This is a genomic window from Candidatus Berkiella aquae (genome assembly GCF_001431295.2).
Classification (GTDB): Bacteria; Pseudomonadota; Gammaproteobacteria; order Berkiellales; family Berkiellaceae; genus Berkiella; species Berkiella aquae.
In genome coordinates this window covers 1,095,064-1,152,734 of record NZ_LKAJ02000001.1, presented here as the reverse complement: position 1 = coordinate 1,152,734, position 57,671 = coordinate 1,095,064, and the positions used below count along the sequence as shown (strand labels likewise).

Here is a 57,671-nt window from a genome sequence, read left to right as displayed (position 1 = left end):
ATTCTATCACTGGTGTTTGTGGCGATAATCGAGCTAATACCTGACGATAGGCATGCCCTTTTACCGTCCCTTCAGTCGCTAACACAACAACAGGACCTGGATTAGGCTCATTCAGTGCTGCTTGTGCCCCAGGCTCAATAACCCCGACCACAGGAATGGGGAAAAATCGCTCTTGCAATGCTTCTAGCGCAACGGCAGTCGCTGTATTGCAAGCAATCACTAGCATTTTCACTTGCTGTGCCAAAATTTCATTCGCATTTAAGGCGTAATTTTTTACGGTATCAGGACTTTTGGTACCATAAGGCAATCTTGCAGTATCCCCAAGATAGAGAAAATGTTCATGGGGTAACTGCTGGCGCAAAGCTTTTAAGACTGTTAACCCACCAATACCTGAATCAAAAATACCTATGGGCAAGTCTTTTTTAGAAGATAAACTCATCATGTGCACTCAATGCCTTATGTTCAACGTGCTTATGCTAACTGATCGCCTGCTAAAGGATCTACTACCTTCTTGCGTGTGCTTTAAAAGTGAGTATACACCTAATTTATCCGATTTACTCACTAGCATCTATAATCTTGTTTAATACCCTTTAGGAATCATAACCATGAATCAAAATAAATGGCTGATTTTAGTCTTATGTTTATCGGTTGCATCCAATATTTTTATTGTTGGCTATTTTATGGGGCATAAACCACAATCAACGGTTGAGCCAGTTACAACCGCTGCGCTAACCCAAGAAATGAAAGGGATATATAAAACGCTTCCTGAAGAAAATCAAAAGAAACTCAGCGATTTTATGAAGGAACAACAGCAAGAAATTCTTGTTAACCAAAATCAAATTCGCCAAATTCGTTTACAAATTGCGCAAGTTCTCGCCCAAGAGCCACTGAATGAAAAATTACTCGGCGATCTCTTTGAGCAAACTTATCAATTGTCGATAAAGAATTTTGCATTGGCTCAAAAAACAACTTTTCAAATTATGCTTAAACTTCCGCAACAAGAACGCATTAAAGTAGCAAAGGCCTTAGCAGCTTCGGCTTTACGCAAGCCTAACACTGCTAAAAAAGTAACACCACCTGACGATAAAACATCTTAAGTCACACCGATGTATTAGATATGGGGTTTGGCAGATTTTTTTTGACGTTTTGACAGCTCATTTGCGGAAACTGAACCCTGTATACCAGATTGTGGTGAAGGATTGAAGCTATGTCGCCTTCCATCTAACGAAACCGTTCTGCGAATACTCATTGGCGGCATATCAGGATCTTCATTCTCTAAAAGAGCCGATAAATTAAGCGCTTGCTTGTTTGATATTTCATTTTCAATGCTAACGTCCTTGTTTGGTGTTTTTCGACCCACACAATAACGAAGAACGTCTGGTAATTTATAAAAGAAAGGTGCTGATAATGCAGCACAAAACATATCACCATATTTATAAGCGTAAAAAGTTGCATGCCCTCGTAATGGCATATAATTTACCCAATATTCAAAAGAATAAAATGAAGGCGTTCCATGCAGAAAATAGTAATAACTTTCAAATGCATGCCGCCCAACCTCTCCTGCTAAAGGGCCAGCAAAATACCACACTAAATACGAACCGACTCCCATCGCAGCCAATTTCGCCATTCGTTCAGATTTACTACCTACACTAAACATCAATCCGACCTCGCACCAATTTTATGATTCGTATGAGGTTAGAAATAGTTCATGAATAAGCAAAAAACTACAGAACGGATTTACAGAAGGTTAATTAGACAGCCGAGTTCTGGACTCTGCAACAGAATGAGACACTTCTTCTCTTTGAACATAACCTGCTAAATAAGCTAACGAATGATAAATCTTATTAGCCATCCATAAAAGCGTGTTAGGCGGCTCTTGGGGCTCTCCAAATAGCTCAGAGACAATATCTGCGCCATAGTCTTCTAAAGCATTCTCTTCGGATTCGCAGCGCGAATTAATCATAACCAATAACCTTGATTAAACCAGTGAAAAACAATCAGTATACCGTGTTTGTTGCCAACTAAGAGCAAATTTTTAGGTGAAACGGTGAAAAAGTCGATGAAAAAAATCTCGACACGGTGAATATCCCTCATTGATATCGATTATCCGAGTAAAATGAGCATAATCACTTTTAGGAGGTAAATTCAAAGCACAAGGAATAACAAATTCATCAATAATATCTTGCCAAAAACGATCCCACAATGTCGCTTGTAGATGATTATCTTCAAAAGTGGGCGCATCTGGTCCTTGATTAATCTCAAGTAACCAAAGCTTTCCTGTTTCATCCTGCATAAAATCAAAACCAAAAATTTCAAAATGCTTTTCGTTCTGGAACTTTAAGTAAGATGGCTCTTTTTTGCACAACGCATTGAACACCGCTTTCACAATGAATTTCATGTCTTCATAAACTTGCACAAAATCAGGTAAAGTATTGGTAGAGCGTTGTTCAATATGCGATAACACGCCATCAAGTACATAATTGGTGATATGCATTTTACGATTGATCAAATGATCGTTAATCAAAAATGGTAATGCGCTGATATTGATATAACCCTGATCATACAGAAAGATCCCTGCATAATTGGTTACAACAACATGTAAGCGGTAAGTAAATTTTCTTTCATTAATCAGTGCTGGGTTACTGATATAGCGTTGTAATACATGTTCCCCACCAACACGATGACTCGTTGCATAGTGTTTTTTGACTTCTTCGATATTATTAAAAAGATGTATTTCATCGCCATTATTCAGCATTGAGGGTTTTAAAATCCATTGGAGCCCTTGAATCGTCTGCTGATATTGACGTTTAATAAGATAATGTTCATAAATGATCTTTGCAAAAACTTGCTGGCAATTATCATCATTTATTTCATACGTTAATGGCATAATTGCAGGGGTAATATTAGCCGTCAATTTTGCTAATAAATGTTTGTATTCAAGGTTTTTTGAGATTTCATCGTTGATACTTAAATGTCTATCGCCTAGATCGGCACTTTTTGCATTCGGTGCTTCAATCCATCCCTGTTGTGATAATAAACGAGATATATGATAACGAATCGCAGGAACATAAGAGAAAAAATAAAAAGAGGGTGATGGTTTTATCATGAATGGGCAGTGACGCGCGATAATACTTGAATAATAACAACACCGACAATAATAAAACCTATTCCGACCATTGCTGGTATATCAAGTATTTGGCGATACAGAAAATAACTAATCAACGTGACAATAACAATACCCACACCAGACCATATTGCATAAGCAACCCCAACAGGTATGGTGCGTAAGCTGAGCATCAGAAAATAAAAAGCAAAACAATAACCAAGCACCACTAAAACACTCGGCAGTAAAATAGTAAATTCTGCGCAGGCTTTTAGTGAGCTTGTTGCAATAACCTCTGCAATAATTGCCAATGCAAGATACAAATACGACACCACAGACCTATTTATTTTTCATATTGATAAGTAAGAGGAGGTAATTTGGCAATATCAGTGCAACCAAAAATGAGCGAGTTCGACAACATTTTACCACTGGCATTTAAGCGGTGATTATGAAGCTTACCTTCTTCTTGATATCCTAAACGAATTGCCACTTGAGCGCTTCTAATATTTTTTTCTTCACAATTAATTTCAATTCGCTTCGCTTTTAACACATCAAATAGATAGCGAGAAAGTGCATTCATTGCTTCCGTAATGATTCCTTTTCCAGCATAGGGTTGATTGGCCCAATAACCTATCTCAAAACTGGGTATCATTAAATTTGCAGGTTTAATACCAGTTGCACCGTAATAAATTTTGTCATTCACATCCATAATCTGCAATGGCTGCTCGATACCTTCATGGGCTGGTGAACTCCAAATTTTTTCACCGTGCGCCAAATAAACTTCGGTATCTCGTAAGGAAGCAAGAGACTGTGCCCAAGGCATCCATTGTTTTAATGTTTGAAAACTTGCTTTCATAGCACCATGCATTGCTGCCGCATCGCTAATTCGCACCGGCCGAATAATTAGCCTATCTGTTTTTATCACTTTAAGTGGAATGGGTCCGTACTGCATGAATCCTCGTTGTGCCTCATGTCAATGCTATCAGTTTAGTTTATATTTTAACTTTTTATTGCGAGAAATACACGCATTAACTGTGTCCGCATACGTAAAGAAAGGGAACTTGACGTCTTTCTTTGTTATTCGAACTTCTTTCTGAATAAATACCTATGAGAATAAAGTGTCAGAAAGTCCCCATTTGCTTACCATCAGCCAATAAATTAAGAGCACGGAAATAAAGGCGGGAATGCCTAAACCAATCCACCAAAACATGAGATAGCGAAAACGGGGTGGCAAAATGGTCGAATCTTGTAAAGTAGCGGCCTGATTTCTTAATTGGTATTGAATAAAAACGACAGGTATCCAACAAAATCCTGTGAATATGTATAAGCCAATGACGATAGCAAACCATAATGAGTTGAATGGATAGTGTAATATCCACATTAAGGCAATACCGGTAATCGGCTGTAAAATAACGGAGGGTGTGGTAAAAATCCAATCTGCTAAAACAACATGCCGAGTGGTTTGCTTTATTGTCGCAATGTTGCCACTTAAATATGCCATCAACATAAAAAATGCCGTACCAATGCCGGTGCCAAATAAAAAGGTTGCAGTAATAATGTGAACAAATTTTAAGAATAAATAATATTCCATTTAACTCACCACCTCTTGCACGGTGTAGTAAATATCCCAATCTTTAATCTGCTCATCAAACTCTGCTAAGGTAAATAATCCTAAGCACGGCCTTGCACCGGCTGGTACTAAATTATCTAATATTTTATGTGCCATAATCACGCTGGGTATTACCGGTAAATAAGGACCATGACCTTTATCAGCAACCAATGTCCAATATATATCTAATGGCTGATAATCGTGATTCGATCCAGATAAATGAATAAACATTCCCCCACAATCTGTACCCCAATTGTCAAACCAATGGCTTAATTTATTAATAGGTTTAACAAATGCAGACCAGTCTTTAACAATTTTTGCTCTGGTTAACCATGACATATGCCACATAATCCAATGCAAAAGAGGGACTTCTAAACCTGCATGAAAAGTGACCGTTTTTAGCATTGGATATCTGTCTGGTAGTAAATCTAAATCAGGTATATCTAAGTTACCATGTAGACGTAAACCAATATTATCGCCATAGTAATGCCGATGTAGGTTCTGCCAACCATAGACTTTTTTCCATCGCCCATTTTCTAAGCGCATAAAAGGTTTACCGGTGTAGCTTAAAATAGCTTCAATCGTCGCACTACCCCGCTCTGCTTTATTACCAGGAGCAATGCCAAAATCAATTTCTCGTAATTCAGTATATTTTGTTGCATAGCTATCAATGATAACCGACGATAGTCCAGGCACCGAGCTTGCACCGCTCAGTACCACCACATCCTGTTGTTTTGCTAATTCATCTAAAGTAATGATTCCCGTCACAAACTCACGCGCGTCAGAAAGATCGATATAGTGAATTTTCAAATCAATACAGGCATAAACAACGGAATAATCTTGTGCTTGAAAAGGGCCTGCGCTATGAATTAATAAATGAGGCGCTGCTATTTTAAGTTTTTCTTTAAAATCAAAGGCACGCCAATCAAGTTGCAAAGGCGTTATGTTAGCATGAGGAATTTGTTGTTGTAATCGAGCCACTTCTTGTTGTGCTTTGGTAATATCTCTACCCGCTAAGATAACTTCAAGGTTCGGATCTTTTAGCAGCAAAGTAGCTACACGCTTACCAAAATTACCATAGCCCCCCAGGATCAACACCCTAGGATTGTGCACAGGCTCGAACACCACATGGCTCCTTGATTGAGAATCATATTAAATTTGGATTATAACTCTTTTAAGTATATACCGCTCAGCAATGAGCGGTATATCTGTTTGATAGCTATGAAAGCGCTAGCAGAAAATTGCTGTGCATAGGTTCAATCTATGCACAAAAAGATCGGAAGGATTAATGTAAGGTTGGGCGAACAGTACAACTTTCTCCCAATGCATCAGAAGCAGCAGCTTGCTCACGTCTTTTTGCTTGAGCGCGTGTGTTCTGATAAATCAGCATGGTGGGTGATTTATCGGTCAGATCAATCACATCATTCTTTGCTTTATCTGCGGCATTCTTAGTAGCGGAACTTGGCTTTGCAGGCGTTACTGACTCGTTATTGGTTTGCGTCTTCTCAGCAACAAGATATCCTGCCAAAGTACTGATACCCAACGTCATTCCAATCGCTAATATGCTTATGTAAGACGCAAGCTTTGTACCAACAAACAAGCTTGTCAGTGCAGGCGTCAACATCGGCATTAACAAAAATTGCGACATGATAGCAACAACAGCAGCAGTCAATATAAAATATAAAGCATAATCTGACACTTCGATATTTGCCGAAATATTTAATGAAGAACTTTGCGCTTTTGACGTAGGTTTAGATTTAGATCCTTTGTCATTCGCTTTTGCAGCTTGCCTGGCTTTTTCCTGTTCTTCTTTTTTAACTTTAGAAGGATTGTTATATTCCGCACGAGTTATATTGTGGATCTGACAATATTCTTTAATCGAAAGGTCCTTAAGATTTTTAGCGTGGTGTTTTTTAAACGTTCCATGTTTTTCTAAAATTTCTAATTTGGTTTGCTCTGCTCGTTGAGCATTATAGGCTTGAATGATCCGGTTATTAGCAGGGTTGTCTTCTAATAAACAATTCCAATGGATAGGGGTTTTTTCAAAAGCAAAGATGAGTGCATTTTTACCCACTTTTCGTGCTTTGTCTTCTGCTTGAAAGCCATTATAGTAAGTTGCTGCTCGTTCATCTTCTATTGCCCCTCTCATGAAAGTCTTATGGACAATCCCCAATTTAGAGGAAAGTACTTTCAATTCGATATCTCCGGCATGAACGCTCACATTACCAATGCCATTTTCACCTTGAAGGTATTCGTTAAAACCGACAGCTTCTCCCTCAAAAAACCATGCTCGCAATGCGGCCTTTTTTGCATCTGCGCTGAGATAGTTATCATCTTGAAGAATTTCAGCAATCTTTTCTACAATGGTTTCCATTCCTTCAAAATGTGAACCATCAATACCACCCACTTCCAGATCTTCTACTAACGCACCATCAACATAAGCCATATCAATACATTGATTGAGTGCGCGTGTTAATTCACCTTTAACTGATCGTTTAGTGGGTTCATCGGTGATAATGATATTTTGGACGTGCTGTCGTAATGCAATGGATAAGTGCTGTTGTAACCCCACCCATTGAATTTGTCCGTTTTCAGTGAAATTTTCAACCAGCTGCGTAAATCCATCTCTTACTGCTTTCTCTGATGGTTTCTCTGCAACTTCGGTTAATTCATTTGCTTCAAACGCTTTTAACAATTTATGGAACTCGTTAACACGGGTTTTATTTTTAAATAAGGGATCCAGTTTCCCCTGCGTAAACGAGCTAATCAGCCAAACTGCTTCGGTGTTATAAAGGCAATCCCCATCACCTAGCGAACGAAACTTTAACATGTCAAACCTCTAACTTTTTAATAATGAATATAAGTTAATTAACTCATATTTGAATTGTAATTATTTGGCATTTAACTTACACCATTGTTAGAATAAAGTAAAACAGTTAATGAGAGTTTTCTGTATTTTTTAGTGCTTTTTCTAAAATAGGGTATTCGAAACTAAAACCTGTTTGCTGTAGTTTATCAGGTATCACTCTTTGTCCTGTCAGCAAAAGTTCTTCTGCCATTTGCCCCATTAGCAAACGTAATAACCATCCTGGCATAGGTAAACAAGCACACCGATGAAGTACCTTTGCATAAGTACTTGCAAACACTTTATTGGTAACCGGAAATGGCGCAGTTGCATTCACGGGGCCTTCTATTTCTTTTTCAATACAAAATTGAATAATTCGTACAATATCTTCATGATGGATCCATGACATCCATTGCTGGCCGTTACCAATCGGCCCCCCTAAACCCAATTGAAATGGCAATCTCATCCTCGCTAGCGCCCCCCCCCTTTTACTCAAGACAATGCCAGTGCGTAAATTAACCACTCGAATGCCCAGTTGTTTTGCTCTATTGGCTTCATCTTCCCAGGCTTGGCATAATTCATGACTAAAGCTAGGTGTAAAAGAACTTGTTTCAATGAGTTCTTGATCTTGTTGAGGCCCGTAAAAACCAATGGCAGATCCACTGACCAAGGTTTGAGGCAGCTGTTTAAGCCTGGCTAAAGTATCGATTAAAGTTTGGGTAAGATTAATTCGACTTTGCACAATAGTACGCTTATAAGCCGTCGTCCATCGCTTTGCAATTGGAGCTCCGGCAAGGTTTACCACCGCATCAAAAATAGTTTCGGATTTAATTTTTTGCAGACTATCAATCAAGGTGATACTTTCTTGCGAAATAAATAGACGCTGCCTTTGGTGAACATCACGAGTCAGTACCGTGATATGGTAACCCTTTTGAATCAAAGCCTCACACAAAGCTTGACCAATTAAGCCGGTACCGCCTGTTATTAATATTTGCTTCATCGTTCTATCTCTTTCTTGATCGGATGGCTGCTCTTTACAGTATAGACAAGGTACACTTCAAGTTATGCTTCGCATCTTCAAGTGTAATGGGTATATAATCCTGACACATAAAGACCTCCAGGGGGAAAATAATGAAGTGCCATATCATTTTACATGCCGACTTTGAACCTGCGGGCGCGATTGTGCCATGGGCTAAACATAAAAAACTATCCGTTGAACTTTATCGCCCTTACGCAGGGGATGAATTACCCGAGATTCATGCGAATGAACCCGTGATTGTGATGGGTGGACCGCAAAATGCAAAAGATTATCAGCAATATCCCTATCTCGTAAAAGAGGTTGAATGGATGAAAAAATTGCTTAAAAAAAATCATCCTTTTATTGGTGTATGTTTAGGAGCCCAGCTTATTGCAGAAAGTCTTGGCGCCAAAACGGAAAAAAGTCCAGAAAAAGAAGTAGGAACCTTTAATCTTAGCCTGACAGAGGAAGGTAAACGTCACCCCTATTTGCAACATTTACCAGACTCCTTCCCTGTGTTTCACTGGCATAATGATATGCCAGGATTACCTAATGGGGCAGAAATACTCGCAACCAGTGAAGGGTGTCCCAGACAAATCATTGAGTTTTCGCCTAGTATCCTTGGTTTTCAATGCCATTTTGAAATGACACCCAGTGTCGCCAAAGGCCTGCTTGAGCACGCTAAAGAAGATTTAACAGCGGGTCGCTTTATAAACAATGCACAACAAATACTCACCAGTGATTTCACGCAAATGAATTTGTGGTTATTTCATATTTTAGATCATTGGTATGCGCAATTAGATGAAGTCTCCCACATTTTATAATGGGTAACCTCAAAAGAGACCTAAATGAGGTCTCTTTTGAGATGATTTAATGATGGTTTTAAGAAAGACGCAAAGAAGGAGCCGATGAAGAAGCTGCAAGGGCTCTTTCTTCTTCCTGATCTTGAGCCGCTGCCAATGCTCTTAAGCGATCATCGCTTCTGCTTTGGTAGGAAGCGCCGAGAAATCGAGTGTAAAGCAATCCTATACCATTAATTGCTTCAAGAAGAGCGACCGTTCCCGCACCTGCAATGAAGCCACCTGCTGCGGCACCTGTTGCAGTACTTGCATTCAGCGCTGCTTGACGCGATCTTTCACCTGCAGCATGCCCTATGTTCATGGCTTCAGCATCTAGCAGCCACTCAACACCCGGGACTCTTGATAAACCCGTTGCAGCTAAAGCTTCTGATGCTGCTCTGCTTACTTCAGCTCTAACCACTTCTTCAACACGTTCACCGACTCTTTCAGCGATTGGAATTCCTGCAACTCGACCCAAATAACCTCCGATAGTTGAGCCAACAGGCATTGCGACAATGGCCGCATTCATTACAGTACCTTGAGCGATGATACCGTGATAACTCCCTTCTTCTTGTGCAGGCTCTGCACTTGGCACTACTAAAGTGGATGACGTTGCTCCCTGTGCTACTAAAGCCGTACTTGGATTTTCCACGATAGCCGTTGGTTCAACGGTTATTTCTGAAGTTCGTCTAAAGAAATTTAACATTTGAGTCTCCCCTATTTTCATTCATTTACATTTATGCAGCTGGCGACATCAACATAAAGCTTTCATTAATATCGAGATCTTCCTCAGTAATACTGATTTCATCTTGCTGTAATGGCGCTCCCCAATTTTTACGATATGGCATTGCTGCCCATTCAGCATGATTTTTGTAGTTGGTATAAGCATTGGTAATACCACCAACGTCATAAAGATCGACTGCTTTATTGGCGACATAATTTGTTGCAGGTGATAACAACGCAGCTGGTATTGGCCCCATCGCGACAGCCGTTACTGCACTCGCAGCGGATCTTGCAACGGCTTTTCTCACATCTTCACCTTCTAAAGCTGCTTGCGTACCATTAAATGCCATATTCACTGCCGCTCCCGTAAGAGCTGATGCACCGGGTGCAACATAATCTGCAGCATGCATTACACCAAGTCTTGCAGCATTAAAGGCAATGTCTCTGCCTGTATCTGCAGCAAAATTGGTCGCTGCTGTTGCAAGTGGGCTTGCCTTTGGCGCCATTTCTTCGGTTTCTAAAAGCTCAGTCGTGACGCTTGATGTGGTTGGGGTTGGCCTACTAAAATAATTTTTAACAGCGAAATAGCCATTGATAACGATGCTAGGGGTTACCGCTTGAATCAGACTTCTTATATAGCTCATTTTAATCTTCCTTATACTTAAGTGGAGTTAGCTTTGTGCCCTTTGGTAACACGTAGTAACTTGACATGGGGAGATTATACAAAGTTAGCTAATCGCCAAATATAAGAAATATTCTCATTTCCCCTGCCAAAAAAGATTTAATTGTCTGATTTTTATAAATTTTTTTCTGAAATGCGCTTTTCATTCGGGGATAGGATGATATCAACCTAGGATGAATGGCATGATTAAATGGCATGCGGGGAATGGCACATTTTCAATTGGGAAACTTTTTCACGGCCATATTGTCTTTCTTATTAGAGGCCTCTCTCAGAACTTGTGTAAAAGAGCCTTTTGAGGCTTCTAAAATTACCACCTTGTGGAGGATATTTTTTATGGTCGCTCCTAAAAAAGCTAAAAAGGTCTTAGAGCATGCTTTAACTGAATTATCTCACTGGATCACTCAACACTCCCACTCCCCTAATCAACCCAAAGCGATTTCCGTACGAGACATACCGGTTTTTGTAGAGAAATTGCAAAAACAAATTAGCCACTTTGTTGAGGAATTAATAGAATCTCCTGCGCTTGAAAATGTAGCGAAGGAATTCAAAGGCAAATGCGATGAAGTACAAGATGCCGTCTCTCAATCTTTACTGCCTGCCAATGAAAATTCGGAGAAAACAGTGAATGCATTAAAACAATTACAAAAGGTCGTCACTAATGCGCTCAAGAAGCTTAACCAAGTCTTTAAAGAGCTATTTAAGAATAGTGTCATTACGGCAGCACCCACATTCACACCGCACCATGGGCAGCAAGTTGTGCATTTAGCCAATGAGCAGAAATTTAAAAGCCATGGCTCGCATAGCCCCCAAGTAGATAGTCTGAGACACTATAATATTCCCCCTGGAAAAAAAGGTTAGCACTCGCTAACCTTTCGGGATAAGAAGCATTGCATCATATACCGGGCGCTCTTCATAGCTTCGGAACAAAGGATTGAAATCCCCAGCGGGTTGATTAATAATTTTGCCATCAATCACCAAAGTTGAAGAACCGCCCCCATCTAAGTTAATGGCATCAACACAACCTTGTTTTAAAAGAATATCGGTCAATTCACGCAATGTGAGTCCTTCAATGATTTTGCTCACCTGTGGCCTATCAGGCTTTTTAGTATGAGATGCTACCAACCAAAGCCACTTTCCATCCTTTTTTAAACAAACTGCGGTTCTGGCATGGCGCTCTTCGCTAAAAGACGTGATCATTTGTTCTTGTCGATAATCTACTATCGGCTTACTATTTTTCATCAAGAGTGGGATCCCACCTACCACATAATCAAATTGCTGCCAACGTTTGCGAGCAGTAGGCCCAGTATCAAATTCAGGAACCACCACCGGTTGCGTTTGACGATTTTTGGTAATCAACCGATCAAAATAAGGCTTTTGTTCAACTTTATTCCAGCCAATTGCCCCTCTTTTTTGGATAGGGAAGTTTATCCATTCCCCCCGTATTTTTAAGGCACCCACTGCACTTCCTTCACCATTATCACTAATCGCAAAATACCCGCCATTAATACCGGCATAAGCATGATGTTCCTTTACAAATTCAGTGACTGATCGGCGACGATTATCTGGGGATTTAACTTGAATGATCTCAACGCTATCTGGATCAAAGCTTAATAAATGGATTTCATGACCTTGAATTTGCAGAAACTGATGTTCAGGTAATAATGTCTTTGCATAACACGGTGTGATGACGCTGATAAATAGTAAATTTAAGCAAAGCTGAATTTTTTTCATGAGTCATGAGTCAATTCTAATGCACGGATGATGACTTGAGTTAATGATTCACTATCATCTAACATGGGCTTAGTAATTCGATTATAAACCCGGCAAATGGCCGCTTGTAATAACACCCCTAGTAACACAACAGCACAAAGCTGAGTATCACGCTTAGGCATTTCTTTTTTTCGCAAAGCTTCATTGAAAATTAGGACAACGATATCGTGAGCGGTCATTTCATTCTCAGATAATACTTTTATCTGTTCATGTTGCGCTAATAATAAGTAATTAAACAGAATAGGATCTTCATCATATTTTTCACAGAAGAAATGCACCATAATCTTTATTTTATGTTGGATATTATGATCTCCAACAATACTTTCTTTGACTTGGGCAGAAATGCTGGCATGCGCGTCTAAATAGAGTTGTTTTGCAAGTTCTTCCTTGCTTTCATAGTGTCGGTACAACGTACCTTCAGCAACTCCGGCAAGCTGTGCAATATCTTTAATAGTGGTTGCTGTGATCCCTTTTTTAACAAATAAGGTTAATGCACAACGCTCTAAACGTTTGCGAGTCGAACTGCCATCACGCATAATATTATTTACCAGAACATTTAAATAACCAGCTTTATTGTGAGCGTTTATTCACTTAAAGTCAAGCGCATAGTTAAATAGCTAAAAGGAACCCAGATGGTTTATCAACCTCCATCCATTGTAATGAGTCAGTCAGTCGCTATTCTCGTTGATGGTAATAATATTGAAATTAGTTTACATCAACAAACGGGCGATGAAGGTGTCATGCTCAACTTTGATAAGCTGATCCCCAAGCTAGTCGATAACCGTTCATTAAATCGTTTGATCTATTTTCGTGAAGGGCGTCAAATTTCTTCTAAACTAGCAGAGCGTTTACATCAGCATTTTCATGGTTCAGTACATCCTTGCCACAAAAGCGCTGATATCCCGCTTTCTATTAAGGCCACTCAACTTGCTAGTAAAGTCGACACTATCATTATCATGTCGGGTGATTCTGATTATATTGATCTTGTCCGTCACTTAAAATCGGATGGGGTACGTGTTGAAATCGCTGCTGTGGAAAAAACAACTTCAAGTCTGCTTAAAGAAGCAGCGGATTATTTTCATGCCATCCAACCTGAAGACTGGTTCTCTTTATCATCACAAAAGAAGCCAAGGAATCCAGCACGTTTCCAGGACAAGGAAAAAAAATAATTGAACAGTCAGGGAAAAGTATATGGATGTTAAAAAACTAAGTATTCCCCACCTTGCACATCAACATGCAAGGCCTTTCTTTGAATTAGAGAAACACATTCTTGATAACCAAGTTAAAATTGAGGGTTGGTTTCGTGAAGCTTGGCAAACACAGCCTCCCTTATTTACAAGCTCTGTCGATTTAAGAAATGCGGGATTTAAGCTAGGATCGGTTGATGCCAATGTTTTTCCAGCGGGCTTTAATAACCTCAATCCCGATTTTTTCCCTTTTTGTATTCTTGCTGCAAAACAATTTTTAAATGATTATTATCCGCATTGTAAAAATATTGTTATTATTCCTGAAAATCACACAAGGAATATGCATTATTACCAAAGCGTTGCTACGCTCAAACAGATTATTGAAAAAGCAGGATATGAAGTGCGTGTTGGTTCTACTTTATTGGAAGATGAACCCATTGAAGTCGCTTTAGAAAATAATGAAACGCTAACACTACATCCTATCAAACGGATTGATAACAAATTAACCGTCGGCGATTTTATCCCTTGCTTAGTCATTTTGAATAATGACCTTTCAGAAGGTGTGCCGCCCTTATTGCAAGCGCTTGAACAACCCATTGAACCAGATACTATCTTAGGATGGTCAATCCGCAGCAAAACCCAACATTGTATTTTTTATCAGAAAATTTGTGAAAATTTTGCAAAGCTAATTAACATTGATGTTTGGCAAATATGTCCGCTTTTTACTGACCATCAACAAATTGATTTTATCAAACGTGAAGGTATAGATGCGCTAATAGAAAAGGCAGACTCATTATTAACCCAGATTCAACATAAATATCATCAATATAATATAGAATTTTCACCATTCGTTGTGATTAAAGCGGATGCCGGTACTTACGGTATGGGAGTCATGCCCATTCATGATCCAAAGCAGTTAAAAACCTTAAACCGCAAACAACGTATGAGTATGTCTGTACGTAAAGGTGGACAAAGTGTTGATCGTGTCATTATTCAGGAAGGGATCCCAACTTTTGAAACGATCGGCATTCATCACAATGTAGCGGAGCCCGTGGTTTATATGCTGGGACAACATGTCATTGGCGGCTTTTATCGCGTACATCAAGCAAGAGATATTTTCGAAAATTTAAATAGTCCTGGAATGCATTTTGAAAAACTAAGTTTTGCTGCGTGCTGCAATAATCCAGATAATCGACTCAGTCCTCACGAGGCTCAAAATCAATTTTATGTCTATAGCGTTATTGCAAGATTAGCAGCATTAGCAATCTCTTATGAAAAAACAGCGCTTTTACAAGAGTATAAAACATGACCATTAAATTATGCGTTGTAATGGATCCTATCAACAGTATTAAAACTAAAAAGGACACCACTTTTGCCCTAATGCTAGAAGCACAAAAGCGCCATTGGGAGATCTATTACCTTGAAGCTTCGCAATTATTTTTAGCTGATAACCAAGTGAATGCTATTGCTTCGAAAATTCGTGTTAAAGATAGCCCTGTCGATTTCGTTGAATTTCTGGATGAACCACGCACTACCTTGCTAAGTGAATTCGATATCGTCTTGATGCGAAAAGATCCGCCTTTTGATGTGGCTTATTTATATGCAACTTATTTATTAGAGCTTGCTGAACGAGAAGGATGCTTAATATTAAATCGTCCCCGCAGTATTCGTGACGCAAATGAAAAACTGTTTACAACATGGTTTAGTCAATGTTGTCCAGAAACACTGGTCACCTCTCAAATCCATTTAGTCAAACAATTTATTGAAAAGCATCATAAAATTATTATTAAACCCTTACATAGCATGGGTGGACAGGGTGTCTTAATGGCGAATGAAGGTGATCTGAATCTTCATGCCATGGTTGAACTTTTAACACATCGTGGCAAATACCCCATCATGGCACAGCGCTATATATCGCAAATTTCACAAAGCGGAGATAAACGAATTTTATTGATAGATGGTGAACCCTATCCTTACGCACTAGCACGCATTCCTTCTAAAGAAGATTTCCGTGGCAATCTTGCTTCAGGTGCACAAGGAATCAAACATGAATTGACTGCACGAGATAGATGGTTATGTGAGCAAGTCGGTCCAACATTGAAAGAAAAAGGATTATTTTTTGTTGGGCTCGATGTCATCGGAGATTTCATTACAGAAATCAACGTTACAAGTCCAACGGGCGTAAGAGAAGTTGAAAATCTTTTTAACATTAATATTGCTTGTGTCATCTTGGATAAACTTGAAAAAAAAATAAAAAGTTGATCCATTCGATAAAATGATTTACATTCTGCTAACTAAAATTGATAGCACGGTGGTAGCAAAAATGCGAAATCTCTCTCTAAACGAAATTCAACTTGTCAACGGTGGCCTTCAAAGCAATTTAGAAGAAGCATTTACTGTTGCGAGTATATTCGCTATTGGTTGCGGCACTTTCGGTAGTATTTTTAGTGCTGTTGTATATTACGAAACCCTTCCTACTGCTGCCGTTCAAACTATCTTGGCTAATGCCTTGCAAGCCAACCTTGTCACTTTACCCATTGCAATGTTTGCAGGATTAGGTATAGGTGGCTTAGTCGGAGCAACGCTTGGATTTGGTTTGTATTATAGTGGCATTATTACCAAGGCTGAGTAACAGGAGAAAATAGATGGATGTCGTTACGCTCGAACATAGTCAACATCCTGAAATATTACAAAAACCAACAGTCGAGGTCGCATTTCCACTTTCTTTTGAAACATTGCAATTGATTGACGATATGAAAGCATTGTTTATCAAGCTCAATGGTGTTGGCTTAGCTGCGCCACAAGTGGGTAGCCCACAAAATATTTTTGTTTATCGCATCACCCAAGAGCAAAATCGCTTAAGATCGGATGCAACTCGTGAAGTTCCTCTTACTGTTCTTGTCAATGCACATTATGCCCCAACGAGCGATGCAACGATCACTTATGATTGGGAAGCTTGCTTTTCAGTCGCTGAGCATACGGGTAAAGTTCCTCGCTATAGTAAAATTCAATATTATGCTTTCACACCGGAAGGTCAACCCATTCATGCTATTGCGGAAGGTTTTGAAGCACGCGTGTTACAGCATGAAATAGATCATTTACAGGGGATCTTGATTATTCATCGTCTCACTAAAGATTGTATACAAGGACATCCTGATGATGTTCTTCATCTTCGTTACCAAGATCTTGATAATACACAAATCGATATTGCAAAAAAATTGCTTGAAGATAGATTAAAACATACCGCTGAAAATGATATTGCCGCGCTGAATTACATTCATAAAGCTTTACAAATCATCGCAAATATCACTGAGGCGAGACAATCATGATTGAATGTCAACCTAGCTTGTTGGAATCAGGCATTCCAGCTATTGTGTGGATAGCTAATCATTTACGTGTTTCCTGGTTGACTCCTGTTATCAAATTAATTAGCGATTTAGGTACCGAAGGCGGTGTTATTTTTACATTAGCACTCGCTTATTGGTTCTGGAATAAACGTTATGCAACTTATCTAGGGTATGCGCTGTTCACTGCCTTATTAATCAATCTGTTGATTAAGGGATGGGTGATGGAATGCCGCCCACCGAAAGAATATTGGCTAGAACTCATCCGCGATAATTCTTTTTCTTTCCCCAGTGGCCATGCGCAAGTGGCAAGCCCCTTGTGGTTAGGCTTTGCCTATTATGTCCGAAGTAAGGGATTGGCTCTGTTTTACGGTGTCATTGGCTTAATGATAGCTTTATCGCGTCCTTATCTTGGCGTCCATTTTTTACACGATATTGGTGTTGGACTTTTGCTCGGGTTAGCAATTTATGCGGTTTTTATCGTAGCAGAAAGAAAACACTGGGATCCCTTGCAGCGGTTTTCTTTTGTCACTCAAGCAATCATTCTATTCTTATTCATTGTTCTTTATTTGCTCTCATTGCATGAAATCTCTCGTAATGTTGTGCCTGCTTTAGCTTCATTAATGGGCTTTTGGTTTGGCTGTCAATGTGAAACACGTTGGGTGCAATTTATCCCACCACAAACATGGCGCTCTCGTATCCGTTTATTGCTTAGTGGGTTTGTGGGAATTGGCCTTTTTTGGAAAGGATTCGCTTTACTTGGCAAACCAGTCAATCCTGACTTAGCCATCAGTCTCAAGATATTACAATATAGCTTATTAGGCTGGTGGGTTGCCTTCGCTACACCTGCGATCAATAAAGCGCTGACACGCTAAGCATGCAACCTTCTCAGGGGAGTTTCACTGCTGCCGCAGTTCAAATGACAGAGACTGTTTACCCCGGGTTCCACTCACTTGCTAACGCTCGTTCGTTTTACCCGGGGCTATTAAATATCGCAGCTACCGCTGCTCACTCCGTTCAGAAATCAAGCCAAGCATTTCATGTTTTCTCCTCGCGGTAGCGAGGAAATTAGCTAGCCCCCCATGAAGGCGTTAGCCGCAATGGGGGGAATAGGAAATCTCCTTCCTAAAGAACCGCGGTAGCGGTGACACAAATAAAAAAGTTGCACTACTACCGCTTATTCGTTTTATCCCGAGCTATTAAATATCGCAGCTACCGCTGCTCACTCCGTTCAGAAATCAAGCCAAGCATTTCATGTTTTCTCCTCGCGGTAGCGAGGAAATTAGCTAGCCCCCCATGAAGGCGTTAGCCGCAATGGGGGGAATAGGAAATCTCCTTCCTAAAGAACCGCGGTAGCGGTGACACAAATAAAAAAGTTGCACTACTACCGCTTATTCGTTTTATCCCGAGCTATTAAATATCGCAGCTACCGCTGCTCACTCCGTTCAGAAATCAAGCCAAGCATTTCATGTTTTCTCCTCGCGGTAGCGAGGAAATTAGCTAGCCCCCCTGAAGGCGTTAGCCGCAATGGGGGGAATAGGAAATCTCCTTCCTAAAGAACCGCGGTAGCGGTGACACAAATAAAAAAGTTGCACTACTACCGCTTATTCGTTTTATCCCGAGCTATTAAATATCGCAGCTACCGCTGCTTTCAACAAAGCACCTCAAGGGCAAGAACTATATTCACAGAACTAGTGGACAACCTCTGTGCAATCCCTGTGAATAACATCATTTTTTCTGAAATATTTAGCATATTTTAATTTGTACAAAATTTGAACCACAAGAATAATTTAACTAACTATACTTTTTGCACCCCCCCATATATTTAAGTCAATTAAATTGCTACAATGCGTCAAAAAGTGGTAGAGGCTTGATGTTATGCTCTCGCAAGATTACGACGCATTTATGCAAAGAATGAAACAATTTAAAAAGCACCCCCTTCCGAAAGAGCTGCTTGAATGTATTGATAAACGTTCCTTGATGAAAATTGTCGATGATGTGTTAACCAATCCAGGCCGACAAAAAAGATATAGGGGTTTAAAACCTAACAAAGCAATACGTTATAGCAAGGAATTTACTGATTTCACACGTACTTTTTGTGTCCTTCGTGCTCCTAATGGGGAATATCAATGTATTCTAGAAACGAAAAGTAAAAATGCGCAAAATAAAAAACGAAAAATTAAAGTCGCAAAAGGGGGTTCCAAAATTGGCAAACCCGCTTGGCGTTTAGATGGTAAAAATGGCGCAGAATCCTATTACAGTTTGAAGGTTCGATTATCTAAAAAAAGTAACGCAAGCATTACTGATAAAAAAGTCATTGAAGAGTTAGAAGCACTTGAAAAAGAGGTTCAATTTCCTTGGCAATATGGTAAGGAAAGTAGGCTTGTGCGCAATGTGATGGGAGCCGTCTATCAAAGAGAAAATGAACTTGTTGCCAGTGTTTATTCCAAAAAAGGGTCGACACTTTTTGAAACCAATAAAAGTCAATTATCTTCTCGTGAGCGTGAGCAGATTGCTAGCGACCTTCTAAAGTCTGTCGCATTTTTACATAGCGAAGAACAAATCTTTCAAGATATTAAATGTTCTAATATTTTATTATTTAGAAAAAAAGATGGCGGGATTAAAGCAAAGCTAACTGATCCAGGCCAAGTGGCATCTATTCATTCATCTGATGAATGCGTCGCTACCATCGATTATGAATCTCCTGAAATTGCATTGGCACACGCCGGCAAAACAAGTTATTCAAATTATTTCAAAAAAACCTATCTCAAAGATGGCCCAACTCTCGGTAAAAAACAGGCAAATGTTCTACTGAAAAAACTGCAAAAGACATTGAGTAGAAAAAAAGTTTCTGAACTTAAAAAAGAGTACCTTGTTCCCCATCAAGCAAATGATATGTGGGCAATTGGCGTAACGCTTTATAAACTCTTTCACAAAGATCAATTGCCCAAAACAATCCCGACCACAAAGCGTTTTGCCGGTTTTTTTGCACCGCGAGATAAACGCATTACCGCTGATGATGCCGTTAAGCTCTGGACCAAAAAGAAAATATAAACAGATACTGGGGACAAATGGTGTGAGATTGTTGTGTATAAGATTAAATTTTCTGTCAATATCAGCAAAAAATCATTTGATCAATTTTTAAACAATTACGCTAACGCTAATTTGGCGATCCAAAAGAATTATGAACAGATACTGGGGACAAACCGTGTGAGATTGTTGTGAATAAGATCAAATATTCTGCCAATATCAGCAAAAAATTATTTGATCAATTTTTAAACAACATCACACACTTTTGTGATCACAGCCAACAGCCGTTCACCTTGCAACCATGAACAACACGTTTTAAAATTTCGCTCTCTAGCTAAGGTGTGCGGTTATAAACAATTACTGGGGACAAAGGATGTGAAATTGCTGTGTATAACATGACATTTTCTGAAAAATACAGCATAAGATAATTTGATCAATTTTTAATCAAAGCTCATATGCATTTGCATGCCATAAGAATTGCGCTCAGGATTAAAATCGGGATTTATCCACACGTTAGGATACCTAACGGTAAATAAATAGCTAGAAAGATACCCAATTGCAGCCCCGGCTAGAACGTCTGTCCAATAGTGAGCTTTGACATTGACACGTTGAATGCTAATCGCGGTTCCAATCGCATAAAAGGGGAGCCCCCAGTTCAGCCCATAACGATGATGAAGATAGCTAGCGCCGGCAAAGCTGGCTGCCGCATGACCTGAAGGAAATGAAAGGTCATCTTCTCTATTCGGTCTGGTACGATGTACCGTATTTTTAAGTAGAGCTGTTACCTGCGCTGTGACGGCACAACTCATGGTCAGTTCTTTTAATCCTTCAATGTCACCACTGGTATAAGAGTAGATACCACCAATTAAAGGTATGGAAATAGCAATAAGAAAGGATTCAGACCCAACATCATCAATTCCACTCGCTTGTGATGGACGAGCCATCGATAACAAGATGATAAAGGGAATCAGTGACTGCTTGCGAAAGGAAATTTTCACCGCTCCGTGGATCCTTTAGCTAAAGTAATTTGACCTCATTGCACTATAGAAAAATTAAACATAACTTACAACCATTTCTTAAACTAACTATTGGGTTTGCCCTCATCTTATCGATCTCCCAATGGCTATCTTATTGAGCGGCTCTTCTATTGATACTTTTATGGCTGTCCTGGACAGAAGTAGCGGATGCGTATTTTGGGACGCTTTTGTTATGGGTGTCCTATCTTGCGTAGGCCTATTCTGCTTTGGCTTTTCTATGGCCTCTAGTTTCCTATGCCAAATCACTTTCGGCTCTTCTTTGGATGTCCTGTCTAGACTACCGTCACTACATAGAAGCTGCTTATTAAATGACTCTTCTATTTCGATCTTAAAAAGGTGATGGCAGTATAAGGCGAGTTGGTTAAGCGTTGAAGGAATACATTTATCCTGTTTTTTCATTTCTTTTGCTGTAACCGCGACATGGTAGTGAATCGCATGAAATAACGGTTTATTGGCAAGGACATACAAATCAAAAAAATCTTCATAATGAACCTTACAAAGATATTCTGTATTTAAGTTAAAAAGCTTATTACCTATCTTTGATAACATCTGTAGTACACAAATACTATTGTAAGAAGATTCTTGCCCACCAACGGCATAGATCGTCGTTTCTTTTTGAGAAATGCCACGGCTATCAAGGCTGTCAGAAATTTCCTGTAATAGCTCTTTAACCTCAATGTCTACCTTTTCTAAACACCGTTTTGATCCGGGGGGTTCCCAATGCCACATAAACAATAATTGATCGCGCTGATAAGCGACAAAAACAATACAAGCACTCACACCATAAGTTTTAAAACCATTTGAGTTTTCTAAATAAACAATACCATCATTCATATCGACATACTGAAGTTTATGATCAATCGCTTCAGCTGTTCGAATAAATTGCCATTTCATGTTGTTTTTGACCTAAGTAATACTAACTGGCTAATTTTGCGGATTATATGTTAGTAGGATTTAAAAATCTAATTGGCATGCAAAACGACTTATTTAGTATTATGTTATTATGATGACATAAACACAGTTTAGCTGTAAATGCACATAAGTAGGTTTATGATTCGCAAACGATTGAAAAGAGCTAAGAAAACACCAACACCATCCCATGATATTATGCATAATCTCAACAGCATCAAACAAAAGCTCTCCCAGCTGAACATCGCTAAATTAGCGGGATACCACTACGTCAACGATGATTTACAAAGAGTGCAAACAGGTAAAGTATCAGAGCAAGAACTGAAAGAGCTTGAATCCGCTATAGATAAGTTTACAGAAAATGCTGCACATTCACGGATTATTCCTATCCCTGTGCAATTAGAAGTGCTTGTTAAAAATTTAGCCAATGACGATGATGAACAGCTTGCCTTTAGTGCCAATAAGTTAACAGCACTATTAAATAGCTACCATCATCAATTAGAAGAATACGCACATCGAGAAACTTGGTTTACGCCAGATCAAAATTATCAATCGGTGATAAATCATCCACAAAAATTTTCCCCTAAAACCGGGGGAGCAAAGAATACAGGAAAGAGAACTGGGGTTTATACCTTTACGGAAGGTGAAAGAACAGAAAGAATACTGATCAAGCAAGGAGCTGATGTTGGTGAAACCATTGCCGAATATATGGGTGCCAGTCTCTATGCCATGACCATCCCCCTGCATTCTGCTCGCTGCATTCTTGTGCGAGATGAAAAAACGCAACCGAATACGATTGATGATGTCTATGTTGGTTCTGTCTATCAACAAGCCAACAAAATTCAAGACGCCTATCAAGCCGCTGGCTATTCAAGTCGAGGCATGTTTGCCGGTGTAAAAGCCCGACTTAAAAACTGGGTTAACAGTGATGATAGCTTAATTCGTAAAATACTAAATTTGAATGATGAAACAGGACATTCATTAGAAGCTATTGCTGCCAATGTACTTTGGCACGGTGATCATGATTTTCATACGGGAAACGCTATCTTTGTAGAAAATAATGATAACAAAAAATTTGTCAAAATTGATCACGGATTTAGTTTTTTTAATTTTGATAAAAAGACTATTGATATTTTTAATCCTTTTGCAGGAAAAGTGGTCAATTTTAGCCCGAAACGATTCGTTAAAGGTGGCAAACTGATTGAGTTTTATCCAACCAATCATTTTTGGGATTATGCCGTTGAAAATAAAAGCTTCTATTTTAATGCGCATTTTATCAAAGCTTGTGAAGATATTGCTAATTACGATGCCAAGGCTATTCGTGACAATATTGAACAATCTTTAAATAAGGTTGAAGCAGCTTATGGTCCACATGCTTTTGAAGCCTTAAAGCAATTTGCCCTACGCATCGGCATGAAAGAAACAGAATTAAAGGATAGTATAACGAAAAAAAATCCCGAGTTATTGCGTTTTAAAATTGAAGATCATATGACTTATCAACTCGTACAACGTCAAGCTTCTATCGCTAAATTAGCGGATCAATGTAAAAAACAAACTGCGAAACTTAACAAAAAGAATTATCAATATTCTAAACAACTTAATAAAATTATTATTAGACGGCTTGATCATATTAGTAAATATAGCGATTCATTAACAATGGCAGAAAAAAAGGCGATGCTAAAAGAAATTGAACTACTAAAATTAGTTCAGCAAGCTAATGATCTTGGCATTTTAATGCCTTCTAACAATGGGGAACTGAGCATTAGTCATGATTTCTATTTTCATAACAATGGCGTTCGTCAACTTGTTAAACCCAATGATTTTAAAGAGGAAGTTAACAAAATCGTCGGGATCCGTGCAAGCAAAAACAAAGATGAATACCGTGCGTTTAATCAAGAAAATAAAATACCTGTCCGGGAAGATGCTTTAACAATATTACATAAAATGCCAAGGACCGCTATCGATTCCCCCTTGCAGCGAAAATCTTCACGGCCCTAGCAAAGCACTTAATTAAGCACGTACTTTTCGTTTGTATTCTGCCACTTGGTCATCCACCGCATAATCTTTCGATTTCACGGCACGGATATCCTCTTCATAAAATAACGCTTCACCATATTCCAAAACTAATTTTTTAGCATTAAATTTCACCAAATGACCTATTTTTTCTTCGTAACGTTCGATTGTTTGATCTTCTGGCTTTTTATTTTGACTGGTTAATAACGTTTTTAATTTTGATTCCAGTTCAGGCAAGGTTGATTTGTATTCTGCATTGAGCCCAAAGATTTTTGATAGTCCACCGTTACCGATTTTTATTCCTCCTATCATTGGCATCCCTTTATCACTTAACTGCAAAGATACATCAACTTTACCAAAAAACTGTGAAACAAAAAGCTGATATGCCAATACACACAGAGCTGCACTACCTAACATCGCACCACCTAATGCCATCGGAGCCAAGGTGCTGAGCAACACCGTATATGTCGTATAGGCTCCCCCTACTGCTAGCGCCCCTTGCACCAATATTCCAAAAAATGGAAAACGATTGTTTAGATAACTGTGAAATTTCTCACCGGTTGTTTGCTCAATCGGTAATACCCCTTGTCTATAAGCAATCCGAAAATCTTCTGGAAAGTCATTGGGTACTACTTTTTTATGGCAAAATTGTTCTAAGCGCTTGAACTCTTCTTCAATCGTATTTTGAATAATGGTTGGCAGTTTCCCTGCAATACCACCGCCAAAGGCAGGTTTACCACCTTTGTAGGGTACAACTATCTCATCATATTCACCGGTAGAAAATTGACGATAAATATTCTCAAAAGCTTCAATAATATGTTTAACGCTAAGTCCTTCTTTACTGTCATATGAAATCGTTGGTATACCAACAATATTGACATCATAAATAGGATGCCTATCCGTTCCACCTATTTTATTAGGACGCATACAAGCAGCCAAACCACCTCGATGCTGTGTTTCATGCAGTTTATTTCGAGGAAGTCGAAAATCAGGCAAGTTATCAGCTAAAACAAATAATTTACGTGGTTGTGATAAAAAATCCTGACGAGTTAAGATTTTATTATCAATGTGGAGGCGTTTGAACTTCATGATATGTTTACCTGACTAACAATATGATATCAGGCACTATCTTAATAGCAACGCAGCCAACTTACAAGATAAATACAAAACAAAACGTCCATTTTTGAGACAAGTTTGAATGAAAAAGAGATCGAAAATGCGCCGCATACATAAGTATGTGAGTAATTTGAGAACTCTTTTTCGTTCATGTGGCCAAAAAGGGGCCTTCATTTAGGTTTTTTAGAATGTGCACAAGCACAGACCATCGCAATATATCCAACAATAGCCGATATCAGCGTTCCTAACATAACACCGATACGCCCATCGATGTTGTATTCCATTGGCGCAGATTCAAATGCTAAAGCACAAATAAATAGACTCATGGTAAAACCAATGCCACAGATAATAGAAACGGCATAAAGCTGTCGCCAACTTGTATCTTGCGGTAATTTAGCCAATTTTAACTTAATCGTCAGATACGAAAACAAAAAGACACCAAATTGCTTACCAAAAAATAATCCTAAGGCAACCCCTAGTGATACCGAATTCATTAACTGCGCCCAAGTGACCCCATCAAAGTTAATGCCTGAATTTGCAAAAGCAAATAGCGGCAAAATAAAGTAAGTCACCGCGGCGTGTAGTTTATTTTCCAAGAATTTTAACGGCGAATGAGCAGATGGTGTTACATTCAATGGAATTAACATAGCAAATACGACACCTGCAATGGTTGCATGCACGCCAGATTTCAAAACAAAAAACCATAACAACATGCCTAAAGGAAGATAGATAAATAAGGTTGCTACTTTTAAGCGATTGGCAGCGGCTAGTAGCGAAATAACCACACCTGCCATCACCAAAGCCCACAAAGAGAGCGTTTTAGTATAAAACAAAGCAATAACAATAATTGCAGCCAAGTCATCAAAAATAGCCAAGGTTAGCAAAAACAATTTCAAAGCACTGGGTACTCGCTTACCCAATAAAGTTAACACTCCCAATGCAAATGCAATATCGGTTGCCATGGGTATCGCCCATCCTGCCAATCCTGTTTTATTTTGATAATTCAATAAAAAATAAATGACGGCAGGAAAAATAACCCCTCCCAATGCAGCCAACCCAGGCAAAATAACTTGAGATTTATTGGATAATTGTCCTTCCAATATTTCTCTCTTTAGCTCCAAACCAATTAATAAAAAAAATACTGCCATTAAAGCATCATTAATCCATAATATTACTGGTTTAGACAATTGGAATGATTGGTAGCCTAAGGATAGTTTGAAATCTAAAAATTGTTGATATTGATAGTGCCAAGGTGAATTCGCCAATAGTAATGCAAACACGCTAAATAAGATAAGTAAAAAACCAGCAAACGATTCCATTCGAAGAAAATAATGTACTTTAGCAAAAGCTAAAGAGATACCGGTTTTTTGCTGTTCGCTCATAAATACTATCCATTATTGACTTTTTGAATTTGAAATTTTATATTGCGTAAGGACGGTATAGTACCAAAATTTATAGTTTTTTTCCAAAGAAGCTTTCCATATTCTTAACTGCCACGGGCGCACTGAATAGATACCCCTGAGCATAATCGCACCCCACATCAACAAGCATTTGCATTTGTTGCTCAGTTTCTACACCCTCTGCGATTGTTTTCAGTTTCATTCCTTTTGCAAAAGCCAAAATACCTCGAACCAAAGAATGTGTGTTCTGATCTCTACCTAAATTCCGCACAATCGTTGAGTCAATTTTAAGGATATTAACAGGTAACTGGTTAAGGTAACTTAAAGAAGAATAACTTGTTCCAAAATCATCAATAATAATTTTCAAACCAAGCCTACGCAATTCAAACAGGGTTTGGATTGCAGATTTTAATTCATTCACTAGTACGCTTTCTGCAATTTCAAAACACAACTGATAGCGCTTGGGATCAAAATTTAACTCTTCAAACAATTGGTTTAGTCTTGCTAAAAATTGCGGATGCATGATTTGCTTTGCAGAGATATTAACCGTCAAGATAAAATTATCTTGCTCAGCTTGCTGCCAAGCAATTAACTGCTGGCATGCTGTTTTGATAACCCATTCCCCAAGGGGGATGATAAATCCGCTTTCTTCAGCCTCGGTGATGAATTGTATTGGCGAAACATCTCCTAAATTTGCATTTCTCCAGCGAGACAATCCTTCCGCACCAATTATTTGTCGATTTCGGATATCGACTATCGGTTGATAATATAAAATTAATTCATTTCGTTCTAGAGAATGCATCAAACTTTCTTTGAGCTGTTGATTATATTTAATGCCAGATGACATTTTTTGTGAATAAAATCCGCATTCAATATGACTATCACTCTCAACTTCCTGTAGTGCATGAATAGCATTTTCTATCAGCGCAGGTGCAGTTTCACCGTCATAGGGATAAATAGCAACCCCTGCATGCAAATGAATTTTTACTTCATGCTCTTTGGTTAATTGCAGACTAAACGGTCTTACCAATTTTTGCGCAATCCTTGCCACATCAAGCGCTGCCGCAACATCTGCCAGCATAATTCCAATTTGATTGTGAGCCAATCTAGCAACAGTATCACCATCTCGCACAAGCGATGATAAATGAATGCCTGTTTCAGTTAATAACTTGTCGCTAATTGCTTGACCAAATGATTCAGAGGTTTTTGAGAAGTTGTCTATCGCTATGACAATCACGCCAACATATCGTTTATCATAGGGGGCTCGCGAGATGAACTGATTCATTCTATCTTCATATAATTGCCGATTGGGTAAATTCGTTACAACATCATAATTTGCAGCATGATGTATTTGCGATTTATTTTCGATGTCACTTAATCCGTATCCGATATCTGTTGCTAGTATTCGCAACAAAGCGACTTCTTCTTCATTAAAAAAATTCTTTTCTTTGGCATATAACGCCATCACGCCTTGTGTTCCCGAAACCATCTTGAATGGAAAACCTGCAATGGATTGAAAATGAAAAGCTAATGCTCGTGTTTGCCATGAAAATGGTTTTTTAGAAAAGCCATCAACATCATTCACGATCACAGGATATTTTTTTCTTAATGCCGATAAGGCAGGCTCACCACGCTCATTAACACTTGCTGCGTGGATTCCTTCTAATAATAAATGCAAATAATGATTATTTTTGTCTGAAGTGACAATCATATCAGGTTGATGTTCCGCGGACTCACCAATACCTATCCATGCATAATTGAATTGGCCATGCTCACTCAAAATCTGACAAATCTCTTTTAGCAATTGCTCTTTGTCACGAATCCGCACAATAGCGTGATTGGATTGAATAATCAGTTGATGGGCTTTTTCTAAACGTTGAATTTTTTTTAGCGTCTCTTTGAGATATTCTTGTTGTTCTAATAAAATATTCGTACGATTGCGAATTAAATAATAAAGCAATCCTGCTGATAGAATAATTAAAACCCATATTTTTGCGATAGCTATCCAAGAAAGAACTTCTTGACTGATTTGAAATAATGAAAGAACCGAATCCGAGAGTGCAATTGCTATCGTGCAAGCAATGGTTAAATAAATTAAAACGATTCTCAAGGCAAATGATGAATAGCGAACTTTGCTTGCAACGATAGATGAACGTTCAAATTCAGGCGCTTGTTCAATAATATTTAACGCATCTTCATTAAGCTTAAAATCGCCCTCTTTTGTTGGATTTTCTTCTGGTCGCGTTCTGGATTTTGCCTTATGTGGCATATACTCACGCTTGAAATCGATGATACCAATACTAAGTATGGTCAGATTTTAGTAAGGTGCCAACCTAAGGACGCTAGAATGGTGCCGAAGAGCGGAATCGAACCGCTGACCTACTGATTACGAATCAGTTGCTCTACCGACTGAGCTACTTCGGCATGGAAAGGTGTGAAATTATACGGCGGTTAGCGCTTTGTCTCAAGTGAGAGCTGAGTAAATTTTCAATCTGACCAAAATGAGCACCGGAGTGCCCATTTGTGCCTACTCTGACCGTTATTTTAAGTCTTTTACAGGAAGTCATTTAAAACCTATCCCATTATCTCTTTGAATCTTTATAATTTATTTGATTAGATTATGTATTGGCATGAATACTGCATTAATACTATTAGGTTAAAAACACGATAAGTAATGACATGCTATATTCAGCCAGACAACATGGATTTACCTTGATCGAACTGATGATCGTTGTTGCCATTATTGGCATTTTGGCATCAATCGCTATCCCTGCATATAACGATTACATGGTTAGAGCGCGAGTTGCTGAATTAATCCATGTTAGCTCAAGTGCTAAAACTTCTATATCAGAATATCGTATTGCTAAAGGCTCAATGCCAACCAGCAATACTCAAGCAGGGGTCACAAGCGTGGTGACTAATTATGTATCGGGAGTGAGTGTTGGGGCCAATGGTGTCATTACCGTAACGGGCAACCAAACTAATCTTAGATCAGGTGCCGCCATTAGCATTGTCTTAACCCCCACTTTTTCAAATGGTAAGGTTCAATGGACCTGTACCTCAACTGGAGCTACCCAGTATGCGCCTTCTTCTTGTCGTTAATTTATTTTTTACACTTATATTTTAATTAGGAGAATGATATGAAAAGCAATATAAGACAACGAGGCTTCACGCTCATCGAATTGATGATTGTTGTTGCTATCATCGGTATCTTAGCAGCTATCGCAATTCCAGCCTATAACGATTACATGGTACGTGCTCGTGTATCAGAAGTAATCAATGTCGGTTCCAATGCAAAAACAGCCGTTGCAGAATATCGTATTGCTAAAGGAACAATGCCAACCACGAACACACAAGCGGGTGTTACCAGTGTTGTTTCTCAATATGTTTCAGGTTTAGCGGTTGGTGCGGGTGGTGCCATTACAATCACTGGCAACCAAACTAACTTAGGTAGTGGTGGTGCATTTGCTATCGTGTTAACGCCTACATTTGCCAATGGTTCTGTACGCTGGACTTGCACATCAACTGGTGCTACACAGTTTGCTCCCTCCTCGTGCCGATAATTTTGATAGGATAAATAAAAGGGGCGCAAGCCCCTTTTTAATTGAACGATGTTAAAAACAGAAACCGTAAAAAATGGACTATTTTTCGGAGCAACTCTTTTAGCGGTTGCCATTTTGATTAGCTTTCTGTATTGGAAAGGACTGAATGGACCTTTTCTACTAGATGATTTGCAATCGATTGAAGGCGCTCAGCTCACGACTTTTTCTTGGGGCCAATTAATCGATATCAGCTTACAAAACGATTCAGGTCCCTTAGGTCGACCATTATCCATCGCAAGCTTTGCTTTAAATCATTATTTTTTTGGTTTAAACCCTTTTTATTACAAATTAATTAATCTGTTTATTCATATCCTTTGTGGTTTTGCAATTGGCTTGTTTATTTATTTACTCATGACACTCATTCCTAAGGCAAAGCCTTTTGCGAAACGTATCAGTTTTTTTACTGCCTTACTTTGGCTAATACATCCATTACAAGTCAGCACGGTTCTTTATCCTGTGCAACGAATGACACAGCTTTGCCATTTATGCATCATTCTCGGATTAAATACCTATTTATGGGGCAGAATCAGACAGTTTACCGATAAATCTTACGGGTTGCTGTTAATGGCTATTAGCTATGTCTGGTTTTTCCCATTGGCACTCTTATGCAAAGAGACAGGGATCATTTTCCCTTGGTATGTGTTTCTCATCGAATATTTTTTATTAAAATATAAAGGCGCTGCTCAAAATGGCCTTTATCTGAAACGGTTTCATCAGCTCTTTTGTTTAGGTTTATTATTTAGTTTTCTGTTCTACTATTGGTATCATCTCGAGACGAATCTTGCTTTATTTGCTGACAAAAATATTACCCTCTTTGATAGATTATTAACCCAGCTCAATGTTTTAGTGTTTTATCTCAAATTGATCCTTATCCCACAACTAGCTGATATGGGGCTTTATCATGATGATTTTGGGGTTATTACTGGGTTTAATTTACAAACAGTATTATGTTCTGTTTTGCTCTTTAGCTTAGCTATCGTAATTTATATAGGACGCAAAAGAGCGCCTATTATTTCCTTTGGTATTGCTTGGTTTTTTGTTTCACATGCGATTGAATCAACCATATTACCGCTGGAAATGGTTTTTGAACACCGTAATTATTTAGCCTCTGTTGGATTATTACTCATCCCTATTTATTACTTTGTGCCTTTTATGAGCAAAGTTACAACAGCTCCCAAAAGAATATACGCTCTCTTCTCTTTTTTGTTATTTGCAATGTTAGCAACGATTACCTTACAACGCAGCATAATATGGTCATCAAGTGGTACCTTCTTACAAGAATCTCTTTTGCATCATCCACTTTCGCCTCGCGTTCACATAGAGATTGCCAATGTACTCTTGCAAGAACAGCAATTTGGTTTAGCCTTTGAATCATTAGAAGAAGCAGCGCGTTTAGATCCTTATAATGCCGGTATTGCGCTACATAAGATCCTAATCCATTGCCAATTACAAAGCGTTCCACCCGCACTTTATCAAGAAGCTAAGCAAAAAATTCAACAAGGGGCCATTACACCTTATGTGATTACTGTTCTTGATATTATGATTCAAAATATGTTTAACAAACAATGCTCATCCGTTGATAGAAATAAAATCATTGAGCTATTGCGTCTTTGTTATAACAATCCTTTTTTAAAATATAAGCCACGCTACAAAGCAGTTTTGTATCATTTAGAAGCAGGACTTGAGTTGTTAAATACCAACTTAGATAAGAGCCGCTTCTTGCTACTAAAATCCTATGAAACGTATCCAAAAAGAATTGATCCTTTGCTACAAAAAGCCTATCTTGAAATGCGCTATGGACTGTATGAGGAGGCGGAAAAATCTGTTTCCTATGCTCATCAGCAACTCTCAAAAAATAAATTAGCAAAAGCAAAACTGCAAAAACTTGATTTCGCTATGCAAGCTATTAAGCTGCAATCGCAAAAGGAATAATGGAAATAAACTATGACGTTAAATTTAGAACACGCTATTAGCATTATTATCCCAGCGAAAAATGAAGCATCCGCATTAAAGCTTTTTTTGCCCGTTTTGTGCGAACAATACGCTCACTGTGAAATCATTCTTGTCGACGATGGCTCTACTGATGATACTTATGAAGTTGCGCAGTCATTGGGTATTAAAGTACTGCGTCATCCATATAGCATGGGTAACGGTGCCGCTATCAAAACCGGTGCTCGCGCGGCAAAAGGAGACATTTTAATTTTTATGGATGGCGATGGCCAACATCAGCCTAGCGATATTAAAATTATGCTCGAACGATATCAAAAAGGTTATGATTTAATCGTTGGCGCAAGAAGCAAACAACATCAAGCGAGTACTTGGCGTTGGTTAGGGAATAGTTTATACAATGCCATTGCTTCCTGGTTAGTAGGGCAATCTGTTCTTGATTTAACTTCAGGGTTTAGAGTTGTTAATGCCAAAAAATTTAAAGAATTTATTCATTTAATTCCTAATGGTTTTTCTTGCCCAACAACAATCACAATGGCTTTTTTTCGCAGTGGCTATGCTGTTGGCTATATTCCCATCGAGGTTAAACAACGTATTGGTGTGAGTCATCTTAAACCTTTCTCTGATGGCCTCAAATTTTTGCTGATCATTTATAAAATGGCAATCTTATATTCACCATTGAAAATATTTATTCCTTTTGCCGCTTTACATTTTATCGCGGGCATTTCGAACTACACATATACATATATCGCACAAGGGCGATTCACCAACATGAGTGCTGTCTTACTTTCAACTTCCATTGTTATTTTTTTAATAGGACTGGTCTCAGAACAAATTACGTGTTTAATGTATGCGCAAAACCGTCATTAAAATTTTAGGTTATACGACTTTAGCACTGATTATCTGTGCTTTGTTTTATCACCATCAAACAGATATCCTAGCGGTATTTGCTCATGTAAAGTGGTCATATGTGGGGGTTTTAAGTGTGATACATATCCCCATGATTGCACTGGGCGGTTTATCATTTAAATTCCTATGTTCACACTATCAAATCTATTTGCGCTGGACTGAATGGGCAGGCCTTAGTTTTATTGCTAATTTTCTTAATCAATTATTACCCTATCGTTTAGGAATGGGTTTTCGTTATATTTATATGAGACAGCATTTCCAAATGAGCAATGCCCAGTTTATTTATGTGATGTTAGTCTATTTTATTTTTACTATTATATTCTGTGCTTTTTTTGCCTTAATTGGTTGGCTATTTAGTGATTTACCTTCCAGCTTTAACCTCCTGTTTTATATTACTTGTGCGATTGGGCTTGGTTTCGCAGGTTTTATTATTTGGCTTAAGTTAAGTTCTATAAAAACCAGCCAATCTATTGGAGAAAGTCTCAAAGCGTTGCAAGATTTACTCTCCGATCCAAAGATATTTCTGTATTCAGCGTTGTCATTAATCGGTGTTAATATTTTGACAGCCATTTTATTTTATATTTGTTTGATGGCTATTCATGCTCCTTTGCCAATCACCCACTGTTTATTCTTGGTTGGAATATTGACAGCTGCAATGCTTTTCCCTTTAACGCCCGGCAATATTGGTGTATTAGAAGCTTTATTTGGCACATTAACGCAAATGATCTATCACGATTTTAGTATGGGGTTTGCTGCCATTGCTTTATATCGAGTGAGTCAATGGATCCCCTCCATTATTCTTGGTAGTAGTTTCAGTTTTCTGTTAGCAGGCTCAATTTTACCCAGTATCAAAAACACCAAAATTGGAGCATCTAAGATAGTTAACTAGACTTATACTATATTGGGAGCAAATTGATTAAAGCTGATTATATTCATGGTTGATCATGTCACATTAAATGGCTTGTCTAAAAAGCTAGTTCAAACAAATTTGCTGGATGCACTTACAGCGGCTCAAGCGATTGATGCAGCAATGCGCAAGAAAATACCCTTTGTTGCTCATCTGATTGAAAAGTCTTTAATCGACGATAAAACGCTTGCTGTGACAGCTTCTATTGAATTTGGTGATCCCTTATTCGATTTAAGCGCCATGGATCTTGATCTCATCCCCAAAGAGCTTGTGAGTGAAAAATTAATTCGCCAACATCATGCCTTGCCATTATTTCGTCGTGGTAATCGTTTGTTTGTCGCGGTATCCGATCCTACCAATCTTGAAGCGCTCGATGAATTTAAGTTTCATACGGGTATTAGTACTGAAGCCATTGTGGTTGAAGAAACCAAATTAGTAGAAACAATTGAAAAAATTCTATCTGAAAATGAATCTTCTGCATTAGATGATCTCAAAGATAGCGATCTGGATGCGCTTGATATTTCAAGCGACGATCATGAAAAGAAAGATGAAGACAGCGACTCCGATGTTGATGATGCTCCCATTGTACGTTTCGTCAATAAAGTATTACTGGATGCCATTAATCGTGGCGCTTCTGATATTCACTTTGAACCTTACGAAAAACAATATCGTGTCAGATTACGCCAAGATGGCATTTTACAAGAATTCGCAGCGCCTCCTGTTAATCTTGCACCACGTTTAGCGGCTCGTTTGAAAGTGATGTCAAGGCTCGATATTTCAGAACGTCGTGTCCCTCAAGACGGACGTTTTAAAATGAAACTGTCGCGCAATCGTGCAATTGACTTTCGTGTCAGCACTTGCCCGACGCTTTTTGGCGAGAAGGTCGTGATGCGAATACTTGATCCTTCATCCGCTAAAATAGGTATTGATGCTTTAGGTTATGAAGAAGCACAAAAAGTAGCCTTTTTAAATGCCATTCATAAACCACAAGGCATGGTTTTGGTTACAGGCCCCACAGGCAGCGGTAAAACCGTTTCACTTTATACTGCAATTAATATTTTGAATACTAGTGAAGTCAATATTTCAACCGCAGAAGATCCTGTCGAAATCAATTTACCCGGCATTAATCAAGTCAATGTGAATCCCAAAGCCGGTTTGACTTTTTCCAGTGCATTAAGAGCTTTCTTAAGACAAGATCCCGATATTATTATGGTGGGTGAGGTTCGCGATTTAGAAACCGCTGAAATTGCCGTAAAAGCGGCACAAACAGGTCATATGGTTTTATCAACTTTGCATACCAATAGCGCACCTGAAACATTGACTCGTTTAATGAACATGGGCATTCAAGCATTCAATCTAGCAACTTCCGTTACGCTCGTTATTGCACAACGTTTAGCACGTAGGCTTTGTACGCATTGTAAACAAGTAGCCCATTTTCCTCCTGAAGCATTAATTGATGTTGGCTTTACCGAAGCAGATGTGCAAGAAAACTTCTCTGTTTTCGAACCTAAAGGGTGCGATCAATGCATCAACGGTTTCAAAGGAAGGGTCGGTATCTATGAAGTCATGCCTGTTTCTCCTGCCATTGGGCAAATTATCATGGCGGGGGGTAATGCATTTGATATTGCTGCTCAAATGAAACTCGATAATGTCATTAATTTGCGGCGTGCGGGTTTAAATAAAGTTAAATTAGGATTAACGACAATCGAGGAAGTAAATAGAGTTACCAAGGATTAGAGTATGGCTATTGCAAAACGAACAACTCAGCGCCCTCCTCCTCCAGCTGCGCCTAAAATGCACCTATTTTCCTATGAATGTATGAATGCTCAAGGATTGAAGGTTCAGGGAGAAATCAGCGCTGCTAATATTACCTTGGCAAAAGCCGATCTCAGGCGTCAAGGTTTAAATCCGATTTCTGTACGCCGTCAATCTACGCCATTATTTGCTAAACGCAAGAAAAAAGTGTCTGCTGCTGAAATTTCCCATTTTAGTCGTCAAATGGCGACGATGATGTCTGCCGGTGTACCGCTTGTGCAATCTTTTGATATCGTTGCCAAAGGAACCGATCACGAAGGAGTTCGCGATCTCGTCTTAGCGATTAAAGCGGAAGTAGAAGCAGGCCGTTCATTTTCTGAGGCGCTCAAACAACATCCGCTTTATTTTGATCAATTATTTTGCAACTTAGTCGCCGCAGGTGAAGCATCCGGTTCGTTAGAGACCATGCTTGATAGAATTGCTACCTATAAAGAAAAAACAGAATCGTTGAAACGAAAAATTAAAAAAGCCCTATTTTATCCCTGTGCTGTTGTCGTTGTGGCTATCATTGTAACAGCCATCTTACTCATTTTTGTTGTTCCTCAGTTTGAGCAATTATTTAAAGGTTTTGGAGCTGATTTACCTTATTTCACTAAAATGGTTATCCATATTTCCAATTTTGTGCAAAAAAGTTGGTGGCTCATTCTTGGACTTGCTATCGCTGCATTATGGTCTTTTGGTTATAGCAGAAAAAAATACCCTGCGGTTCAACAGGCTGTCGATAAATTGGTATTAAAATTACCGATTGTCGGCCCTATTCTCCATAAGGCGGCCATCGCACGCTATGCTCGTACCTTATCCACCACCTTTGCAGCAGGTGTACCCTTAGTAGAAGCACTTGAATCGGTTGCCGGTGCAACCGGTAATATTGTTTACTCTAAAGCAGTACTTTATATTCGTGACGCCGTTTCTACGGGTTCACAAATGCAGGTAGCCATGCGTACCACTGGCATATTTCCTAACATGGTTGTCCAAATGGTGGCTATCGGTGAAGAATCTGGCGCATTAGACAAAATGTTAGCTAAAGTTGCCACCATTTTTGAAGAAGAAGTTGACGCCGCAGTTGATGGTCTCAGTAGTTTGCTTGAACCTATAATTATGGCAGTATTAGGTGTACTCGTCGGTGGTTTAGTCATTGCTATGTATTTACCTATTTTTAAGATGGGCTCAGTTGTCTAAGGTTTGCGCCAATGGAATGGCTATTGCATTATTATCTTTTTGTTATCTTTGTGATTGGATTGATCATTGGTAGCTTTTTGAATGTCGTGATTGCACGTCTTCCACGCATGCTCAATCAAGCTTGGACTCTTCAATGCTATGATTATATTCAGCAAAAAAACCCCACTGAATCAACACAACCTTATAATTTAATGGTTCCTCGTTCCCATTGCCCGCAATGCCAGCAAATGATTCGAGCCATTGATAATATTCCGATACTGAGTTTCTTGTTTTTAAAAGGGCGTTGCCGTTATTGTCATACTAAAATTTCTTGGCGCTACCCACTGACCGAATTGATAACTGGATTACTCTCGATTGCGGTTGCTTATCGCTTTGGCTTAACTTGGCAGATGCCAGCGGCTTTGTTACTCACCTGGTCATTAGTGGCTTTAACCCAGATAGATTTTAATGAACAGCTATTACCCGATGATATTGTTCTTCCCATGTTATGGCTAGGATTATTACTCAACTCGCAATCTCTGTTTACCGGCTTATCCAATGCGGTCTTTGGCGCCGTTTTTGGATATTTATTTTTGTGGGGCGTTTACTGGCTTTTCAAATTGGTCACGCATAAAGAAGGTATGGGTTATGGTGATTTTAAATTATTAGCCATGCTGGGCGCATGGCTTGGATGGCAAGCCCTACCTGTGATTGTTTTATTATCTTCCTTGGTGGGTGTCATCGTGGGATTATCTTTAATTGCTAGTAAACGTTTAACCCGAGAGCAACCGATCCCATTTGGCCCCTACCTTGCTATGGCAGGTTGGTTAAGCCTGATGTGGGGTGATAAACTGATGCAACTTTATTTTAAATCGATACTCAATTTATGACCTATGTTGTTGCTTTAACGGGTGGCATTGGCAGCGGCAAAAGTACTGCTGCACAATTTTTCGCTGACTTTGGCGTTCCGATTATTGATGCCGATCTGATTGCCCGAGAGGTGGTCAAACCCCAAACACCCGCTTTTGAACAAATCCTTGCTAAATGGGGTGCTTCTATTCGTCTGCCCAATGGTGAACTGAATCGTTCACTCCTTAGAGAGCATATTTTTACACATCCTGCTGATAAAATTTGGTTGGAAAATTTACTTCATCCTTTAATTCAAATAGAAATCAAAGACGCCATTCAAAAAGTGCAATATCCCTATTGTATCGTTGTTATTCCACTGCTGGCTGAACACTATGCCGATTACCAAGCCATCATAGACCACGTGATAGTGATTGATGCCAAACCTTCTCAGCAACATATGAGGACGATTGAGCGCGATCAGGCATCTTCGGAATTAATTGAGAAAATGATTGCAGAGCAAGCAAGCCCTGCCCAAAGGCTGAAAATTGCTCAGACGGTGTTAACCAATGATGATACCCTCTCTCAACTTAAAAAAAAGGTGTCTGACTTACATACTGTTTTGTTAAAAACAGGCATCTCAAAAACCCCCATTGCATAGGCTACACTTCAAATTATACTTCGCATCTTGAAGTGTACTTGGTATATTGGAATTAAGATTACTTATTCTTTGCATAAGGCGCTTTGCATATGGCTCAACAGTTTTTGCTATTTGAACACCCCCTTAACGAGCGTATGCGTACTTTCTTAAGAACTGAACATTTATTTCAGTTGGCTAAATATAGACTGACCAACATTGTCAGTCCTTGGGATGCAAGAGACTGCGTCACGGCGATTATTGAACTTTATAATTTAATTGAAAGAACCGATTTCCGGGGTGAGTTGCTCAAAGAAATTGAGCGTCACACCAATGGCCTGCAACGTTTAGATATGACACCCAGTGTTGATCATCATGCCTTAAATAAAGTGCTAAAAGAGCTGGAATATTCCATCGACACATTACGCTCTTATTCTGCGAAACAAGGGTTATGCCCCAAAGAAAGTGATTTATTCAATAGCATCCGTCAACGTTTGCTCATACCCGGTGGGACTTGTAGTTTTGATTTGCCCGCATTTCATTATTGGCTGAGTCTGCCACCCAAAACTCGGCAACGTACCTTAAATGAATGGCAAGAATTACTGACACCGCTTGATAAAGCACTCACTTTAGTACTCGATCTTACCCGCCAATCCTGTCGTCCTACGCGTGAGATGGCAGCTGCGGGTACTTTCCAAAAATCGATTAATGCGCCAGCGGCTTGCCAATTAATTCGTATTGCGGTTTCTGCTGAATATGGGGCTTATCCAGAAATTAGCGCCAATAAACATCGAATCAATGTTCGCTTCTTGCAAGCGCAATTTGAACATGGCAAAGCCGCATTATGGACTCAAGATATTCCCTTTGAATTAACATGCTGCTCGATTTAACTGCGATGACTACAAAAGTATTATGTCCACGCTGCCAAAAATCCAGCTCGTTGGCAGTCAGCAATCCCTATCGCCCTTTTTGCAGTGAGCGTTGCAAGCTTATTGATTTGGGCAGCTGGGCATCTGAAGAATACAAGATCCCAGCTGAAGATTCGCCTTCATTAGATCAAGACGAATCAAGTGCCAATAACGATAATGAGCACTAACCGCTTATTTCAACGCTAGCACACGCGAAGTAGCGAGCTCTTGCTCTGCATCCACTGTTAGCGTTTCACTCGCCTGGCAAGCACCTGTATTCGCAATCGCATTGAAATAAACACCCTTACTTTGCAATAAGACATTCCAGCAATTATCATCGAATTCAAATGCATTGACCGTTGCCAATGGAGCACCCCGCAATTGAATCTCATCAATATTTTCAACTGATCTATATTCTGATGAAGAAAAAGCAGCAGTCATTCGAGCGTTTGCTTGAATAGCTTGCGGTGTTTCTACTTCCAGAATGAAACCCATTTCTTTAGCAGATTCTATTGATTGCGTATCCGATTGATCAACAGTCTGTGTATCTTCTTCTAATAAGAGGCTTAAAGTATCAGAAAAAAATTCGTCATCTGTCATATCCAGATTTTTGATAAATGAAAGATCAACATTCTCGCTTAGTTTGGGTAGCAAAGTGGATTCACAACCCAGGGTATTGGCAGTAAATTCAATGGGTAACTCAATAACGGGTAACTCAGGTACATTCTGCTTACCCCATCGACGGCCATAAGCTTCTCGATAACTTTCAATGTAAATATGAGCTCCTTCAGACTTATATCGACTGATGAGGATTTCCATGGATGGACAGGCATATTGCCTAATGGCTTGTTTCTGTGCTGCCGCTCTTGTTCTTTTCGTCCGTTGAATTTGTTCAGAGTAGCCGTATGCATTATAAGCCGCGATATACGCATCCGCTTCCTCAGGGGTATACTTTTTTTGGCTCATCAAGTCTTCTTTTGAACGACAACAGCTGCCTGTACGGGCAGCATTTCCTGCTGCACTTATCACCGTTTCAAACGTTGCCGTTATCTCAGTTGAAATTAATTCACCGTTATTTACCTGGAACTCTTGATATGATGATTGAGCATCATTTAATTGCATGTTTTGTGGATAGGAGGATGCTTTCTTGGCGTTTTTACGTTGTTGGCCTTTACGAATTAAAGGGTGCGATATTGGCATATAATACATTTACCTGACAATGTTAATAGAGCTGACTTTATAACACCAAACTATTCGAACATCAAGCTTACTATTATTTGAATCTACACTTAATTTAGGCAGCAAGCGTTTTATTTAAACCTACTTGCGTTGGTTGAAGTGGCATCAGGTTGAGTATTCATGGCATCTCATTGTCGCTTTCTATGACGGCCACACATTGTCGGCATCAATGTCGCTCACCACTTTCTCATTTTCAAGAATACATTCGCATTGCTTCAAATCATGACTCGGAATTGGTTTTTGATAAGTATCAATATAAATAAAAATTTCTTCAGCCATTTTTTGTGCGCTCTGTTTTATCCTGACAGACGTAGCTATTCTCTTGTGGTATTAGCAAAATTAAATATTAGAACTTTTTAAATTTAAAAATTCGAACAAATATACTGAATAATACAGCTTATTACAGCAAGTTGAGTACATAAAAACTGATACGTATAATTAAACCTATTAGCTTGTGATTGAGATGACGAATAATGAAAGCATTTACTTTATTTTTTCTTACTTTGATTTTTTCTCCAATTAATTATGCGCAAGATCTCAACTACAATAAGCATCTTAATGAATTAAATAACAATGGTGTCACGATAATACCGCAGGTATATTCCCAACAAGAGATTGAGGCATTTCAAATAGCACTCAATCCTGTCGTTCAAAAAATTGAATCACTCATGAAAACGCCGGGAATACCGCGTTATTTTAATAACGATGGAAAAAAAACGGCATCTTATTATTGGCAAATAGATAATGATCTTGTTTTACAGGCAGGACCAGGTCGTTTTGATACCCGTTACCAGCTTAATAAAGGAATTTTTGCTGATTCTCATTTTCAACATAACCCGATTATCGAAAAACTCATTCAAAAAGTGTTACATAGTCGTTATACCAATTATACTGGCGTTGTTTTCGCAGCACCGGGTAGCGGTGATCAATATTGGCATAGAGACACAGACAATATTGCAGATTCAGACATCGATGGCACACAACTGGTTAGAATGGATGATTTTTATTTTACCGTCCTCATTCCTTTAGTAAATATGAATAAAGAAAATGGCACAACGGAATTCATGCTCACAACCCATCGCAAAACGATGGAAGAATACCCTTTGGCTAAAACAGCTCAATTTGATCTTAAAGCAGGGGATGTGATTATCTTCAATGGAAAAATTAATCATCGAGGCAGAGCGAATCTTTCTCAATCTCCACGCCCTGTTCTTTATAATGTTTACTACAAAAAATGGTATAACGATTCTTACAGAGAAGGTATAAACTAATTTAGGCCCCCTATTACTGGCCATGCTTCGATAGTTGTACCTTCTTTATAAGAAATGGAACAGGCAACAACTTACTTAGGCGATATCACTCGAATGCTACTTTCTGTGACAACAGTCATATTGTCTGCTTCAGTGTCTCTCGCTGATTCCGCATTGATACTAAAGTTAAAATACATACCATCTTGAAATAAAACATCACACTCATTTTCTTCGTATGCAACTCTATTAGATTGGAAATGATGAATGGGTTCAATTTCAAGAATAGGTTCGCCTGGCACGTTTATTGGCAGCTTTGCTTTATTTCTCTTCAAATGTCGACGTTGCGTTATTTTTTGATGTTCAGCAACATACATAGTGATTTCTTCAGCAAAGTATCTTTTCTTCAGTTTTTCTTGGGAAGGACAAGGTGCATGAATCACTATTCTGATTGGGTAAATTATTTTTTTTAGGTTCTCTTTTTACGACCTCCCCTGCCCTTCGTCGTAAGCGTCTCTCGACTAATCCATGGGTTGCGATATACGCAATGGCTTCTTCCTCAGAATAACCTTTAGTTGCCATTAGCTCTTCTTTTCAAGGGCATTCAGCCTGTTTATTTAATTTAAATGAAAAATTCAGCATTTCTAACTTACCTATCCTTGTCGTTGGCTATAAGGATATAGGCCATATGAATGATTCGATCAACAAACTAATTCAATAGCAGAGCTAGCTCATACCATGTATCGAAGTATTCGTCAGGGGTTAATCAGAGGTTAATGAGGATTGTAACGCGTTTACAATGCGATGATTCGCCATGGGGAAAGGTAACGAAAGAAGGGCAGAAGGTAATACCCATTTTACTTCTTGGCCTTCACAGCCTACAGGCTCTCCAGAAAATCCGGTTATTTTATGGACAATTAAACAAACCGATTTATCATCATAATCATGATCAACCTTCATCCAGGCTTCATGATGAGTGACAACAATGCCTACTTCTTCAAATAATTCTCGTCTGAGTGCTTGGCCTTCATTTTCATGAGGTTCAATTTTTCCACCCGGAAATTCCCAGCAATCTCCTTGATGTTGATGGGCTAAGCGCTTAGCAACGAGCACTTGCCCATGTTCATTAAAAACAACACCAACCGCAACTGGAATTCTCATTAAGCTAAACGCCCATGACAATGCTTATATTTTTTACCCGAGCCACAAGGACAATTTTCATTACGCCCTACTTTGCTTGATGCGCTAACCGAGGTGGTATCACCATTCGCAACCATTTTAGGCTGCATTTCTAGGTTCTGTTCTTCTTCTGTCAAAGCCATGTTGATATCAGGATGACGGAACTCCATCGCTTGATTGTTAAATTGACGACGCTGTGCTTCTTGCGCTTCTGCTGCCTCAACATCCGATGCTGCATCAATTTCAACCATCGTCAAAATACTAATCACTTGTCGTTTAATGCTATCAAGCAAATTAGTAAAAAGATTAAAGGCTTCGCGTTTATATTCTTGCTTAGGATCTTTTTGTGCATAACCACGTAAGAAGATACTTTGACGTAAATGCTCCATCTGTGAGAGATGATCTTTCCAATGAGTATCTAATGCATGAAGCATGACGGATTTTTCAAAACGACGCATCGTTTCTGCGCCAATACGTGCTTCTTTTTCTTCATGAATTTCTGTGACTTTTTGTAAAATGCGTTCTCTTAAAGAATCTTCATGAAGATCTTTTTCATTTTCTAGCCATTGTTGAACTGGCAATTTAAGTCCCAGTTCTGCATCTAAAGCTTGTTCTAACCCTTCGATATCCCACATATCTTCAACACTGTGTAGTGGGATATATTCTGAAATCATCGCATTCACTACAGACTCACGAATACCAACGATATTTTCACTAATATCTTCTGTTGCCATTAATGCATCACGTTGATCATACATCACTTTACGTTGATCATTGGCAACGTTGTCATATTCTAAAAGCTGTTTACGAATATCAAAGTTATGACCTTCTACTTTGCGTTGTGCATTTTCAATGGCACGTGATACCCAAGGATGGGTAATCGATTCGCCTCTTTGCACGCCTAAACGACGCATTAATCCTGCCATTTTATCCGAGCCAAAAATCCGCATCAGATTATCTTCTAATGAAAGATAAAAACGTGAGGCACCTGGATCACCTTGACGGCCCGCTCTGCCGCGTAACTGATTATCAATACGACGAGATTCATGGCGCTCTGTGCCAATAATATGTAAACCACCCGCTTTGACGACAGCGTCATGGCGTTCTTGCCATTGCGCAAGAATGGCTTCAACTTGTTCACGAGTAGGCTCTTCTAGCGCGCGAAGTTCTGCATCTTTAGAACCACCTAATACGATATCAGTACCACGACCTGCCATGTTGGTTGCAATCGTAACTGTGGCAGGGCGCCCTGCTTCTGCAACAATTTGTGCTTCTTGATCATGGTATTTTGCATTTAATACTTGATGCTTAATTTTATGTTTTTGCAAAATATTTGATAATAATTCTGAGGTTTCAATCGAGGCTGTACCCACTAATACAGGCTGCCCTAATTTCACACATTCTTTAATTTCTGCAACGATAGCTTCAAATTTTTCTTCTTTCGTCAAATAAATCATATCGGGATGATCTTGACGAACACAAGGTCTATTCGTAGGAATGACCACCACTTCTAAACCATAGATCTGCTGAAACTCATAAGCTTCCGTATCTGCAGTACCTGTCATGCCGGCTAATTTGCCATACAATCTAAAAAAGTTTTGAAATGTAATCGATGCCAGCGTTTGATTTTCACTTTGAATGCTGACGCGCTCTTTTGCTTCAACCGCTTGATGTAAACCATCTGACCAGCGACGTCCAGGCATGGTTCGACCTGTATGCTCATCGACAATCACGACTTCATTGTTATGAACAAGATAATCCACATCCCGTTTAAAAAGAGCATGAGCACGTAAGCTCGCATTTAAATGATGCAATAAACCAATATGTGCGGGATCATAAAGACTTTTACCAGAACTCAATAAACCTGCTTTCACCAATAAGGCTTCAACGCGATTATGGCCTTCTTCTGTTAAGGCAATTTGTTTTGATTTTTCATCAATTGCATAATCACCAGGACCATCTTTAATGGCTTGCGCGGTTAATTGTGGCGCAATTTCATTCATGCTGATATATAAATCGGAGCTATCTTCTGCTTGTCCTGAAATAATTAAAGGTGTGCGGGCTTCATCGATAAGAATAGAGTCAACTTCGTCGACAATGGCAAAATGTAATTCTTTTTGTAGACATTCTTCAGGCGTAAATGCCATTTTATTACGCAAATAATCAAAGCCTAATTCATTATTGGTTGCATAAACCACATCACTTAAGTAGCTTTGTTTTTTCACTTCTTGGCGCATTCTGGGAACAACAACCCCAACCGTTAAGCCCAAGGCACGATATAAAGGTCCCATCCATTGTGCATCTCGGCGCGCTAAATAGTCGTTGACCGTCACAACATGAACAGAGCCTGCTAAAGAATTTAAATACACAGGCAAAGTCGCCATTAAGGTTTTACCTTCACCGGTCGACATTTCGGCAATTTTGCCATCATGCAAAACCATACCGCCAATTAATTGCACATCAAAATGACGCATATTGAGGCTACGTTTACCGGCTTCTCTTACCAAGGCAAAAGCTTCTGGCAATAACTGGTTAAGCGTCTCACCTTTTTGGTAGCGGGCTTTGAATTCTGCGGTTTTTTGCAAAATTTCTTCATCGCTCAGCTTTTCAAAGCTGGGTTCTAAAGCGTTTATTTGCTCAACTTGTTTGCGATAACGTTTAACTAAACGCTGATTACGACTACCAAAAACGGCTTTTAAGAATCCAGTGAACATATCTTTTCCATCATCTCTATCAGAATGAAACCCGTACGGCCCAATATAACATATATGGGGGCATTTTATCCCAGCCAATAAAATTTATTAAGTTGACTTATTTCTTTTAAAATCGGGGAAATATTCCCCCGGATCAACAGCTTGCCCGTTCTTATGCACTTCTAAGTGTAGGTGCGGACCGGTAGAACGGCCACTTGAACCTAGTAAGGCGATAGTTTGGCCTTTACGTACTACCTGACCTGGCTTTACTAATAATTCTTTGTTATGTCCATAACGTGTAGTTAAGCCATTGCTGTGTTTAATATCCACCACATAACCATAACCTCCTTTGGTATTAGCATAGCTAACCACACCGGCTGCCAGTGCTTTGATTTCTGAGCCTTCTTTCCCAGCGATATCTACGCCAGAATGCCATGCTTTGCGACCTGTAAAAGGATCATAGCGGGGACCAAAGAATGAGGATATCCAGCCATTAGTGACCGCTTTGCCAATTCCTGTAAATGACAATTCACGCTGCCCCCAATGCATTTGTAAGGTCTGATGCAACGTCATTAATTGTGCATAACGCTTATCCAACATAGCGTTTAATTGATGAATAGTGGCCAGTAATTCTTCATGCGTGTTTTCCTGCATAAAGCTCCCCCCTACGGGAACATCATGGCTAAAATCAAATTCCTGAGGGTCAAGATGAGCTGAAAGGACTAAACGCTCTCCCAATGCATTAATACGCATCAAATTGGCTTCGATGCGACCAATGTGTTGAGTTAAGACTTGCAGATGTTGCTCTGTTAATTCGTCTATTTTGTGGGGAGGCGATTCTGTCACCATCGACGTTGGTTGCTTTGCCATTTTTGCAAGGGCTAATTGATAGCCACCCCACAAGGCACTTAAGGCAATAATTATCACGCTTAAGAGCAATAACAAGCCTAATTGGTAACTAATTTGGAAACCACCCTCTAAACGAATAGAATAGGGGGTAGGTGTTTCAACATGATGCTTCATCCATGACCTCATCGAGTTATCTAGTTAGCAATCTACTCTCTGGCCAGGGATCTTCCCTCGGCAAACTCATTGAGCAAGCTCAAGCTGTGGCTGATTTGAACAAAACGCTCGTTCAAGTGCTTGATGCTGAACTAATATCACATTGCAGAGTCGGTTACTATGATAAAGGTATTTTAACACTCTTAGCACAAAGCGCGGCTTTTGCCACTCGCTTGCGTTATTATGTCCCCAATCTTATAAGTAAGTTGCGCAGCATAAATGAGTGGGCAGGATTATGCTCTATTCAGATAAAAATTGAAACCTTTGTGGTGCCCATGAAAGTAGACACCCAACCTGCTGCTCCAATGCCCATGCCTAAGCTCTCAGCGGAAAATGCGGAAAGATTCGAAAATCTGGCAAAGGCACTAAGAGAACAAAATCCCGAAGATAAATTAGCGGCAAGTTTGGAAAGATTAGCGCGACACACTTAATACGCTTTATCCCCTCACCCGCCTCAATTCCCTCGGGTAGTGCGCCTCCGCTATCCACCTCCGGTTAAAAGCTACAGCGTGATAAGCACCAAGGAGATTTTCTCAAAAATAAAAAAAAGCCGACTTACGTCGGCTTTTTTATCTTAATCACGCTGTTATAGGCTCGCCTAATAAATCAGGCGCCGCATAAACAACCGGTGCTTGTTTCTTATCTTCGAAGTTAACGATCTCATAAGCATTTTCTTCAGCTAATAAAGCACGAATTAATTTATTGTTTAAGGTATGACCTGACTTTACGCCATGGAAAGCCCCGATCAAGCCATAGCCTAATAAATATAAATCGCCGATGGCATCTAGCACTTTATGGCGAACAAATTCATCGTCATAGCGTAAACCATCTTCGTTAAGAACGCGGTATTCGTCTAAAACGATCGCATTATCTAAACTAGCACCCGACGCTAAATTTTTAGCGCGTAACCATTCAAAATCTGACAAGAATCCAAAGGTTCTAGCGCGACTTACTTGTTTGATATAAGCCATTGGAGTGAAATCAAACGTCGATTTTTGATTACTATTACGGAATACAGGATGATCAAAATTAATCGTAAAGGAAATCTTGAACCCATCAAATGGTTCAATTCGAGCCATTTTATCGCCATCTCGTACTTCAACGGCCTTCTTAATTTTCATCATGCGCTTAGGAGCATCCTGCTCTTTTATGCCAGCAGACTGAATCAAAAAGACAAACGGTCCTGAGCTACCATCCATAATAGGCACTTCAGGCGCACTTAATTCGATAATGGCATTATCAATACCCAGGCCAGCCATAGCAGACAGTAGATGCTCAACAGTCCCTATTCTGACACCATCTTTCACTAAAGTGGTGCAGAATGAAGTGTCACCAACATATTCAGGCTTAGCTGGAATCTCAACAGGAGGTTCACAGTCTACGCGTACAAATACGATGCCAGTATTCGCAGGCGCCGGGCGCAAGGTGAGGAAAACCTTTTCACCAGTATGGACTCCCACACCTGTCGCCCGTATCACATTCTTTAAAGTTCGTTGCTTTAACATGCCACCTGCTTTCCTTCAATTGAGCTATACAATGATTTATTGGGCATCATTATACATCTAATCTGCTTCTAGTCAGCTTGACGGCGTAAAAAAGCTGGGATATCAAGATAATCTAGCTCTTCAGAAGCAGTTTCTTTTGTTCGCGCTGAACCTGTCACAGGTGCATGTGTCTTCTTTATGGCACCTTGACGCATTTGACGGAAGCTTTCGCGTGATTCTTGCTCTTCAGCCCATGCTGAGCCAGCTTTATTACTTCCAAGACCTGTTGCGACTAAGGTAACGCGCAATTCATCTGTCATTTGCGGATCGATAACAGTACCGACAATCACGGTTGCGTTGTCTGAAGTAAAGTTCTTAATCGCATCGCCCACTTCTTCAAACTCTGAAATGGAAAGATCCATGCCTGCAGTTACGTTAACTAATACCCCTTTCGCGCCCGCTAGATCGATATCGTCTAATAATGGACTTGAAATGGCAGCATCCGCTGCAACGCGTGCACGATTTTCACCGCGAGCAGTCCCTGTACCCATCATTGCAATGCCCATTTCAGACATCACTGTGCGTACGTCAGCAAAGTCAACGTTGATCAAACCAGGACGAGTAATCAGTTCAGCAATACCTTGTACAGCGCCAAGTAATACGTTATTGGCTGCGCGGAAGGCATCTAATAAAGTGACGCCCTTACCTAATACAGATAATAATTTTTCATTAGGAATGGTAATTAAAGAATCGACATGTTGGCTTAAAGACCGAATGGCTTCATCGGCAATCAACATACGTTTGCGACCTTCAAAGGGAAATGGTCTTGTTACCACCGCAACCGTTAAAATACCTAATTCTTTTGCAATTTCAGCAACAACAGGCGCGCCACCAGAACCCGTACCGCCACCCATACCAGCGGTGATGAATACCATGTCAGCACCTTGTAATACTTCGCGAATGCGATCAAGGTCTTCTAAAGCAGCTTGACGCCCAATCTCTGGATTGGCGCCAGCGCCTAATCCTTTGGTTACATCGCCGCCTAATTGCAATACCGTTCGTGCAGAAGCATTACGCAAAGCTTGAGCATCGGTATTTGCACAAATAAATTCAACGCCTTCTATATCAGCGCTTACCATGTGTTCAATGGCATTGCCACCGCCACCGCCCACACCAATGACTTTAATAACGGCGGTTTGAGGATAACTATCCAGCAGTTCAAACATTTGACTCATCTTCTCTCCTTTACTGGCATTCGGTACATTATATTAATCATGACGTTGAACTAGAAATTCCCCTGAAACCAACGTTTAACTTTACCCCATATACCTGACAAACGTTGGCTAGTTACATCTAAATGACGCTCTAGCTGTTGTTGTCGACCATATAGAAGTAAGCCAATTCCTGTAGAGTAAATCGGGCTGCGTTGAACATCAACTAAGCCAGTAACATGTCTTGGTAACCCCAGACGAACTGGCATACGGAAAATATCTTCTGCTAATTCTACAACACCTGGCATTTGTGCGCTGCCACCGGTGACGACAATACCTGAGCCTATCATTTCTTCTAAGCCGTGTCTTTGTAGCTCTGCTTGAACTAAGGTAAATAACTCTTCATAACGCGGCTCAACAACTTCAGCAAGCGTCGCACGTGAAAGTTGGCGCGCTGGGCGATCAGTGCCGCCAGGAACATCAACCATTTCATCATTATTGGTTAGTTTTCTTAGTGCACAAGCATGTTTTAACTTAATGACTTCAGCATTTTGTGTTGGGGTACGTAATGCAACGGCGATATCGTTGGTAATTTGATCGCCAGCAATAGGAATCACGGCGGTATGGCGAATTGAACCATGAGTGAAAACAGCGATATCCGTTGTACCACCACCAATATCCACCAAGCAAACACCTAATTCTTTTTCATCTTCTGATAGGACGGCATAACTGGAAGCAAGTTGCTCTAAAATAATATCGTCAACTTCAAGACCACAGCGGCGGATGCATTTGATGATATTTTGCGCTGCGCTAACACTACCGGTCACCATATGCACTTTAGATTCAAGTCTAACACCTGACATACCAATCGGTTCTTTTATGCCATCTTGTGCATCGATAATAAATTGCTGTGGCAAAATATGTAGGATTTTTTGATCGGCAGGAATAGCAACTGCCTTTGCAGCATCAATCACACGATCAACATCTGCTTGGGTCACTTCATGCTCACGGATCGCTACGATACCGTGTGAATTTAAGCTTCTAATATGGCTACCCGCAATACCCGTAAAAACAGAATGAATCTGGCAACCTGCCATCAATTCTGCTTCTTCAATAGCACGTTGAATCGATTGAACCGTGGATTCAATATTAACAACCACGCCCTTTTTTAATCCTAAAGAAGGATGGGAGCCAATCCCAATCACTTCAATATTTCCCTCAGCATTAATGTCACCCACAATGGCAACAACTTTGGAGGTACCAATATCCAGTGCAACAATTAAATTTTTGTCCGGTCTTCTATTAGACATTTAACTCATGTCTCCCATTATTAAGAATCCATTTTTCCCGGCAGTGCGAACTATTGTCATTAGCATAAACCAAAATATGAATAAACCCCATGTTTATTCAGCAATAAGTACGAAATAAACACAAAATTTATTCTTTTGGTATCATTTTAATAAAATTTTGGTTAGACGCCCTTATTTCCAACCAACCGCCATTCCACTGGTATATCGCAAATCAACATAAGCCAATTGCGCTTGCTTCTGACAAAGATGCTGATCATAAACGCGAATAAATCGATTGAGTCTAGGCAAAATATCATGGGTACCCAAAACGATGGTGGTACCGTTAGATAAACGCAATTGCCATGCACCACGTGGAGCAAGCGTGATCTGCGTTATATGAAGTTGTAAAGGAGCCAACATTTTTTTCATTTCAAGATATTGTTGCCAAACGGTATTGGAACGTCCATCAGGCCCCTCAAGAAGCGGTAAATCGGGGATGGTTACGGCATATTGAGGTGTAAATAAAACCCCTTGCTCGCTTACAAGCCCCTGGTTGCCCCAATACGCAGCAGGGGTATGCTCTTCAAAGTGTATAACTAACTGATTTGGCCAAACTTTTCTAACATCAACCTGCTTTATCCAAGGTAGTGCCAATAGCTTGCTTCGGATTTTAGACACTTTAAAACGAAAAAAGCCTGATTTCATTTCAGGAATAATGATTTGATACAGCTCTGTTTGCGTCAGATGATTTCTTTCGCCCAGTAATTTCACGGAAGTCAGCGGAAAATGAATGGGATCTAAAAACCACAAGGTTGCATAACCCAATACAAAAAATAAAGACAAGCTGCCCAGACCCATTCCAAGTCGTTTCCAGATCGGGTTAGGTTGTTTTTGCCGCTTTTCAATGGCGTGCCTAATTTTTTGTCGAGAGGTTTTCTCCATAAATCATCGACACCATTTAAGTTTCAAGACCAACCAACTTCTTTGCTTGTGTAGCAACTAGCGTTGTTTCCAAAATCCTTAACACTAGCTTATCAAAATCCATTGCCGCTGCCTTTGCTGCCATTGGAACCAAACTATGCGATGTCATCCCTGGAATCGTATTGACTTCTAACACCCAAAACTTCCCTTGCGCATCTTGCATAAAATCAACACGCCCCCATCCTTGGCATCCTAGGGCACAAAAAGCTCGATAAGCGAGCTCGCGCAAAGCGCGTTCTTTGGCCATCGACAAAGGGGCCGGACAAATATATTGGGTTTCTTCCGATTCATATTTTGCTGAAAAATCGTAAAACGCTCCTGGCGTGCGGATCTCGATAGAGGGTAAAACGGTATCACCAACAATAGCAACCGTTACATTTTTTCCTTCAATCCATTTTTCAACAATGACATCACCGTATCGGTGTGCTTTCGTAAAAGCCTCGATTAAATCGCTGGGTTGATTGACGCGGGTAATGCCAATACTAGAACCTTCCGAGACTGGTTTAATACACACAGCATAACCAATTTTCTGTGCAATCTCCTGTGCTTGTTCTAGCGTTTTAGCGACACCAAAGCCTGGCGTTGGAATGTGTAAACCATGCATCACAAGTTTAGCACGCGCTTTATCCATGGCTAAAGCAGAGGCCGCAACGCCACTACCGGTAAAAGGAATGCCCAACATTTGCAGCAAACCTTGAATAACCCCATCTTCGCCTTCTCTACCATGCAAAGCAACAAAAGCCCGTTCAAATTTTCCTTCAATCAGCTTTGATGCCAACTGTTCATCAACATCAAGGCCATGCGCGTCGACGCCACTTCGTATCAATGAAGACAAGATGTTCGCACCACTCTGTAAGGAGATCTCTCGTTCAGAAGAGCGCCCTCCAAAAATCACAGCAACCTTGCCAAATTCACTCATGGTGATTAAACGAGTTTCAGAGCGTATTAATGATTTTTCTGTAAAGGTTTCATAATGATGAACTAAATTAGCCATGTTTATTCAGCATCCTTTGGTGCTTCACCCAGAATTTTTACTTCTGCTTGCAAACGAATACCAAACTTCTCTTCTACCGTTGATTCAATGGTTGCCATCAACATTTCGATATCTTGGGCTCGTGCTTTGTCACAATTAATAATAAAATTGGCATGTTTGGGTGATACCATTGCATCCCCCACACGATATCCTTTCAATTGGCAGCCTTCTATGAGTCTAGCTGCAAATTCACCAGGTGGGTTACGATAAACAGAACCACAGTTCAATGTGCCAATAGGCTGCGACTGCGAACGTTTGCGAAGTAACTCACGAATATGTTTCATTCCATCAACATTTTCACATGATTTAAAACGAAAGACGCCCTCAACAAACATCGTCCCCATGCTAGCTTGAGCATTCGCTTTCACTTCTCGATAACCAATATGGTAATCCTTCGGTGTTAATACCTGACAATCGCCTTGGCGATTCATGACGGTAACCGATTCAACCCATTCCCACGTTTCTCCCCCAAAGGCTCCCGCATTCATGGCTAACGCGCCACCCACGGTTCCTGGGATCCCTGCAAAAAATGCTGCATCTGCAAAACTTAAACGACTGCAAAAACGTGCTAATTTTGCACATGTCACGCCTGCATGCGCGACAATAGCGCCATCTTCCCGCTGATAAAGATCTTGCATCTTTCGTGTGCCAATCACAGCGCCTTTAATACCAGCATCACGGATTAAAACATTGCTACCTAATCCCAACCAAGTGACCGGCATATTTTCTGGTAAAGAACTTAGGTATTTAGATAACAACTCAATGCTCGTTGGACTATAAAAGCGCTCTGCCATGCCCCCAACATGCCAACTCGTCCAAGGGGCTAAAGATTCGTTAAAGACTTCATCAGGAAATAAAGAAGCAGTGCTCACCATGTGCCTTATTCCGCTTTAGGAGTCATATTGAGAATGTTGGACTCAGCCACCTTCGTCAGCCTTAACTGTTGTGTACCAACTAATTCCACAGCAGCAGAACCAATATTGCCAGCCCCTTGCAAGAACAAGATATCATCTGCCATTAAGACGTTATCTAATACTTCTCTTAATTGTTGAACCGATTGTACAAAAATAGGATCCACGCTACCGCGCTGTCTGATAGAACGACATAAGGTGCGACTATCAGCACCCGCAATAGGCTCTTCGCCAGCCGCATACACTTCTAATAATACTAAGACATCAACGCCCGACAATACATCCGTAAAATCTTCAAATAACATACTCGTACGGGTATAACGATGGGGTTGGAAAGCCATCACTAAACGCTTATCAGGCCAAGCAGCACGCGCTGCTTCAATGGTTACACGAACTTCTTGTGGATGATGACCATAATCTTCAATGACTAACGCATGACCTTTAGGTGATAAATATTCTCCATGAATATGAAACCGTCGGCCAATTCCAGCAAACTCGGTTAATGATTGGCAAATCGCACTGTCATTAACGCCTTCTTCTGTGGCAACCGCAATCGCCGCTAACGCATTTAAAACATTGTGCTTACCGGGTAGATTTAATTGAATATCTAAAGTAGGACGATTAGGACGATGCACTTTAAAATAACATTGTGTGCCTTTTTGCACATAATCTGTCGCACGATAATCGGCTTTTTCATGAAAACCATACGTTAACAAAGGTCTTGCAACCTGTGGCAAAATAGATTGTGTAATAGGACAATCAATACAGACCGCAGCATATCCATAAAAAGGCAAATTATGTAAAAATTGAATAAATGTTTCTTTCAATTTTGAGAAATCATTATCATAAGTACCTAAATGATCGGTATCAATATTAGTAACAATCGCTACCATCGGATGCAAATGTAAAAAAGAAGCATCGCTTTCATCTGCCTCTGCCACTAAATAACGACTAGCCCCTAAACGAGCATTGGTATCAGCGCTATTTAATTTGCCACCTATAACGAAAGTGGGATCAAGCCCACCTTGCGCTAAGATGCTTGAAATAAGGCTGGTCGTGGTGGTCTTACCATGCGTTCCAGCTACGGCAATACCATAACGAAAACGCATTAACTCAGCCAACATTGCAGCTCGCGCAACAATCGGTATACGTAATTCTCGAGCTTTAATGATTTCAGGGTTGTTTTCTTGGATAGCGCTTGAAACCACCACAACATCCGCACCGCTCACATTTTCTGCTGCATGGGTATGAAAAACATGCGCACCTAATTTTTCTAAGCGAGTAGTAACTTGATTGCGTGCCGGATCAGAACCTGTAATACGATAATCTTGGTTCAGTAGCACCTCGGCAATACCACTCATGCCAACGCCACCAATTCCAACAAAATGAATCGTTTTAATGCGCCGCATCTCGGGTATGCTAAAAGGATTATTCTTATGGTTCACAACTAACCTCTAAACATTGTTCTGCTACAATAGTCGTTGCCAATGGTTTGGCTAACGCATGACTTGCCATGGCCATGCCAAGGCGTTTATCTGGATTGATAATAAGATCTAACAATAATTCATGTAATTTATTGGGTGTTAATTCCGATTGCGCCAGCAAAAAAGCAGCACCGTGATCACTTAAATATTTCGCATTGTGAGTCTGATGATCATCAACCGCAAAAGGAAATGGAATTAAAATACTGGGAAGCCCTACGGCGGATATTTCTGCGATCGTCAACGCACCTGCTCGACAAATCACAATATCGGCCCAAGCATAAGCTTCTTGCATGTCTTGAATAAAATCAGAAACTTGCGCTATCACTTGACAATCGGTATAGGCTTTTTGCGTCGTTGCTAAATTATTTTTTCCTGTCTGATGCCAAATCTGCGGGCATTGATCTTGTGGTAATAAAGCAAAAGCCTGCGGCAGCACTTCATTCAATTTAGTGGCGCCTTGTGAGCCGCCTAATACGAGCACGCGCACAGGCGTTTGTCGTAATTTTAATCGCTCTTTAGGTGGTAAAATATTGAGAATATCTTGTCTAACCGGATTACCCGTTTCGATAATTTTATCGAGATGCTTTTTAAAAGCATTGGGGAAGGCAACCATAATACGTTTAGCAAAATTGGCTAAGACCCGATTGGTCCACCCTGCAATGGCATTTTGTTCATGCAACACAATAGGGCAACGTCTAAGCCAGGCCGCAATGGCACCAGGCCCTGAAACATACCCTCCCATGCACAATACCGCATCTGGCTTTACGGATGCTAACACACGATAAGATTGCACAATCGCTTTACATATTCGAAAAGGAGCTTGCAACAACGTGATTATTTTCTTGCCACGAATGCCTTGGATATCAATAAAGGAGATAGGAAGATCTTCTTGCGGAACAAGCCTTGCTTCAATCCCAGCTCGGGTTCCAAGCCAATGTACTTGATGTCCTTGTTGGCGAAGATGCCTTGCAACCGCTAAAGCAGGCATCACATGTCCTCCGGTTCCGCCCGCGAGGATCATTACTTTCATCTTATTTTCTATAGCGCCCAATGGTAGTCTCCCGGCTAGCGGCTAAACGATTTTCATAATCAACCCGCACGACTAACCCAACCGCAATGCAAATAATGAGCACGCTCGATCCACCATAACTTAAAAAGGGAAGCGTTAAACCTTTGGTCGGTAATACGCCAGTATTGACACCAATATTAATTAAAGTTTGCAGACCAACCCAAAGGCTAATACCGTAGCTCACAAATGCAGCAAAGCGATCGCCGCGTTTTTCAGCATTCAAACCAATTATCATACCACGCCAAACAAATAGGATATACAAACCAATCGTACCAAGCGCCCCTACTAAGCCGAGTTCTTCTGCCAAAACGGCGAAAATAAAGTCGGTATGTGATTCAGGTAGATAAAATAATTTTTGGATACTACTTCCTAAACCAACCCCAAACCATTCACCTCGACCAAAGGCAATTAATGCTTGTGTTAGCTGGTAACCGCTATCAAATTGTACTGCCCAAGGATCTAAAAAGGAGGTTAACCGTTGTAATCGATAAGGCGCAGATACAGCAACAACCCCCAAGGTTAATGCCACCATGATCAGTAATACCATAAATTGCCAAAGCGGCACACCCGCTAAAAAAAGCATTGCTAAGGCGGTCGAGAGAATCACTACCGTCGCCCCGAAATCAGGCTCTAATACCAATAATGCTCCCACTAACGAAAGCAACATCATGGGGCGAATAAAACCGGATACTTTACTTTTGAGATCTTGATTATGACGTACGACATAACTTGCCATGTAAAGTACAACGGCTAATTTACAAAATTCAGAGACTTGGATAGCCGTAAAGCCCAAATTAATCCAACGGGCACTCCCATTGACCACGCGTCCAATTCCTGGAATTAAGACTAAAACCAGCGTGATTAATGCCACTACCATCACAAGGCCCGAAAGACGAAACCATAATTTAGTCGGCATGCAAGCGACAACCGCAGCACCTGCAATGCCAATCAGCATACAAAATCCTTGGTGAACGGTATAGTAAAATGGAAAACCTAAACGACGTTCAGCAACCACAATGGAAGATGATGTCACCATAATGATTCCTAATGCCAGCAACGCGACAACCGTTCCTAAAAATAAGGGATCATGTTTATTGAGAATGGTTTTAGTGGGTGTTCGTATCAAGGTGCAAAATCCTTTTCACGGCCTCTACAAAAGTTTCGCCTCTATGCGCAAAATCACGATATTGATCGAGGCTCGAGCAAGCGGGTGATAATAAGACAACATCACCTGCCCTAGCAGTCATTGACGCTATTTGAACAGCCTCTTGCATATCATGCGCAACGTGTGTTTCAACTTTCGCTGCTAAAGCTTGTTGAATCAGTGGGGTATCTTTGCCCATCACAATAATCTGTCGACAAAACTGGGTAACCATGGGGGCCAAATCATTAAAATCCGCTCCCTTCCCATCGCCTCCGAGTAACAACACAATCT

Annotated in this window: 60 protein-coding genes and 1 tRNA gene (2 of these 61 only partly in view); 24 read left to right on the top strand and 37 right to left on the bottom strand. The window is 39.9% G+C overall.

The window, feature by feature from the left end; translation table 11 throughout:
* On the bottom strand, positions 1–442 hold the start of the coding sequence (gene murI, locus HT99x_RS05450; protein WP_083482847.1) for a glutamate racemase. 446 nt of this gene lie to the left of the window's left edge; the window shows 442 of its 888 coding nt (coding positions 1–442); it begins with the start codon at positions 440–442; the stop codon falls past the left edge of the window.
* A gap of 163 nt (positions 443–605) precedes the next feature.
* Between murI and HT99x_RS05445 the strand changes: the two genes are divergently transcribed.
* Complete coding sequence (locus HT99x_RS05445) at positions 606–1,097, top strand: periplasmic heavy metal sensor (protein WP_075066100.1); 492 nt, start codon at positions 606–608, stop codon at positions 1,095–1,097.
* A gap of 14 nt (positions 1,098–1,111) precedes the next feature.
* Here HT99x_RS05445 and HT99x_RS05440 read toward each other — a convergent pair whose 3' ends face one another.
* The 9 genes from HT99x_RS05440 to HT99x_RS05400 form a co-directional block, all read right to left on the bottom strand.
* Positions 1,112–1,657 (bottom strand): hypothetical protein, encoded by a 546-nt coding sequence (locus tag HT99x_RS05440; RefSeq protein ID WP_075066099.1) that lies wholly within the window; start codon positions 1,655–1,657, stop codon positions 1,112–1,114.
* Positions 1,658–1,747: 90 nt separating this feature from the next.
* On the bottom strand, positions 1,748–1,963 hold the full coding sequence (locus HT99x_RS05435; protein WP_075066098.1) for a hypothetical protein: 216 nt from the start codon (positions 1,961–1,963) through the stop codon (positions 1,748–1,750).
* Positions 1,964–2,035: 72 nt separating this feature from the next.
* Positions 2,036–3,106 (bottom strand): ATP-grasp domain-containing protein, encoded by a 1,071-nt coding sequence (locus HT99x_RS05430; protein WP_075066097.1) that lies wholly within the window; start codon positions 3,104–3,106, stop codon positions 2,036–2,038.
* Positions 3,103–3,438 carry an SMR family transporter gene (locus HT99x_RS05425; RefSeq protein WP_102134637.1) on the bottom strand — a complete coding sequence of 112 codons (336 nt, stop codon included), beginning with the start codon at positions 3,436–3,438 and terminating at the stop codon, positions 3,103–3,105. Before HT99x_RS05425 ends, HT99x_RS05430 begins: the two co-directional genes overlap by 4 nt.
* 8 nt (positions 3,439–3,446) lie before the next feature.
* The gene (locus tag HT99x_RS05420; RefSeq protein ID WP_075066095.1) at positions 3,447–4,055 is read right to left on the bottom strand and encodes a GNAT family N-acetyltransferase; all 609 of its coding nucleotides are present in this window, start codon (positions 4,053–4,055) and stop codon (positions 3,447–3,449) included.
* Positions 4,056–4,208: 153 nt separating this feature from the next.
* A complete protein-coding gene (locus HT99x_RS05415; protein ID WP_075066094.1) occupies positions 4,209–4,694 on the bottom strand; it encodes a DUF2269 family protein in 486 nt (161 codons plus the stop codon).
* A complete protein-coding gene (locus HT99x_RS05410) occupies positions 4,695–5,840 on the bottom strand; it encodes a saccharopine dehydrogenase family protein (protein ID WP_075066093.1) in 1,146 nt (381 codons plus the stop codon).
* Between the two features lie 157 nt (positions 5,841–5,997).
* Entirely contained in the window at positions 5,998–7,542 is a 1,545-nt protein-coding gene (locus HT99x_RS05405) for a hypothetical protein (RefSeq protein ID WP_075066092.1), read from the bottom strand.
* A gap of 106 nt (positions 7,543–7,648) precedes the next feature.
* Entirely contained in the window at positions 7,649–8,557 is a 909-nt protein-coding gene (locus tag HT99x_RS05400; protein WP_075066091.1) for a TIGR01777 family oxidoreductase, read from the bottom strand.
* A 131-nt stretch (positions 8,558–8,688) separates the two neighbouring features.
* On the opposite strand from HT99x_RS05400, the gene HT99x_RS05395 reads away from it, so the two are divergent.
* Positions 8,689–9,399, top strand: a complete 711-nt coding sequence (locus HT99x_RS05395) for a glutamine amidotransferase-related protein (RefSeq protein WP_075066090.1) — start codon at positions 8,689–8,691, stop codon at positions 9,397–9,399.
* A gap of 58 nt (positions 9,400–9,457) precedes the next feature.
* Here HT99x_RS05395 and HT99x_RS05390 read toward each other — a convergent pair whose 3' ends face one another.
* A complete protein-coding gene (locus HT99x_RS05390; RefSeq protein WP_075066089.1) occupies positions 9,458–10,120 on the bottom strand; it encodes a hypothetical protein in 663 nt (220 codons plus the stop codon).
* A gap of 31 nt (positions 10,121–10,151) precedes the next feature.
* Positions 10,152–10,781, bottom strand: a complete 630-nt coding sequence (locus HT99x_RS05385) for a hypothetical protein (RefSeq protein WP_075066088.1) — start codon at positions 10,779–10,781, stop codon at positions 10,152–10,154.
* Positions 10,782–11,152: 371 nt separating this feature from the next.
* On the opposite strand from HT99x_RS05385, the gene HT99x_RS05380 reads away from it, so the two are divergent.
* Complete coding sequence (locus HT99x_RS05380) at positions 11,153–11,677, top strand: hypothetical protein (RefSeq protein WP_139016593.1); 525 nt, start codon at positions 11,153–11,155, stop codon at positions 11,675–11,677.
* 6 nt (positions 11,678–11,683) lie between these two features.
* On the opposite strand, the gene HT99x_RS05375 is transcribed toward HT99x_RS05380, so the two are convergent.
* Both HT99x_RS05375 and HT99x_RS05370 read right to left on the bottom strand, forming a co-directional pair.
* Positions 11,684–12,550, bottom strand: coding sequence for a phosphodiester glycosidase family protein (locus HT99x_RS05375; protein ID WP_075066086.1), 867 nt, complete (start codon positions 12,548–12,550; stop codon positions 11,684–11,686).
* Positions 12,547–13,125, bottom strand: a complete 579-nt coding sequence (locus HT99x_RS05370; RefSeq protein ID WP_075066085.1) for a TetR family transcriptional regulator — start codon at positions 13,123–13,125, stop codon at positions 12,547–12,549. The genes HT99x_RS05375 and HT99x_RS05370 overlap by 4 nt, the downstream gene beginning before the upstream one ends.
* A 96-nt stretch (positions 13,126–13,221) precedes the next feature.
* Between HT99x_RS05370 and HT99x_RS05365 the strand changes: the two genes are divergently transcribed.
* The 7 genes from HT99x_RS05365 to HT99x_RS05335 all read left to right on the top strand — a co-directional run bounded on the left by HT99x_RS05365 (position 13,222) and on the right by HT99x_RS05335 (position 20,174).
* Positions 13,222–13,758 carry an NYN domain-containing protein gene (locus HT99x_RS05365; protein WP_075066084.1) on the top strand — a complete coding sequence of 179 codons (537 nt, stop codon included), beginning with the start codon at positions 13,222–13,224 and terminating at the stop codon, positions 13,756–13,758.
* 22 nt (positions 13,759–13,780) lie between these two features.
* Positions 13,781–15,085, top strand: coding sequence for a glutamate--cysteine ligase (gshA, locus tag HT99x_RS05360; RefSeq protein ID WP_075066083.1), 1,305 nt, complete (start codon positions 13,781–13,783; stop codon positions 15,083–15,085).
* Complete coding sequence (gene gshB, locus HT99x_RS05355) at positions 15,082–16,038, top strand: glutathione synthase (RefSeq protein ID WP_200957117.1); 957 nt, start codon at positions 15,082–15,084, stop codon at positions 16,036–16,038. The genes gshA and gshB overlap by 4 nt, the downstream gene beginning before the upstream one ends.
* 61 nt (positions 16,039–16,099) lie before the next feature.
* Positions 16,100–16,408, top strand: coding sequence for a hypothetical protein (locus HT99x_RS05350; RefSeq protein WP_139016592.1), 309 nt, complete (start codon positions 16,100–16,102; stop codon positions 16,406–16,408).
* Between the two features lie 13 nt (positions 16,409–16,421).
* Positions 16,422–17,105, top strand: a complete 684-nt coding sequence (locus tag HT99x_RS05345) for a peptide deformylase (RefSeq protein ID WP_075066081.1) — start codon at positions 16,422–16,424, stop codon at positions 17,103–17,105.
* The gene (locus tag HT99x_RS05340) at positions 17,102–17,995 is read left to right on the top strand and encodes a phosphatase PAP2 family protein (RefSeq protein ID WP_075066080.1); all 894 of its coding nucleotides are present in this window, start codon (positions 17,102–17,104) and stop codon (positions 17,993–17,995) included. Before HT99x_RS05345 ends, HT99x_RS05340 begins: the two co-directional genes overlap by 4 nt.
* Before the next feature lie 1,003 nt (positions 17,996–18,998).
* The gene (locus HT99x_RS05335) at positions 18,999–20,174 is read left to right on the top strand and encodes a protein kinase domain-containing protein (protein ID WP_075067353.1); all 1,176 of its coding nucleotides are present in this window, start codon (positions 18,999–19,001) and stop codon (positions 20,172–20,174) included.
* A gap of 416 nt (positions 20,175–20,590) precedes the next feature.
* On the opposite strand, the gene HT99x_RS05330 is transcribed toward HT99x_RS05335, so the two are convergent.
* Positions 20,591–21,148: a phosphatase PAP2 family protein gene (locus HT99x_RS05330; RefSeq protein ID WP_075067352.1), complete on the bottom strand. Its 558-nt coding sequence runs from the start codon at positions 21,146–21,148 to the stop codon at positions 20,591–20,593.
* A 102-nt stretch (positions 21,149–21,250) separates the two neighbouring features.
* Positions 21,251–22,081: a hypothetical protein gene (locus tag HT99x_RS05325; protein ID WP_075067351.1), complete on the bottom strand. Its 831-nt coding sequence runs from the start codon at positions 22,079–22,081 to the stop codon at positions 21,251–21,253.
* A 156-nt stretch (positions 22,082–22,237) separates the two neighbouring features.
* Between HT99x_RS05325 and HT99x_RS05320 the strand changes: the two genes are divergently transcribed.
* Positions 22,238–24,094 (top strand): hypothetical protein, encoded by a 1,857-nt coding sequence (locus HT99x_RS05320; RefSeq protein WP_075067350.1) that lies wholly within the window; start codon positions 22,238–22,240, stop codon positions 24,092–24,094.
* A gap of 12 nt (positions 24,095–24,106) precedes the next feature.
* On the opposite strand, the gene HT99x_RS05315 is transcribed toward HT99x_RS05320, so the two are convergent.
* The 4 genes from HT99x_RS05315 to HT99x_RS05300 all read right to left on the bottom strand — a co-directional run bounded on the left by HT99x_RS05315 (position 24,107) and on the right by HT99x_RS05300 (position 29,049).
* Positions 24,107–25,198 (bottom strand): hypothetical protein, encoded by a 1,092-nt coding sequence (locus HT99x_RS05315; protein ID WP_075067349.1) that lies wholly within the window; start codon positions 25,196–25,198, stop codon positions 24,107–24,109.
* Positions 25,199–25,395: 197 nt separating this feature from the next.
* Positions 25,396–26,607, bottom strand: coding sequence for a Na+/H+ antiporter NhaA (gene nhaA / locus HT99x_RS05310; protein ID WP_075067348.1), 1,212 nt, complete (start codon positions 26,605–26,607; stop codon positions 25,396–25,398).
* A gap of 70 nt (positions 26,608–26,677) precedes the next feature.
* Complete coding sequence (locus tag HT99x_RS05305; protein WP_075067347.1) at positions 26,678–28,894, bottom strand: EAL domain-containing protein; 2,217 nt, start codon at positions 28,892–28,894, stop codon at positions 26,678–26,680.
* 79 nt (positions 28,895–28,973) lie between these two features.
* Positions 28,974–29,049 (bottom strand) — tRNA-Thr (locus HT99x_RS05300).
* A gap of 255 nt (positions 29,050–29,304) precedes the next feature.
* Here HT99x_RS05300 and HT99x_RS05295 point away from each other — a divergent pair.
* The 11 genes from HT99x_RS05295 to HT99x_RS05245 all read left to right on the top strand — a co-directional run bounded on the left by HT99x_RS05295 (position 29,305) and on the right by HT99x_RS05245 (position 39,542).
* Positions 29,305–29,727 carry a pilin gene (locus HT99x_RS05295; RefSeq protein WP_075067346.1) on the top strand — a complete coding sequence of 141 codons (423 nt, stop codon included), beginning with the start codon at positions 29,305–29,307 and terminating at the stop codon, positions 29,725–29,727.
* A gap of 38 nt (positions 29,728–29,765) precedes the next feature.
* On the top strand, positions 29,766–30,188 hold the full coding sequence (locus HT99x_RS05290; protein WP_075067345.1) for a pilin: 423 nt from the start codon (positions 29,766–29,768) through the stop codon (positions 30,186–30,188).
* A 48-nt stretch (positions 30,189–30,236) separates the two neighbouring features.
* Positions 30,237–32,159 (top strand): hypothetical protein, encoded by a 1,923-nt coding sequence (locus tag HT99x_RS05285; protein ID WP_075067344.1) that lies wholly within the window; start codon positions 30,237–30,239, stop codon positions 32,157–32,159.
* Between the two features lie 12 nt (positions 32,160–32,171).
* Positions 32,172–33,044: a glycosyltransferase gene (locus HT99x_RS05280; protein ID WP_075067343.1), complete on the top strand. Its 873-nt coding sequence runs from the start codon at positions 32,172–32,174 to the stop codon at positions 33,042–33,044.
* Positions 33,025–33,972: a lysylphosphatidylglycerol synthase domain-containing protein gene (locus HT99x_RS05275; RefSeq protein WP_075067342.1), complete on the top strand. Its 948-nt coding sequence runs from the start codon at positions 33,025–33,027 to the stop codon at positions 33,970–33,972. Before HT99x_RS05280 ends, HT99x_RS05275 begins: the two co-directional genes overlap by 20 nt.
* A 45-nt stretch (positions 33,973–34,017) precedes the next feature.
* A complete protein-coding gene (gene pilB / locus HT99x_RS05270; protein WP_075067341.1) occupies positions 34,018–35,727 on the top strand; it encodes a type IV-A pilus assembly ATPase PilB in 1,710 nt (569 codons plus the stop codon).
* Positions 35,728–35,730: 3 nt separating this feature from the next.
* On the top strand, positions 35,731–36,984 hold the full coding sequence (locus HT99x_RS05265) for a type II secretion system F family protein (RefSeq protein ID WP_075067340.1): 1,254 nt from the start codon (positions 35,731–35,733) through the stop codon (positions 36,982–36,984).
* An 11-nt stretch (positions 36,985–36,995) separates the two neighbouring features.
* On the top strand, positions 36,996–37,853 hold the full coding sequence (locus HT99x_RS05260; protein WP_075067339.1) for a prepilin peptidase: 858 nt from the start codon (positions 36,996–36,998) through the stop codon (positions 37,851–37,853).
* Positions 37,850–38,470, top strand: coding sequence for a dephospho-CoA kinase (gene coaE / locus HT99x_RS05255; protein WP_075067338.1), 621 nt, complete (start codon positions 37,850–37,852; stop codon positions 38,468–38,470). The genes HT99x_RS05260 and coaE overlap by 4 nt, the downstream gene beginning before the upstream one ends.
* 89 nt (positions 38,471–38,559) lie before the next feature.
* Positions 38,560–39,336, top strand: a complete 777-nt coding sequence (gene zapD / locus HT99x_RS05250) for a cell division protein ZapD (RefSeq protein WP_075067337.1) — start codon at positions 38,560–38,562, stop codon at positions 39,334–39,336.
* Positions 39,321–39,542, top strand: coding sequence for a DNA gyrase inhibitor YacG (locus HT99x_RS05245; protein ID WP_375338921.1), 222 nt, complete (start codon positions 39,321–39,323; stop codon positions 39,540–39,542). Before zapD ends, HT99x_RS05245 begins: the two co-directional genes overlap by 16 nt.
* A 4-nt stretch (positions 39,543–39,546) precedes the next feature.
* Here the strand turns inward: HT99x_RS05245 and HT99x_RS05240 are convergent, their stop codons facing one another.
* Both HT99x_RS05240 and HT99x_RS05235 read right to left on the bottom strand, forming a co-directional pair.
* Positions 39,547–40,554, bottom strand: a complete 1,008-nt coding sequence (locus HT99x_RS05240; protein WP_075067336.1) for a hypothetical protein — start codon at positions 40,552–40,554, stop codon at positions 39,547–39,549.
* 180 nt (positions 40,555–40,734) lie between these two features.
* The gene (locus HT99x_RS05235) at positions 40,735–40,872 is read right to left on the bottom strand and encodes a hypothetical protein (RefSeq protein ID WP_259565616.1); all 138 of its coding nucleotides are present in this window, start codon (positions 40,870–40,872) and stop codon (positions 40,735–40,737) included.
* A 194-nt stretch (positions 40,873–41,066) separates the two neighbouring features.
* On the opposite strand from HT99x_RS05235, the gene HT99x_RS05230 reads away from it, so the two are divergent.
* Positions 41,067–41,864 carry a phytanoyl-CoA dioxygenase family protein gene (locus HT99x_RS05230; RefSeq protein WP_075067335.1) on the top strand — a complete coding sequence of 266 codons (798 nt, stop codon included), beginning with the start codon at positions 41,067–41,069 and terminating at the stop codon, positions 41,862–41,864.
* A gap of 71 nt (positions 41,865–41,935) precedes the next feature.
* Here the strand turns inward: HT99x_RS05230 and HT99x_RS05225 are convergent, their stop codons facing one another.
* The 5 genes from HT99x_RS05225 to HT99x_RS05205 all read right to left on the bottom strand — a co-directional run bounded on the left by HT99x_RS05225 (position 41,936) and on the right by HT99x_RS05205 (position 46,735).
* A complete protein-coding gene (locus HT99x_RS05225; RefSeq protein ID WP_075067334.1) occupies positions 41,936–42,217 on the bottom strand; it encodes a hypothetical protein in 282 nt (93 codons plus the stop codon).
* Positions 42,218–42,227: 10 nt separating this feature from the next.
* A complete protein-coding gene (locus HT99x_RS05220) occupies positions 42,228–42,422 on the bottom strand; it encodes a hypothetical protein (protein WP_075067333.1) in 195 nt (64 codons plus the stop codon).
* Between the two features lie 180 nt (positions 42,423–42,602).
* Positions 42,603–43,001: an 8-oxo-dGTP diphosphatase MutT gene (gene mutT / locus HT99x_RS05215; protein ID WP_075067332.1), complete on the bottom strand. Its 399-nt coding sequence runs from the start codon at positions 42,999–43,001 to the stop codon at positions 42,603–42,605.
* Positions 43,001–45,733: a preprotein translocase subunit SecA gene (gene secA, locus HT99x_RS05210; protein WP_075067331.1), complete on the bottom strand. Its 2,733-nt coding sequence runs from the start codon at positions 45,731–45,733 to the stop codon at positions 43,001–43,003. The genes mutT and secA overlap by 1 nt, the downstream gene beginning before the upstream one ends.
* A gap of 87 nt (positions 45,734–45,820) precedes the next feature.
* Positions 45,821–46,735, bottom strand: a complete 915-nt coding sequence (locus HT99x_RS05205; RefSeq protein WP_158003416.1) for a peptidoglycan DD-metalloendopeptidase family protein — start codon at positions 46,733–46,735, stop codon at positions 45,821–45,823.
* Here HT99x_RS05205 and HT99x_RS05200 point away from each other — a divergent pair.
* On the top strand, positions 46,714–47,205 hold the full coding sequence (locus tag HT99x_RS05200; protein ID WP_158003415.1) for a DciA family protein: 492 nt from the start codon (positions 46,714–46,716) through the stop codon (positions 47,203–47,205). The two genes, HT99x_RS05205 and HT99x_RS05200, sit on opposite strands and share 22 nt — an antisense overlap.
* Before the next feature lie 147 nt (positions 47,206–47,352).
* Here the strand turns inward: HT99x_RS05200 and lpxC are convergent, their stop codons facing one another.
* The 10 genes from lpxC to murD form a co-directional block, all read right to left on the bottom strand.
* A complete protein-coding gene (gene lpxC, locus HT99x_RS05195) occupies positions 47,353–48,279 on the bottom strand; it encodes a UDP-3-O-acyl-N-acetylglucosamine deacetylase (protein ID WP_075067328.1) in 927 nt (308 codons plus the stop codon).
* A 68-nt stretch (positions 48,280–48,347) separates the two neighbouring features.
* Positions 48,348–49,484: a cell division protein FtsZ gene (gene ftsZ / locus HT99x_RS05190; RefSeq protein WP_075067360.1), complete on the bottom strand. Its 1,137-nt coding sequence runs from the start codon at positions 49,482–49,484 to the stop codon at positions 48,348–48,350.
* Positions 49,485–49,543: 59 nt separating this feature from the next.
* A complete protein-coding gene (gene ftsA, locus HT99x_RS05185) occupies positions 49,544–50,779 on the bottom strand; it encodes a cell division protein FtsA (protein ID WP_075067327.1) in 1,236 nt (411 codons plus the stop codon).
* A 171-nt stretch (positions 50,780–50,950) separates the two neighbouring features.
* Positions 50,951–51,700, bottom strand: a complete 750-nt coding sequence (locus HT99x_RS05180; RefSeq protein ID WP_075067326.1) for a cell division protein FtsQ/DivIB — start codon at positions 51,698–51,700, stop codon at positions 50,951–50,953.
* A gap of 16 nt (positions 51,701–51,716) precedes the next feature.
* Complete coding sequence (locus tag HT99x_RS05175; protein ID WP_075067359.1) at positions 51,717–52,658, bottom strand: D-alanine--D-alanine ligase; 942 nt, start codon at positions 52,656–52,658, stop codon at positions 51,717–51,719.
* 77 nt (positions 52,659–52,735) lie between these two features.
* Complete coding sequence (murB, locus tag HT99x_RS05170) at positions 52,736–53,647, bottom strand: UDP-N-acetylmuramate dehydrogenase (RefSeq protein WP_075067325.1); 912 nt, start codon at positions 53,645–53,647, stop codon at positions 52,736–52,738.
* Positions 53,648–53,652: 5 nt separating this feature from the next.
* Positions 53,653–55,092, bottom strand: coding sequence for a UDP-N-acetylmuramate--L-alanine ligase (gene murC, locus HT99x_RS05165; protein WP_075067358.1), 1,440 nt, complete (start codon positions 55,090–55,092; stop codon positions 53,653–53,655).
* A 25-nt stretch (positions 55,093–55,117) separates the two neighbouring features.
* A complete protein-coding gene (gene murG, locus HT99x_RS05160) occupies positions 55,118–56,197 on the bottom strand; it encodes an undecaprenyldiphospho-muramoylpentapeptide beta-N-acetylglucosaminyltransferase (RefSeq protein ID WP_075067324.1) in 1,080 nt (359 codons plus the stop codon).
* 1 nt (position 56,198) lies between these two features.
* Positions 56,199–57,362 carry a putative lipid II flippase FtsW gene (gene ftsW / locus HT99x_RS05155; RefSeq protein WP_083482970.1) on the bottom strand — a complete coding sequence of 388 codons (1,164 nt, stop codon included), beginning with the start codon at positions 57,360–57,362 and terminating at the stop codon, positions 56,199–56,201.
* Positions 57,343–57,671 carry the 3' end of a UDP-N-acetylmuramoyl-L-alanine--D-glutamate ligase gene (gene murD / locus HT99x_RS05150; RefSeq protein WP_075067323.1) on the bottom strand. It continues 1,042 nt past the right edge of the window, so the window shows 329 of its 1,371 coding nt (coding positions 1,043–1,371); its start codon lies beyond the right edge, outside the window; it ends in the stop codon at positions 57,343–57,345. Before murD ends, ftsW begins: the two co-directional genes overlap by 20 nt.

Excerpts from the sequence above, each read along its gene's own strand:
- HT99x_RS05240 (WP_075067336.1), bottom strand. The coding sequence starts at position 40,554 with ATGCCAATATCGCACCCTTTAATTCGTAAAGGCCAACAACGTAAAAAC.
- HT99x_RS05205 (WP_158003416.1), bottom strand. The coding sequence starts at position 46,735 with ATGAAGCATCATGTTGAAACACCTACCCCCTATTCTATTCGTTTAGAG.
- HT99x_RS05440 (WP_075066099.1), bottom strand. The coding sequence starts at position 1,657 with ATGTTTAGTGTAGGTAGTAAATCTGAACGAATGGCGAAATTGGCTGCG.
- HT99x_RS05325 (WP_075067351.1), bottom strand. The coding sequence starts at position 22,081 with ATGAAATGGCAATTTATTCGAACAGCTGAAGCGATTGATCATAAACTT.
- gshB (WP_200957117.1), top strand. The coding sequence starts at position 15,082 with ATGACCATTAAATTATGCGTTGTAATGGATCCTATCAACAGTATTAAA.
- HT99x_RS05320 (WP_075067350.1), top strand. The coding sequence starts at position 22,238 with ATGATTCGCAAACGATTGAAAAGAGCTAAGAAAACACCAACACCATCC.
- nhaA (WP_075067348.1), bottom strand. The coding sequence starts at position 26,607 with ATGAGCGAACAGCAAAAAACCGGTATCTCTTTAGCTTTTGCTAAAGTA.
- gshA (WP_075066083.1), top strand. The coding sequence starts at position 13,781 with ATGGATGTTAAAAAACTAAGTATTCCCCACCTTGCACATCAACATGCA.
- HT99x_RS05385 (WP_075066088.1), bottom strand. The coding sequence starts at position 10,781 with ATGAGCTATATAAGAAGTCTGATTCAAGCGGTAACCCCTAGCATCGTT.
- HT99x_RS05420 (WP_075066095.1), bottom strand. The coding sequence starts at position 4,055 with ATGCAGTACGGACCCATTCCACTTAAAGTGATAAAAACAGATAGGCTA.
- HT99x_RS05380 (WP_139016593.1), top strand. The coding sequence starts at position 11,153 with ATGGTCGCTCCTAAAAAAGCTAAAAAGGTCTTAGAGCATGCTTTAACT.
- zapD (WP_075067337.1), top strand. The coding sequence starts at position 38,560 with ATGGCTCAACAGTTTTTGCTATTTGAACACCCCCTTAACGAGCGTATG.
- HT99x_RS05285 (WP_075067344.1), top strand. The coding sequence starts at position 30,237 with ATGTTAAAAACAGAAACCGTAAAAAATGGACTATTTTTCGGAGCAACT.
- HT99x_RS05345 (WP_075066081.1), top strand. The coding sequence starts at position 16,422 with ATGGATGTCGTTACGCTCGAACATAGTCAACATCCTGAAATATTACAA.
- HT99x_RS05335 (WP_075067353.1), top strand. The coding sequence starts at position 18,999 with ATGCTCTCGCAAGATTACGACGCATTTATGCAAAGAATGAAACAATTT.
- HT99x_RS05175 (WP_075067359.1), bottom strand. The coding sequence starts at position 52,658 with ATGAGTGAATTTGGCAAGGTTGCTGTGATTTTTGGAGGGCGCTCTTCT.
- lpxC (WP_075067328.1), bottom strand. The coding sequence starts at position 48,279 with ATGTTAAAGCAACGAACTTTAAAGAATGTGATACGGGCGACAGGTGTG.
- HT99x_RS05245 (WP_375338921.1), top strand. The coding sequence starts at position 39,321 with ATGCTGCTCGATTTAACTGCGATGACTACAAAAGTATTATGTCCACGC.
- HT99x_RS05405 (WP_075066092.1), bottom strand. The coding sequence starts at position 7,542 with ATGTTAAAGTTTCGTTCGCTAGGTGATGGGGATTGCCTTTATAACACC.
- HT99x_RS05275 (WP_075067342.1), top strand. The coding sequence starts at position 33,025 with ATGCGCAAAACCGTCATTAAAATTTTAGGTTATACGACTTTAGCACTG.
- HT99x_RS05340 (WP_075066080.1), top strand. The coding sequence starts at position 17,102 with ATGATTGAATGTCAACCTAGCTTGTTGGAATCAGGCATTCCAGCTATT.
- ftsZ (WP_075067360.1), bottom strand. The coding sequence starts at position 49,484 with ATGTTTGAACTGCTGGATAGTTATCCTCAAACCGCCGTTATTAAAGTC.
- HT99x_RS05305 (WP_075067347.1), bottom strand. The coding sequence starts at position 28,894 with ATGCCACATAAGGCAAAATCCAGAACGCGACCAGAAGAAAATCCAACA.
- murB (WP_075067325.1), bottom strand. The coding sequence starts at position 53,647 with ATGGTGAGCACTGCTTCTTTATTTCCTGATGAAGTCTTTAACGAATCT.
- HT99x_RS05415 (WP_075066094.1), bottom strand. The coding sequence starts at position 4,694 with ATGGAATATTATTTATTCTTAAAATTTGTTCACATTATTACTGCAACC.
- HT99x_RS05225 (WP_075067334.1), bottom strand. The coding sequence starts at position 42,217 with ATGTATGTTGCTGAACATCAAAAAATAACGCAACGTCGACATTTGAAG.
- murG (WP_075067324.1), bottom strand. The coding sequence starts at position 56,197 with ATGAAAGTAATGATCCTCGCGGGCGGAACCGGAGGACATGTGATGCCT.
- murC (WP_075067358.1), bottom strand. The coding sequence starts at position 55,092 with ATGCGGCGCATTAAAACGATTCATTTTGTTGGAATTGGTGGCGTTGGC.
- HT99x_RS05390 (WP_075066089.1), bottom strand. The coding sequence starts at position 10,120 with ATGTTAAATTTCTTTAGACGAACTTCAGAAATAACCGTTGAACCAACG.
- HT99x_RS05430 (WP_075066097.1), bottom strand. The coding sequence starts at position 3,106 with ATGATAAAACCATCACCCTCTTTTTATTTTTTCTCTTATGTTCCTGCG.
- coaE (WP_075067338.1), top strand. The coding sequence starts at position 37,850 with ATGACCTATGTTGTTGCTTTAACGGGTGGCATTGGCAGCGGCAAAAGT.
- HT99x_RS05295 (WP_075067346.1), top strand. The coding sequence starts at position 29,305 with ATGCTATATTCAGCCAGACAACATGGATTTACCTTGATCGAACTGATG.
- HT99x_RS05400 (WP_075066091.1), bottom strand. The coding sequence starts at position 8,557 with ATGAAGCAAATATTAATAACAGGCGGTACCGGCTTAATTGGTCAAGCT.
- mutT (WP_075067332.1), bottom strand. The coding sequence starts at position 43,001 with ATGAGAATTCCAGTTGCGGTTGGTGTTGTTTTTAATGAACATGGGCAA.
- HT99x_RS05280 (WP_075067343.1), top strand. The coding sequence starts at position 32,172 with ATGACGTTAAATTTAGAACACGCTATTAGCATTATTATCCCAGCGAAA.
- HT99x_RS05235 (WP_259565616.1), bottom strand. The coding sequence starts at position 40,872 with ATGGCTGAAGAAATTTTTATTTATATTGATACTTATCAAAAACCAATT.
- HT99x_RS05220 (WP_075067333.1), bottom strand. The coding sequence starts at position 42,422 with ATGGCAACTAAAGGTTATTCTGAGGAAGAAGCCATTGCGTATATCGCA.
- HT99x_RS05375 (WP_075066086.1), bottom strand. The coding sequence starts at position 12,550 with ATGAAAAAAATTCAGCTTTGCTTAAATTTACTATTTATCAGCGTCATC.
- HT99x_RS05435 (WP_075066098.1), bottom strand. The coding sequence starts at position 1,963 with ATGATTAATTCGCGCTGCGAATCCGAAGAGAATGCTTTAGAAGACTAT.
- pilB (WP_075067341.1), top strand. The coding sequence starts at position 34,018 with ATGGTTGATCATGTCACATTAAATGGCTTGTCTAAAAAGCTAGTTCAA.
- HT99x_RS05350 (WP_139016592.1), top strand. The coding sequence starts at position 16,100 with ATGCGAAATCTCTCTCTAAACGAAATTCAACTTGTCAACGGTGGCCTT.
- HT99x_RS05445 (WP_075066100.1), top strand. The coding sequence starts at position 606 with ATGAATCAAAATAAATGGCTGATTTTAGTCTTATGTTTATCGGTTGCA.
- HT99x_RS05315 (WP_075067349.1), bottom strand. The coding sequence starts at position 25,198 with ATGAAGTTCAAACGCCTCCACATTGATAATAAAATCTTAACTCGTCAG.
- ftsA (WP_075067327.1), bottom strand. The coding sequence starts at position 50,779 with ATGTCTAATAGAAGACCGGACAAAAATTTAATTGTTGCACTGGATATT.
- HT99x_RS05180 (WP_075067326.1), bottom strand. The coding sequence starts at position 51,700 with ATGGAGAAAACCTCTCGACAAAAAATTAGGCACGCCATTGAAAAGCGG.
- secA (WP_075067331.1), bottom strand. The coding sequence starts at position 45,733 with ATGTTCACTGGATTCTTAAAAGCCGTTTTTGGTAGTCGTAATCAGCGT.
- HT99x_RS05370 (WP_075066085.1), bottom strand. The coding sequence starts at position 13,125 with ATGCGTGATGGCAGTTCGACTCGCAAACGTTTAGAGCGTTGTGCATTA.
- HT99x_RS05395 (WP_075066090.1), top strand. The coding sequence starts at position 8,689 with ATGAAGTGCCATATCATTTTACATGCCGACTTTGAACCTGCGGGCGCG.
- HT99x_RS05265 (WP_075067340.1), top strand. The coding sequence starts at position 35,731 with ATGGCTATTGCAAAACGAACAACTCAGCGCCCTCCTCCTCCAGCTGCG.
- HT99x_RS05230 (WP_075067335.1), top strand. The coding sequence starts at position 41,067 with ATGAAAGCATTTACTTTATTTTTTCTTACTTTGATTTTTTCTCCAATT.
- HT99x_RS05365 (WP_075066084.1), top strand. The coding sequence starts at position 13,222 with ATGGTTTATCAACCTCCATCCATTGTAATGAGTCAGTCAGTCGCTATT.
- HT99x_RS05260 (WP_075067339.1), top strand. The coding sequence starts at position 36,996 with ATGGAATGGCTATTGCATTATTATCTTTTTGTTATCTTTGTGATTGGA.
- HT99x_RS05290 (WP_075067345.1), top strand. The coding sequence starts at position 29,766 with ATGAAAAGCAATATAAGACAACGAGGCTTCACGCTCATCGAATTGATG.